Origin of the sequence: Flavobacterium adhaerens (genome assembly GCF_040045115.1) — a bacterium.
GTDB classification, from domain to species: domain Bacteria; phylum Bacteroidota; class Bacteroidia; order Flavobacteriales; family Flavobacteriaceae; genus Flavobacterium; species Flavobacterium adhaerens.
On record NZ_JBDLZX010000005.1, the window covers coordinates 230,686 to 288,356 of the forward strand.

The 57,671-nt window shown below is 32.8% G+C and carries 47 protein-coding genes (2 of these 47 only partly in view); 27 read left to right on the plus strand and 20 right to left on the minus strand.

The genetic code is table 11. The annotated features are described in order from the left end of the window. The 3 genes in view from ABEB18_RS09000 to ABEB18_RS09010 are tightly spaced (at most 18 nt apart) and all read left to right on the plus strand, a layout consistent with a single transcriptional unit that may run on beyond the window. Positions 1-557: the 3' portion of a DegT/DnrJ/EryC1/StrS family aminotransferase gene (locus ABEB18_RS09000; RefSeq protein ID WP_348798951.1), read on the plus strand. The gene continues 523 nt to the left of window position 1, outside the view; only the last 557 of its 1,080 coding nucleotides appear in the window; its start codon lies beyond the left edge, outside the window; the stop codon is at positions 555-557. Between the two features lie 2 nt (positions 558-559). Beyond that, positions 560-1,834 (plus strand): O-antigen translocase, encoded by a 1,275-nt coding sequence (locus ABEB18_RS09005; protein WP_348798952.1) that lies wholly within the window; start codon positions 560-562, stop codon positions 1,832-1,834. 18 nt (positions 1,835-1,852) lie between these two features. Next, positions 1,853-2,890 carry a glycosyltransferase family A protein gene (locus ABEB18_RS09010; protein WP_348798954.1) on the plus strand — a complete coding sequence of 346 codons (1,038 nt, stop codon included), beginning with the start codon at positions 1,853-1,855 and terminating at the stop codon, positions 2,888-2,890. On the opposite strand, the gene ABEB18_RS09015 is transcribed toward ABEB18_RS09010, so the two are convergent. Then, the gene (locus ABEB18_RS09015; RefSeq protein WP_348798955.1) at positions 2,887-3,801 is read right to left on the minus strand and encodes a glycosyltransferase family 2 protein; all 915 of its coding nucleotides are present in this window, start codon (positions 3,799-3,801) and stop codon (positions 2,887-2,889) included. The two genes, ABEB18_RS09010 and ABEB18_RS09015, sit on opposite strands and share 4 nt — an antisense overlap. A gap of 44 nt (positions 3,802-3,845) precedes the next feature. On the opposite strand from ABEB18_RS09015, the gene ABEB18_RS09020 reads away from it, so the two are divergent. Beyond that, positions 3,846-4,943, plus strand: coding sequence for a glycosyltransferase (locus tag ABEB18_RS09020; protein WP_348798956.1), 1,098 nt, complete (start codon positions 3,846-3,848; stop codon positions 4,941-4,943). Positions 4,944-5,007: 64 nt separating this feature from the next. Here ABEB18_RS09020 and ABEB18_RS09025 read toward each other — a convergent pair whose 3' ends face one another. The 4 genes from ABEB18_RS09025 to ABEB18_RS09040 form a co-directional block, all read right to left on the minus strand. Continuing rightward, complete coding sequence (locus tag ABEB18_RS09025) at positions 5,008-6,642, minus strand: ABC-F family ATP-binding cassette domain-containing protein (protein WP_348798957.1); 1,635 nt, start codon at positions 6,640-6,642, stop codon at positions 5,008-5,010. Between the two features lie 186 nt (positions 6,643-6,828). Then, on the minus strand, positions 6,829-8,295 hold the full coding sequence (locus ABEB18_RS09030) for an alanine/glycine:cation symporter family protein (protein WP_348798959.1): 1,467 nt from the start codon (positions 8,293-8,295) through the stop codon (positions 6,829-6,831). A 284-nt stretch (positions 8,296-8,579) separates the two neighbouring features. Then, positions 8,580-9,755, minus strand: a complete 1,176-nt coding sequence (locus tag ABEB18_RS09035; protein WP_348798960.1) for a GlmU family protein — start codon at positions 9,753-9,755, stop codon at positions 8,580-8,582. Between the two features lie 176 nt (positions 9,756-9,931). Then, positions 9,932-10,183: a type B 50S ribosomal protein L31 gene (locus ABEB18_RS09040; RefSeq protein ID WP_348798961.1), complete on the minus strand. Its 252-nt coding sequence runs from the start codon at positions 10,181-10,183 to the stop codon at positions 9,932-9,934. A 239-nt stretch (positions 10,184-10,422) separates the two neighbouring features. On the opposite strand from ABEB18_RS09040, the gene ABEB18_RS09045 reads away from it, so the two are divergent. The 5 genes from ABEB18_RS09045 to ABEB18_RS09065 all read left to right on the plus strand — a co-directional run bounded on the left by ABEB18_RS09045 (position 10,423) and on the right by ABEB18_RS09065 (position 16,607). Beyond that, on the plus strand, positions 10,423-10,962 hold the full coding sequence (locus ABEB18_RS09045; protein ID WP_348798962.1) for a DUF4199 domain-containing protein: 540 nt from the start codon (positions 10,423-10,425) through the stop codon (positions 10,960-10,962). Then, a complete protein-coding gene (locus tag ABEB18_RS09050; protein WP_348798963.1) occupies positions 10,962-11,918 on the plus strand; it encodes a glycosyltransferase family 2 protein in 957 nt (318 codons plus the stop codon). The genes ABEB18_RS09045 and ABEB18_RS09050 overlap by 1 nt, the downstream gene beginning before the upstream one ends. An 85-nt stretch (positions 11,919-12,003) precedes the next feature. Continuing rightward, a complete protein-coding gene (locus ABEB18_RS09055; RefSeq protein WP_348798965.1) occupies positions 12,004-13,731 on the plus strand; it encodes a phospho-sugar mutase in 1,728 nt (575 codons plus the stop codon). A 277-nt stretch (positions 13,732-14,008) separates the two neighbouring features. After that, a complete protein-coding gene (locus ABEB18_RS09060) occupies positions 14,009-15,841 on the plus strand; it encodes an ABC transporter ATP-binding protein (protein ID WP_348798966.1) in 1,833 nt (610 codons plus the stop codon). 64 nt (positions 15,842-15,905) lie between these two features. After that, positions 15,906-16,607, plus strand: a complete 702-nt coding sequence (locus ABEB18_RS09065; RefSeq protein ID WP_348798967.1) for a hypothetical protein — start codon at positions 15,906-15,908, stop codon at positions 16,605-16,607. 3 nt (positions 16,608-16,610) lie between these two features. Here ABEB18_RS09065 and ABEB18_RS09070 read toward each other — a convergent pair whose 3' ends face one another. The 3 genes from ABEB18_RS09070 to ABEB18_RS09080 all read right to left on the minus strand — a co-directional run bounded on the left by ABEB18_RS09070 (position 16,611) and on the right by ABEB18_RS09080 (position 21,622). Next, positions 16,611-17,336, minus strand: a complete 726-nt coding sequence (locus tag ABEB18_RS09070; RefSeq protein WP_348798968.1) for a hypothetical protein — start codon at positions 17,334-17,336, stop codon at positions 16,611-16,613. A 113-nt stretch (positions 17,337-17,449) separates the two neighbouring features. Continuing rightward, positions 17,450-19,873 (minus strand): TonB-dependent receptor, encoded by a 2,424-nt coding sequence (locus ABEB18_RS09075; RefSeq protein WP_348799060.1) that lies wholly within the window; start codon positions 19,871-19,873, stop codon positions 17,450-17,452. 54 nt (positions 19,874-19,927) lie between these two features. Further along, entirely contained in the window at positions 19,928-21,622 is a 1,695-nt protein-coding gene (locus ABEB18_RS09080) for a M23 family metallopeptidase (RefSeq protein WP_348798969.1), read from the minus strand. Between the two features lie 264 nt (positions 21,623-21,886). On the opposite strand from ABEB18_RS09080, the gene ABEB18_RS09085 reads away from it, so the two are divergent. The 3 genes from ABEB18_RS09085 (at position 21,887) to rny (ending at position 24,246) form a co-directional block, all read left to right on the plus strand. Continuing rightward, on the plus strand, positions 21,887-22,177 hold the full coding sequence (locus ABEB18_RS09085; RefSeq protein ID WP_348798970.1) for a coiled-coil domain-containing protein: 291 nt from the start codon (positions 21,887-21,889) through the stop codon (positions 22,175-22,177). A 5-nt stretch (positions 22,178-22,182) separates the two neighbouring features. Continuing rightward, complete coding sequence (locus ABEB18_RS09090; RefSeq protein ID WP_348798971.1) at positions 22,183-22,476, plus strand: cell division protein ZapA; 294 nt, start codon at positions 22,183-22,185, stop codon at positions 22,474-22,476. A 207-nt stretch (positions 22,477-22,683) separates the two neighbouring features. After that, positions 22,684-24,246 carry a ribonuclease Y gene (gene rny / locus ABEB18_RS09095; protein ID WP_348798972.1) on the plus strand — a complete coding sequence of 521 codons (1,563 nt, stop codon included), beginning with the start codon at positions 22,684-22,686 and terminating at the stop codon, positions 24,244-24,246. 87 nt (positions 24,247-24,333) lie between these two features. On the opposite strand, the gene ABEB18_RS09100 is transcribed toward rny, so the two are convergent. Beyond that, positions 24,334-25,836, minus strand: coding sequence for a PAS domain-containing sensor histidine kinase (locus ABEB18_RS09100; protein ID WP_348798973.1), 1,503 nt, complete (start codon positions 25,834-25,836; stop codon positions 24,334-24,336). Between the two features lie 83 nt (positions 25,837-25,919). Beyond that, positions 25,920-26,816, minus strand: a complete 897-nt coding sequence (xerD, locus tag ABEB18_RS09105) for a site-specific tyrosine recombinase XerD (RefSeq protein WP_348798975.1) — start codon at positions 26,814-26,816, stop codon at positions 25,920-25,922. A gap of 274 nt (positions 26,817-27,090) precedes the next feature. Between xerD and ABEB18_RS09110 the strand changes: the two genes are divergently transcribed. After that, positions 27,091-27,741 carry a BT1926 family outer membrane beta-barrel protein gene (locus ABEB18_RS09110; RefSeq protein ID WP_348798976.1) on the plus strand — a complete coding sequence of 217 codons (651 nt, stop codon included), beginning with the start codon at positions 27,091-27,093 and terminating at the stop codon, positions 27,739-27,741. A gap of 271 nt (positions 27,742-28,012) precedes the next feature. On the opposite strand, the gene ABEB18_RS09115 is transcribed toward ABEB18_RS09110, so the two are convergent. Continuing rightward, positions 28,013-28,615 carry an outer membrane beta-barrel protein gene (locus ABEB18_RS09115; protein WP_348798977.1) on the minus strand — a complete coding sequence of 201 codons (603 nt, stop codon included), beginning with the start codon at positions 28,613-28,615 and terminating at the stop codon, positions 28,013-28,015. 255 nt (positions 28,616-28,870) lie between these two features. Between ABEB18_RS09115 and aroQ the strand changes: the two genes are divergently transcribed. Beyond that, on the plus strand, positions 28,871-29,284 hold the full coding sequence (gene aroQ, locus ABEB18_RS09120) for a type II 3-dehydroquinate dehydratase (protein ID WP_348798979.1): 414 nt from the start codon (positions 28,871-28,873) through the stop codon (positions 29,282-29,284). A gap of 74 nt (positions 29,285-29,358) precedes the next feature. Further along, a complete protein-coding gene (locus tag ABEB18_RS09125) occupies positions 29,359-31,833 on the plus strand; it encodes a DUF5686 and carboxypeptidase regulatory-like domain-containing protein (RefSeq protein WP_348798980.1) in 2,475 nt (824 codons plus the stop codon). Here ABEB18_RS09125 and ABEB18_RS09130 read toward each other — a convergent pair. The 4 genes from ABEB18_RS09130 to ABEB18_RS09145 all read right to left on the minus strand — a co-directional run bounded on the left by ABEB18_RS09130 (position 31,826) and on the right by ABEB18_RS09145 (position 35,209). Beyond that, positions 31,826-32,692, minus strand: coding sequence for a cation diffusion facilitator family transporter (locus ABEB18_RS09130; RefSeq protein ID WP_348798981.1), 867 nt, complete (start codon positions 32,690-32,692; stop codon positions 31,826-31,828). The genes ABEB18_RS09125 and ABEB18_RS09130 overlap by 8 nt on opposite strands. Positions 32,693-32,787: 95 nt before the next feature. Next, positions 32,788-34,104 carry a UDP-N-acetylglucosamine 1-carboxyvinyltransferase gene (gene murA / locus ABEB18_RS09135; RefSeq protein ID WP_348798982.1) on the minus strand — a complete coding sequence of 439 codons (1,317 nt, stop codon included), beginning with the start codon at positions 34,102-34,104 and terminating at the stop codon, positions 32,788-32,790. Between the two features lie 95 nt (positions 34,105-34,199). Beyond that, positions 34,200-34,910, minus strand: a complete 711-nt coding sequence (locus ABEB18_RS09140) for a DUF4290 domain-containing protein (RefSeq protein ID WP_348798983.1) — start codon at positions 34,908-34,910, stop codon at positions 34,200-34,202. 2 nt (positions 34,911-34,912) lie between these two features. After that, positions 34,913-35,209 (minus strand): DUF493 family protein, encoded by a 297-nt coding sequence (locus ABEB18_RS09145; protein ID WP_348798984.1) that lies wholly within the window; start codon positions 35,207-35,209, stop codon positions 34,913-34,915. 296 nt (positions 35,210-35,505) lie between these two features. On the opposite strand from ABEB18_RS09145, the gene ABEB18_RS09150 reads away from it, so the two are divergent. Continuing rightward, a complete protein-coding gene (locus ABEB18_RS09150) occupies positions 35,506-35,898 on the plus strand; it encodes a sugar 3,4-ketoisomerase (protein ID WP_348798986.1) in 393 nt (130 codons plus the stop codon). Beyond that, on the plus strand, positions 35,895-36,986 hold the full coding sequence (locus tag ABEB18_RS09155) for a glycosyltransferase (protein WP_348798987.1): 1,092 nt from the start codon (positions 35,895-35,897) through the stop codon (positions 36,984-36,986). The genes ABEB18_RS09150 and ABEB18_RS09155 overlap by 4 nt, the downstream gene beginning before the upstream one ends. A 16-nt stretch (positions 36,987-37,002) precedes the next feature. On the opposite strand, the gene ABEB18_RS09160 is transcribed toward ABEB18_RS09155, so the two are convergent. Together ABEB18_RS09160 and ABEB18_RS09165 are read right to left on the minus strand one after the other, a co-directional pair. Continuing rightward, the gene (locus tag ABEB18_RS09160) at positions 37,003-37,881 is read right to left on the minus strand and encodes a glycosyltransferase family 2 protein (RefSeq protein WP_348798988.1); all 879 of its coding nucleotides are present in this window, start codon (positions 37,879-37,881) and stop codon (positions 37,003-37,005) included. Beyond that, the gene (locus tag ABEB18_RS09165) at positions 37,881-38,564 is read right to left on the minus strand and encodes a cell division ATP-binding protein FtsE (protein ID WP_348798989.1); all 684 of its coding nucleotides are present in this window, start codon (positions 38,562-38,564) and stop codon (positions 37,881-37,883) included. The genes ABEB18_RS09160 and ABEB18_RS09165 overlap by 1 nt, the downstream gene beginning before the upstream one ends. Positions 38,565-38,777: 213 nt before the next feature. Between ABEB18_RS09165 and ABEB18_RS09170 the strand changes: the two genes are divergently transcribed. The 3 genes from ABEB18_RS09170 to ABEB18_RS09180 all read left to right on the plus strand — a co-directional run bounded on the left by ABEB18_RS09170 (position 38,778) and on the right by ABEB18_RS09180 (position 44,535). Continuing rightward, positions 38,778-41,792, plus strand: coding sequence for a tetratricopeptide repeat protein (locus ABEB18_RS09170; protein WP_348798990.1), 3,015 nt, complete (start codon positions 38,778-38,780; stop codon positions 41,790-41,792). A gap of 21 nt (positions 41,793-41,813) precedes the next feature. Continuing rightward, positions 41,814-42,677 (plus strand): PhzF family phenazine biosynthesis protein, encoded by an 864-nt coding sequence (locus tag ABEB18_RS09175; RefSeq protein ID WP_348798991.1) that lies wholly within the window; start codon positions 41,814-41,816, stop codon positions 42,675-42,677. An 88-nt stretch (positions 42,678-42,765) separates the two neighbouring features. Further along, positions 42,766-44,535, plus strand: a complete 1,770-nt coding sequence (locus ABEB18_RS09180; protein WP_348798992.1) for a TonB-dependent receptor — start codon at positions 42,766-42,768, stop codon at positions 44,533-44,535. A 127-nt stretch (positions 44,536-44,662) separates the two neighbouring features. Here the strand turns inward: ABEB18_RS09180 and ABEB18_RS09185 are convergent, their stop codons facing one another. After that, complete coding sequence (locus ABEB18_RS09185) at positions 44,663-45,208, minus strand: DUF2911 domain-containing protein (RefSeq protein WP_348798993.1); 546 nt, start codon at positions 45,206-45,208, stop codon at positions 44,663-44,665. Positions 45,209-45,427: 219 nt separating this feature from the next. Here ABEB18_RS09185 and ABEB18_RS09190 point away from each other — a divergent pair, with 219 nt between their 5' ends. The 4 genes from ABEB18_RS09190 (at position 45,428) to gatB/aspS (ending at position 51,072) form a co-directional block, all read left to right on the plus strand. Next, on the plus strand, positions 45,428-45,877 hold the full coding sequence (locus tag ABEB18_RS09190; protein ID WP_348798994.1) for a hypothetical protein: 450 nt from the start codon (positions 45,428-45,430) through the stop codon (positions 45,875-45,877). Between the two features lie 203 nt (positions 45,878-46,080). After that, positions 46,081-46,338, plus strand: coding sequence for an Asp-tRNA(Asn)/Glu-tRNA(Gln) amidotransferase subunit GatC (locus tag ABEB18_RS09195; RefSeq protein ID WP_348798995.1), 258 nt, complete (start codon positions 46,081-46,083; stop codon positions 46,336-46,338). 1 nt (position 46,339) lies between these two features. After that, complete coding sequence (locus ABEB18_RS09200; RefSeq protein ID WP_348798996.1) at positions 46,340-47,737, plus strand: amidase family protein; 1,398 nt, start codon at positions 46,340-46,342, stop codon at positions 47,735-47,737. A 2-nt stretch (positions 47,738-47,739) separates the two neighbouring features. Beyond that, positions 47,740-51,072: a bifunctional amidotransferase subunit GatB/aspartate--tRNA ligase AspS gene (gatB/aspS, locus tag ABEB18_RS09205; RefSeq protein ID WP_348798997.1), complete on the plus strand. Its 3,333-nt coding sequence runs from the start codon at positions 47,740-47,742 to the stop codon at positions 51,070-51,072. Between the two features lie 106 nt (positions 51,073-51,178). Here the strand turns inward: gatB/aspS and ABEB18_RS09210 are convergent, their stop codons facing one another. Both ABEB18_RS09210 and ABEB18_RS09215 read right to left on the minus strand, forming a co-directional pair. Further along, positions 51,179-51,964: a WG repeat-containing protein gene (locus ABEB18_RS09210; protein WP_348798998.1), complete on the minus strand. Its 786-nt coding sequence runs from the start codon at positions 51,962-51,964 to the stop codon at positions 51,179-51,181. A 20-nt stretch (positions 51,965-51,984) separates the two neighbouring features. Continuing rightward, positions 51,985-52,443: an RNA methyltransferase gene (locus ABEB18_RS09215; RefSeq protein ID WP_348798999.1), complete on the minus strand. Its 459-nt coding sequence runs from the start codon at positions 52,441-52,443 to the stop codon at positions 51,985-51,987. A gap of 430 nt (positions 52,444-52,873) precedes the next feature. Here ABEB18_RS09215 and gyrB point away from each other — a divergent pair, with 430 nt between their 5' ends. The 3 genes from gyrB to secDF form a co-directional block, all read left to right on the plus strand. After that, positions 52,874-54,814, plus strand: a complete 1,941-nt coding sequence (gene gyrB / locus ABEB18_RS09220; RefSeq protein ID WP_348799000.1) for a DNA topoisomerase (ATP-hydrolyzing) subunit B — start codon at positions 52,874-52,876, stop codon at positions 54,812-54,814. 54 nt (positions 54,815-54,868) lie between these two features. After that, complete coding sequence (locus ABEB18_RS09225; protein WP_348799001.1) at positions 54,869-55,804, plus strand: malate dehydrogenase; 936 nt, start codon at positions 54,869-54,871, stop codon at positions 55,802-55,804. A 219-nt stretch (positions 55,805-56,023) separates the two neighbouring features. Further along, on the plus strand, positions 56,024-57,671 hold the 5' portion of the coding sequence (gene secDF, locus ABEB18_RS09230; RefSeq protein WP_348799002.1) for a protein translocase subunit SecDF. The gene runs 1,322 nt beyond the window's last position; the window shows 1,648 of its 2,970 coding nt (coding positions 1-1,648); it begins with the start codon at positions 56,024-56,026; its stop codon lies beyond the right edge, outside the window.

The following is a 57,671-nucleotide window of genomic DNA, read 5'->3' on the forward strand; positions in this document are numbered from 1 at the left end:
TAGCGTATAGTTTTTATCCCGCTAAAAATTTAGGAGCTTTAGGCGATGGAGGAGCGGTTATTACTAATGATGAGGATTTGGCAAGTACGATTCGGTTATTGCGTAATTATGGTTCTCAAACAAAATATTATAACGAACTTGTTGGACAAAATTCCAGATTGGACGAACTCCAAGCTGGTTTTCTCAATTTGAAATTGCCTCATTTGGATTTGAATAATGATAGAAGAAGAGCAATAGCAAAACGATATTTGACTGAAATTGATAACGCAAAACTAATTTTTCCTTTTTGGGATTTTTCAAACAATCATGTCTTTCATTTGTTTGTTGTTAGAACTCAAAACAGAGATCAATTACAGCAATTTTTAAGTGAAAAAAATATTCAAACGGTTATTCATTATCCTGTTCCGCCACATCAACAAAAGGCAATGACTGAATGGAATTCCTTCAATTTTCCGATTACCGAAAAAATTCATCAGGAAGTGTTGAGTTTACCAATTAGTCCTGTATTGACTGAGGATGAAGTAAGTTATATTATTGCGATTTTAAACCAATATTAAATTTGAGTTCTATAAAAAAAATAGTCCAAACCGATCTGTTTAAAATCTCGTATTTAAATGGTTTAAGTGTCTTATTAAAAATAGGAACAGGATTTATTGTGTCTAAGTTATTAGCTGTTTTTGTAGGTTCGAGTGGTATGGCTTTGGTTGGAAATTTCAGGAATTTTTTCTCTTCCTTGGAAGGAATTTCTTCTTTGGGATTTTCGTCTGGAATTGTTAAATATGTTGGCGAAAATGAGAACAATAAAAAGGAACTCGAAAAGACTATTTCGACTATTTTAATCACATTTTTAGTTGTGACATTTTTTTTTAGTGGATTGATTTTTGTCTTTTCAAATTATTTAGGAAATAAGATTTTTGGTAATTATGGTCAGTATACTATTGTTTTCAAAGCAGTTGCAATTGTTTTGCCTTGGAGTGTTGTTTCGGTATTGTTTACGTCTATCATAAATGGATTTGGGAAGTATAATAAAGTGATTTTTATCAACCTTATTACAAATTTAGTTTGCTTGATGCTTTCGGCTGTATTGATTTATTACTTTACAACTATAGGGGCATTTGTTTCAATCATCATCGTTCCAGTTGTTTTAGTCGTAGTTTCCTGTTTTTATTTGCCAATGGAAATTCAGATTTTGAAGCGATTAAACTTTCGGGAATTTGATTTTGAAATTTTAAAAAGAATAGGAGCATTTTCATTAATGATTATTCCACCTACAATAATAAGTCCGATTTTCAATTTGCAGATTAGAAATTTTTTGATTGCCAATGTAGGCTTAGAGAGTTCAGGATATTGGGAAGCTATTACTAGAGTTTCAAATCTATATTTGTTGTTTATTGGGACTTTGATGAGTGTATATTTTTATCCTAAAATTATCAGATCCAAAGGTGAAATTCAGGTCAAAGAAGTGATTTGGAGTTTTTATAAATACATTCTTCCAGTGTTTATTCTGGCAATGGGTATTATTTATATTTTAAAAAAAGTTATTGTTGAAACACTTTTTACAACCGATTTTTTGCCAGTTACAGATTTGTTTTTTTGGCAATTATTGGGTGATGTTTTTAAGGTAGCTGGAATGATTTTGGGAATTTTATTGATGGCCAGGAGGAATATCAATCATTATATTTTTATCGAAATTACAGCACTTATTTTTTTGTACTTTGTTAGTTTGTTTTGTATTCAAGAGTTTGGTCTGCAAGGTGTCGTGATAGCACAAGCAATCGAAAATTTGGTTTATCTATTGGTACTGTTGTTGTATTTTAGGAAAGTTTTATTTTAAAAGTAGAAACAATACGATATGATTCAGGATGTATTAGTAACGGTTTTTGTGCCTGTTTATAATGGTGAAAAATATCTCCGAGAAACGTTGTTGTCTATTCAAAATCAAAGCTATAAAAATATAGAGGTGTTATTGGTAGATGATGCTTCTACAGATAGTTGCAAAACTATTATTGATGATTTTGTAAATAGTGATGATAGGTTTTTATTTTTTCAGAAAAAAAATGGCGGAACGGTTGCTGCATCTTGGAATTTTATAAAACCTGAAATAAAAGGTGATTTTGTTTTTTATGCTTCTCAAGACGATCTTTTTTCTGTTGATCTTGTCGAAAAAATGATTGCAAAACAAAAAGAAACCAATGCCGATTGTGTGCTTCCAGATATGGAATTTTATTTTGAGAACATTCCTGATAACAAAAAAATCATTGGATTAAATGGTGATCGAAAATGTATTTTGAGCGGAAAACAAGCATGTGCAGCATCTTTGGATTGGACCATTCATGGTTTTGCATTGGTTAAGACAACTTTATTAAGTGATGTATTTTTTCCAAAAGACGCTTTTGATAGCGATGAATTTGTTACTCGAAAATTGTTTTTAGAAAGTAATAAAGTGGCTTTTAGCCAAGGTGTTTTCTATTATAGGCAGGATAATCCAAATGCGATAACCAAAACATTTTCGATCAAAAATTTTTATGGGCTCAACACTTTATTTAGGGTTTTTGTTTTGATCAAAGAACATAATTTTGATAAAAAGTATGTTATAAACAGTCAGTATTCAATACTTAGCAGATACTTGCAATTAGTGGTACAATTGCAACTTTATACTTTCGAATCTGATTCTGAAAGGAGAGAAGTTGAGTTGTTTTTATCTGATTTTAAACAAAAAAGGCTAGTCAATGCTTTTTATTTTTTGAATTTTGGATACGCTTTATTGTCATTCAAATTCAAATATATTTTATTGGTAATCATTTTTAAAATTCCCTTTTTATTCAATTTCGTAAAAGAGGTTTATGTAAAAAAGCATCAAAAGAACGATTCAAATTTGGTGAGGAATTAATTAGAACTGTAATTTTTAAACCATTTTCTCCAAGTCAAAAGCAATCTTAGCTCTAAATTTTTACAGAGTATCCAATAGTTTCTGTTCTTTAAACATTGTACAATGCCATTATGTACTCTCTTCTGAACGGATAAATCTTCTAACTTGCTTTTGTTTAATTGAATCGCTTTTTTTAAAATTAAATAAGTAGAATAATCAAGTTTTTTGGTTTGTGGATCTTTCTTTTTCTTAAAATTACTGGCCAAAGAATTGTATACAATCCTTTTTTGCATAATAATTTCATCTATAAAGTCAAACTCATATTTTCGAGATGCTCGTATCCAAAAATCCAAATCTTCATAAGCTAACTTTTCATCATAACCTTGTAAATCGGTTAGCACCGTTTTTTTTATCATTGCCGATACTGAACACATGCTATAAAAATCCGAAAGAACATTGCTGTAAATATCTCCTGTGATTCTCTTTTGTAATACTTTTTTTTGATCGTTTACAGGGAAATAATAGGAATCAAATGTGTCGTCTTCGAGTATTACTGCAGCATTCCCATAAACAACTCCCAGATTTTTATACGGACTCTTGGTAAAACGGTCAATTTGAGTCATTATACAATTTGGCAATAAAATATCATCAGCAGCCAAATCGATAATATATTCGCCTTTGGCAAATCGCAATGCTTTATTAAAGGCTTTGGTATTGCCTAAATTTGTATCATTGAAAATAATTTGGATGTCAGGATGTTTTTGTGACCAAGTTTTAATTACAGATTTTGAATTGTCTGTACTGCAATCGTCCATAACAATAAGCTGTACTGATGGATACAATTGATTGAGTACAGAATCCAGACTTTTTACAACAAACTCTTCTTGGTTATAGCATAAACAGATAACAGTTACTAATGGAGTCTGAAGCATTATTTTTAAATGTTTATATTTGAGGCTAAAATTATAAATTGGGAATGATATCTCCTAAAAAAACATGTAAGATCGCATTGATTGGCTTTCGGTTGAGTGGGGGCGGGGCTGAAAAAGTAATGGCTAATTTGTCTGTCTTTTTTCATTCCAAAAACATTGAAGTTCATACCATCACTGTTCTTGATGAAGTTTCTTATACTTATTCTGGTGAATTGCTTAATCTTGGACTTTTGAAAGATGAAAAGAATGGATTTCTCAATAAATTCAAAAGAATGTATGTTTTGAAGAAGTATTTGAATCAACATAATTTTGACTTCATCATAGATTTACGACCAAGAACAAAGACTCTACAGGAAATAATTATTGCCAGATTTATTTATAAGGCCAAAACCATCTTGACCATTCATAGTTTTTTGATAGACTATTATATGCCAAAAAGTGTTTGGCTCTCGAAATTAATTTATGACAAATGTTATGCAACAATCACCGTAGGTGATGAAATAAAAGAATTGGTCGAGAGTAAGTATGGTTTAAAAAACGTGACTACGATTCACAATCCAATTTATTTAGAAGAAGTTGAAGTTAAGTGTAAAGAATCGTTTTCTATTGATTATAAGTATATCATTGCAATTGGACAGTATGAAGATTCTATTAAACAGTTCGATAAATTAATCTGTAGTTATGCTAATTCTATTCTTTCGAAAAAGAAAATTCACCTTGTCATTTTAGGAAATGGAAATAAAGAGATATTGGAAACTGTTGCGAAAAACAATGATGTTTTTGAATTTGTTCATTTAATGGGATTTCAAGAAAACCCATATAAATACTTAAAAAAAGCTCTTTTTCTTGTTTTGAGTAGTGCCAATGAGGGATTTTCTAATGTAATTTTAGAATCGTTGGCTTGTCATACTCCTGTGATTGCTTTTGATTGTAAAGTAGGGCCCAGCGAAATGATTTTTCATAGGAATAACGGACTTTTAGTAGAAAATCAAAATACCGAAAAATTAACCGAAGCAATGAACTTGTTTGTAGAAGATGAGCTTTTGTATCTTTTTTGCAAAGAAAACGCATTCGAAAGCGTTAAGAGATTTTCACTAGAAAATATTGGAAACCTGTGGTTGTCTTTAATGAAGATTAGTTGAGGTTACAATACAAAAAAAGCTACCAAATTAATCGGTAGCCTTTGTTTATTCATTTTGAAATTGATTATTTTTCAATTTCTTTCATACTGTCCATTTTCTTATGAGCTAGGAATCCAGTGATGTCTTCAAAATGCTCGATAACTCGTTTGTTCCCAAATTCGAATACTTTTGTTGCTAATCCATCAAGGAAATCTCGGTCGTGAGAAACCAAAATCAAAGTTCCGTCAAAATCACGTAAAGCGTCTTTGATGATGTCTTTAGTTTTCATATCTAAGTGATTTGAAGGCTCATCTAGAATCAGTAAGTTTACGGGTTCTAAAAGCAATTTAATCATAGCCAAACGTGTTTTTTCACCACCAGAAAGGACTTTGACTTTTTTGGTAATATCATCACCTTGGAACATGAAAGCTCCAAGAATATTTTTTATTTGAGTTCTAATATCTCCAACTGCAATATTGTCTATTGTTTCAAAAATAGTAGCATTTTCATCTAATAAAGCGGCTTGGTTTTGTGCAAAATAACCGATTTGAGAGTTGTGACCAATTTCTACAGATCCACTATCAATACCGATTTCTTTCATAATCGCTTTAATCATAGTCGATTTACCTTCACCATTTTTTCCAACAAATGCTACTTTTTGACCTCTTTCAATAACAATATTAGCATCTTTAAAAACCACATGGTCTCCATAAGATTTAGACATTTCTTTTACAATTACAGGATATTGCCCTGAACGTGCTGCGGGAGGGAATTTCAATCGAAGAGCCGAAGTGTCAACTTCATCAACTTGAACAATTTCAAGCTTTTCTAACATTCTAACACGAGATTGAACAGCATCGGTTTTTGAGAATGTTCCTTTGAATCGCTCAATAAAAGCTCTGTTGTCGGCAATCATTTTTTGTTGTTCGTCATAGGCTTTTTGTTGATGAATACGTCTGTCTTTGCGTAACTCTAAATAATGAGTATATTTTGCTTTATAATCATAAATGCGTCCCATTGTAACTTCGATGGTACGGTTGGTAATATTATCAACAAAGGCTCTATCGTGCGAAATAACCACAACTGCTTTGGCCGAATTAATCAAGAAATCTTCTAGCCACTGGATACTCTCGATGTCCATGTGGTTGGTAGGCTCATCCAATAAAATTAAATCAGGTTTTTGCAAAAGGATTTTAGCCAACTCAATTCGCATTCTCCAACCTCCAGAGAACTCAGAAGTTTGACGTGTAAAATCTTCTCGAACAAAACCAAGTCCAATTAAGATTTTTTCTACTTCGGCTTCATAATTGATTTCTTCAATTGCGTAAAATTTTTCACTTAAATCCGAAACTCTTTCAATTAATTTCATGTACTCATCACTTTCATAATCAGTACGAACGGTCAATTGCTCATTGATTTCATCTATTTCGGCTTTCATTTTAAAAATGTCGCTAAATGCTTTAGAAGCTTCTTCCATTACAGTAGCACCATCTGTTGTCAATAAATGTTGAGGTAAATAAGCAACAACAGCTTCTTTGGGAACAGATACACTTCCGGTTGAAGGTTTTCCGTGTCCAGCAATTATTTTTAAAAGAGTAGATTTTCCTGCACCGTTTTTACCCATAAGGGCAATTTTATCATTTTCGTTTATGGCAAAAGAAACATCGCTAAATAAGGTTGTCCCTCCAAATTGAACCGAAATATCGTTAATTGTAATCATTTAGATTTTTTAGTTTTTAGGTTGCTTAAATTGTAAGCTAGTATTTTTTTGAAGGTGCAAAGATAGATTAATTAGATAATTAGAAAATGATTCAATTGGAAAATGATAAAAAAAAATACCACAAATTCGTTTTGGTTATAACGAATTTGTGATAAAGTATTTTCTAATTTCTAGATAAGTATATATCTAGTTTTTTTGGCTTTCTTCGAATTCTTTTTCCCAAATTGGAGCATTATGAACTCCAATGCTTTTAGGGTCAAATTGTGGTTCTTTGCCTTGTTTTTTCTGTCTTTCATAATCTTTCAAAGCAGCCAAAGCTGGTTTTTGTAAAATTAAAATAGCAATAATATTAAACCAAGCCATTAATCCTACACCCAGATCACCAATGTCCCAAGCAAGTTTTGCTGTATTTACACTTCCGTAAATGATAATGAAAATCATTGTAACTCTTAAAAGTTGGTTGGCTATAGATGATTTAAACTTTCTAGTGAGATAAGAAATATTTGTTTCCGCAATATAATAATAAGCTATAATGGTTGTGAATGCGAAGAAAAATAACGCAAAAGCAACAAAATAAGACCCAAATCCTGGAAAAATGCTATCCATTGCACTTTGGGTGTATCCTGCTCCAGGCGAAACTCCTGGAAGTCCAGTGTATAAAAACTCCGAAGCTCCTTGGGTACCAAAAGCAGGGTTTTGTACATTGTAAGTTCCAGTTATTAAAATCATAAAACCTGTTGCAGAACAAACTAAAAGAGTGTCGATATAGATAGAAAAAGCTTGTACCAATCCTTGTTTTGTTGGATGTGAAACATTTGCCGCAGCTGCAATATGTGGAGCTGAACCTTGTCCAGCTTCATTAGAATAAATTCCTCTTTTTACACCCCATTGTATCGCCAGACCAAAAACAGCTCCAAAGCCAGCTTCCTGATTGAAGGCACTTTTAAAAATAAGTGATACAATATGAGGTAAATGATCAATATGAATTGCTACGATAATAATTGAAGCGATAATATACCCAGCAGCCATAAAAGGAACAATTAGTTCAGCGAATTTTGCAATACGTTTTACGCCTCCAAAAACGATGGCGGCAAAAATCAATGCCAAAACACCACCTGTTATCCAAGTATTTAGTTGAAATGCATTTTGAAAACCTTCGGCTACCGAATTTGCCTGAACGCCTGGTAGTAGAATTCCCATTGCTACCACTGCTACAATTGCAAAAGCAGTTGCAAACCATTTAACGCCTAATCCTCTTTCTATGTAAAATGAAGGGCCTCCTCTAAGTAATCCTTTGTCTTCCTCTTTGTAAATTTGAGCCAATGTCGCTTCGATAAAAGCGGTGCTGGCTCCTAAAAACGCAACGGTCCACATCCAAAACATAGCCCCAGGACCTCCAAAGGCAATAGCAGTAGCAACTCCAGCAATATTTCCAGTTCCTACTCTTCCTGCTAACGTCATAGATAACGCTTGGAATGAAGAAACTCCTGATTCGGTACTTTCTCCATCGAATAATAAACGAAACATTTCTTTGAAATGGCGAACTTGTAAAAATCTAGTTCTGATTGAAAAATAGAGCCCAGCTCCTAAGCATAATAAAATCAAAGCGTTACTCCATACAATTTCATTTAAAGAGGATACAATTTCTCCCATAGCAGTTTATTCGTTTTTTTTAAATTATTAATAATGCAATAAAATCTTTCAAAAGTGAAAATACGGGGGTAAAACTATAACTTCTGGATAGAAAAAACTAATAGAATTTGATGTAAATTAGAAAAAAATGCATTTTATTTATTTTGACCCTTGTAGTAAATAGGGGGGGTGTGTGATATTGTTGTGTTGTTTTTTGTGGTTGACCATAGAAAAAAGAGGGTGTATGAAAAAAGCTCTCCGATTTTGTTTTGTATCGGAAAGCTTTTGTTTCGTTAGATTTGATTTTATTCTTTACGCCATTTTTTAGATTCTTCAAAAATGTGTTCTAATATGGCTTTTTCTTTTTCGTCAAATTCTACATTTCTTCTGCTCATAACTAATCTTGCTGTTTCAAAAGCTTTGTTGGTAGTGTAAGTGGTGAATCCTGTAGAACCTCCCCAAGAAAAACTTGGAACAAAATTACGAGGGAAACCGCTGCCAAAAATATTAACGCTGACACCAACTACAGTTCCCGTATTGAACATGGTATTGATTCCGCATTTACTGTGATCTCCCATCATTAATCCGCAAAATTGAAGTCCAGTTTTTGTAAAGCTTTCGGTTTCGTAGTTCCATAGTTTTACTTCTTCGTAATTGTTTTTCAAATTAGAGTTGTTGCTGTCAGCTCCAATGTTGCACCATTCTCCTAAAACAGAATCGCCAAGAAAGCCATCATGCCCTTTGTTTGAGTAAGCAAATAGTACAGCATTTTTTACTTCACCACCAATTCTAGAATGTGGTCCTACGGTAGTCGCTCCATATACTTTTGCTCCCATTTTTACTTGAGCATTTTCGCATAAAGCAAATGGTCCTCGTATAATGGAACCTTCCATGATTTCGGTGTTTTTGCCAATGTATATTGGTCCTGATGAAGCGTTTAATGTAACGAATTCTAATTTTGCTCCTTCTTCGATAAAAATATTTTCGGGAGCAATTACATTAACGCTTTTTGGGATGGGTTGTGATTTTCTGTCTTCGGTTATTAAGTTAAAATCTTCACGGATTGCGATGTCGTTTTTTGAAAAAATATCCCAAGTGTGTTCAATTGAGATTGTTTCATCGGTGTATTCTAGAATTTCATAATCTTCAAAATCGACTGACTCTTGCTGGTTATTGGTAAAAAAAGCTATTACGTCATCTCCTTTAAAAATAGCTTGATTGGGTTGTAGATTTTTAATCATTTCTACCAAAATAGAATTCGGTAAAAAAGAGGCATTAATCATAATATTTTCATCTAACTCAACCATTGGGAATTTTTCTGATAAATACTCTTCTGTAACAGTAGTGGTTGTAGAGCCTAAGTAAGTTTCCCATTTTTGACGAATGGTCATTATTCCAACTAGAATATCAGCAACGGGGCGAGTAAAAGTAAAAGGTAACAAAGCATTTCGAGCAGGACCGTCAAAAAGAATGTAATTCATAAATTAAATAAAAATAAATTATTAAAATGTGATTTTGGTTATCATCGCCAAAGTTACAATTATTTTTAGATGTTTATTGGTTTGTAGAATGCTGCTTTTGTAGCAATGGAAACAATTTTACAATAAAAAAGCCTCGCAATTTGCAAGGCTTTGATTGTATTTTGAAACACTTAAAATTATTTAATGTGTTTAGCGTATTTAGTTTTGAATTTATCAATACGTCCAGCAGTATCGATAAGTTTAGATTTACCTGTGTAAAAAGGGTGAGAAGTTCTAGAAATCTCCATTTTTACAACTGGATATTCAACACCTTCGTGAATAATTGTTTCTTTTGTCTCTGCTGTAGATTTAGTAATAAAAACATCGTCATTTGACATGTCTTTGAAAGCAACTAATCTGTAATTTTCTGGGTGTACACCTTTTTTCATCTTAAATCTTTTTTATTTGTTTGGTTATAATTTGTTTTGCAGCTTTTCTTTTTAGATAAGGTATAAACGCACTATAACTTTTTGTTTTACAATTTTTATTTTGAGTCTGCAAATTTACATTAAAATTTCAATATTCAAACCTTTATATTGTTTTTTTTATAATAGGCTTAAAAATTATTTTTTACTCGTCAGTAAATTGGGAATTGTTATATTTGTGGATTCATAAAAAACGGCTAAATATGATAAACGAAATTATAAAAAGAAACGGAGTTACATTTGGTGTTACAATTGGGATTATTTCTTCCTTAATAACCGCTACAATTTATGCTATAGATATTAATCTTTTCCTGTCGGGTTGGTTAGGAGCCGCAATAATAGGATTTTACCTTATTATTTGTATTGTTTTGCTTGTAAAGACAAAAAAGGATTTGAATGGAGTGATGCCTTTTAAAGATGCGTTTACAACTTATTTTATCGCAGTACTTATCGGAATAATTATTTCAACTCTTTTTAATATTGTCTTGTTCAATTTTATCGATCCAAGTGCGAAAGACACTTTGAAAGAGTTAACAGCAAAATATACTATAGAAATGATGCAGAAATTTGGAACCCCAGAATCTGCCATCAAAGAAGCGGTAGCTAAGTTAAAAGAGAGTAATCCTTATTCTATCATCGAATTAGCTAAAGGGGCTATTTATAGTATTGTTTTTAGTTCGATTTTAGGATTAATTTTGGCTGCTTTTTTTAAATCCAACGCTACATCACAAGAATACAAATAATGAATTTATCAATACTTATACCGCTTCTAAACGAAGAGGAATCTTTACAAGAATTGTACACTTGGATACTATCTGTAATGAAATCGAACAATTATAGTTACGAAATCATTTTTTTAGATGACGGAAGTACTGATGAATCTTGGAATATCATTTCGGGTTTTGCAACTGAAAATCCTAATGTAAAAGGGGTTCGTTTTATGAAAAATTTCGGGAAATCACAAGCCTTACATGCTGGTTTTGCCAAAGCTCAAGGCGATGTAATTATTACTATGGATGCTGACCTGCAGGATAGTCCAGACGAAATTCCAGGTTTATACCAGATGATTACCGAACAAAAATACGATTTGGTTTCGGGTTGGAAAAAGAAACGATACGACTCTGTTGTTGCTAAAAACATTCCCTCAAAATTATTCAATTGGGCAGCCCGAAAAACATCAGGCGTGCAACTAAATGATTTTAATTGCGGACTAAAAGCTTATAGAAATGTGGTTGTAAAAAATGTAGAAGTATCAGGCGAAATGCATCGATACATTCCTGTTTTGGCCAAAAATGCCGGTTTTGGAAAAATTGGCGAAAAAGTAGTGCAACACCAAGCTAGAAAATATGGGGAAACCAAGTTTGGAATGGAACGTTTCATAAATGGTTTTCTGGATTTAATCACAATTTGGTTCCTTTCTCGATTTGGTAAAAGACCAATGCATCTATTTGGAGCAATTGGATCTTTTATGTTTATCATCGGTTTTATTGCTGCTGGATATATCGGTGTTTCAAAATTATACCATATGTATAATGGTATGAAATATATTTTGGTAACCAATAATCCTTGGTTTTTTATTGCTTTGACCACAATGATTTTGGGAACTCAATTGTTTTTGGCAGGATTCCTTGGTGAAATAATTTTGAGAAGTAAAAATAATGAAGATCGGTACAAAGTTTCTACAGAATTGAATTTTTAACGACATTAAACTGATTCTATATAACATTTGAATTTTAAAATTTTCAAAACAATAACTGAACAAACAACTTAAAACTATAAAGATAATGCACATAGCTCAAAACATTCTAGACGCAATGAATGTATGGTTTACCCCTACGTTTGATAATGAAACTCAAGAAGCTGTTAAAGAATTAATGACAACATCGCCAAAAGATCTTGAGGAAAGTTTTTATAAAAATTTAGAGTTTGGTACAGGCGGAATGCGTGGTATCATGGGGGTAGGAGACAACCGTATCAATAAATATACGCTTGGAAAAAGTACTCAAGGACTGTCAAATTTTTTGCATAAAGTATTTCCAAATCAACCTTTGAAAACGGTTATAGCTTATGATTGTCGTCATAATAGTAAAACTTTAGCAAAAGTTGTTGCTGATGTTTTCTCTGCAAATGGGATTCAGGTGTATTTATTTTCGGATTTGAGACCTACACCAGAATTATCTTTCGCTCTAAAATATTTAGGTTGTCAGTGTGGTATTGTACTAACAGCATCACATAATCCCCCTGAATATAACGGATACAAAGTGTATTGGGAAGATGGTGGTCAGATTGTTCCCCCGCAAGATGGCGAAATCATCAACAGTATCGAAAAATTACAATATGATGAAATTAAATTTGATGCAAATGAAAGTTTGATTCAATATATTGATGCAGAAGTAGATCAGGCTTTTGTCAAATCTACTATAGAAAATGCAAGTTTTGGCACTTTGCAAGAGGCAAAAGATAATCTTAATATTGTATTTACTTCCTTACACGGGACTTCTATTACTGCTGTTCCAGATGTTTTGTCTCAAGCGGGTTACAAAAACGTAAATATTGTTGAAGAACAAAGAGTGCCTAACGGTGACTTTCCAACTGTAAAATCGCCTAATCCAGAAGAACCAGAAGCTTTAACATTGGCCTTGGCCTTGGCAGATAAAACCAATTCTGATATTGTGATTGGTACTGATCCAGATTGCGATAGATTGGGTATTGCTGTTCGAAACAACGAAGGTAAAATGACTTTGTTAAACGGTAACCAAACCATGATTTTAATGACTGCTTTTTTATTAGAAGAATGGAAAAAAGCTGGAAAAATTAACGGAAAACAATTTGTTGGTTCTACAATTGTTTCTACACCAATGATTATGGAACTAGCTTCAGCTTATGGAGTTGGTTTTAAAGTTGGTTTGACTGGTTTTAAATGGATTGCCAAAATGATCAAAGATTTCCCTGAACTAGAATTTATAGGTGGAGGAGAAGAGAGTTTTGGTTATATGGTTGGTGATGCTGTTCGTGATAAAGATGCTGTAGCCGCTACTTTGTTGATTTGTGAGGTGGCTGCTCAGGCCAAAGCTAAAGGAAGTTCAGTTTACAAAGAACTACAACAATTGTATGTTGAACATGGTTTTTATAAAGAATACTTGGTTTCTATTACCAAAAAAGGAATGGAAGGCTTAAGTGAAATTAATAAAATGATGGTTTCCTTACGCGAAAATCCTTTAAAAGAAATCAATGGACAAAGAGTTGTAATGGTTGAAGATTACAAATCTTCTATTGCTAAAAATTTATTTACAGGAGAAGAAGAAGCGATCGATATGCCTAAGGCTGATGTGTTGATTTATTATACCGAAGACGGGTCTAAAATATGCGCTAGACCTAGTGGTACCGAACCTAAAATTAAATTTTACATCAGTGTAAAAACTGATTTAGATGCTGTTGCTAATTTTGAAACAACAGAAAAATTCTTAGATGAAAAAATTCAAAAAATCATTGCTGAAATGAAATTGAATTAATTTATTTGAGAAAGGATTTAGCGAATAAAATTTAAAGCTTTATAGAATTTTTAATTGTGCAGATTGTTATAGTCTGCACAATTGCATTAATAGGGCTATAGAGATTTTAGTGAAAAAAATGATAAAATTATAGCAAAACTAACCAATTGGTTTAATTTTGTTTTTTAATTGTTTGATGTAATTCATTTATAAATCAATTTAATTTTGGATTGCAAAAAACACACCCGATAAAACTTAAAAACTTTAAGTTGCAGCAAAAAAAATAACATTCAAATAAATGATAGACTCCAATTTGCTTAAATTAATTCCGTATGCTAAAGTTTACAAGAGCCATATTGTTTGGAATATAATTTACAATATACTTTATGCTTTATTCAGTACTATTTCGATGTTATCGTTGCTACCAATGCTCGAGGTACTTTTTGGTCAAACCAAAGCGATACCTCAAGAACCAGTTTATACCGGAATAGGGGATATAATGGGCTACGGTAAAGATTTACTGTATTTTAAAATATCAGAATTAACAAAAACGACTGGACCTCAATTTGCCTTATTGTTAGTGGTATCATTAGTGATTACAACGTTTTTATTAAAAAACTTTTTCAATTATTTGGCTTCGTATCATATCATGCATCTCAAAAATGGTGTTTTGAAAGATTTAAGACAAACCATGTATGATAAAATAATAGAATTGCCAGTATCATATTATTCCGAGAAAAGAAAAGGTGATGTAATGTCACGTATGCTTGGAGATGTGGGAGAGGTTCAAAATTCCTTTTTTTCAATATTAGAACTTATCGTAAAGGAGCCTCTAACTATTTTGTTTGCACTAATTACCATGTTTGCTATCAGCGTAGAATTGACCATTTTTGTATTGATTTTTATTCCAATTTCGGGTATTATAATCTCTAAAATTGGAAAAAATTTGAAAGCAAAATCCTTACAAGCACAAAACGAGGGAGGGTATTTGATTTCTATAGTTGAGGAAAGTTTGACAGGTCTAAAAGTCGTAAAAAGTTATAATGCCGAGAACAGTTTCAAGAATAAATTTCACGCTTCTGTTTCTAGATTGTTAAAACTTTCAAACAGCATAGGAAATAAAAATAATTTGGCTTCGCCGTTGAGTGAATTTATGGGAATTACAACTATTGCTATATTGTTATGGTATGGAGGGAATTTGGTTTTGGTCGAAAAGACATTAGCGGGTTCTGCATTTATTGTTTACTTAACATTAGCTTATAATATTCTTACACCAGCAAAAGCGATATCTAAGGCTTCTTATGCTGTGAAAAATGGGTTGGCAGCAGCCGAACGTGTTTTTGAAGTTTTAGAGGTAAAAAATGAAATTACTAGCAAGGAAAATGCTATCGAGAAAAATACTTTTGAGAATTCGATAACTATCCAGAACATCAATTTTAGATATGAAAAAGAGAATGTTTTAAAAGATTTTTCGCTTACGGTAAATAAAGGACAAACGGTCGCTCTTGTAGGACAATCAGGAAGTGGTAAAAGTACAATTGCAAATTTACTGACACGCTTTTATGATGTGAATGAAGGTACTATTTTAATCGATGGAATAGCCATAAAAGATTTGAATCTACATTCGCTTCGCGGATTAATGGGGTTGGTTACACAAGACAGTATTTTGTTTAATGATACGATAAGATATAATATTGCCTTGGGCAAACAAGACGCAACGGATGAGGAAATTATCGAAGCGTTGAAAATTGCCAATGCTTATGAGTTTGTAAAAGATTTACCGGAAGGGATTTATACCAATATTGGTGATAGTGGAAATAAACTATCGGGTGGTCAAAAACAACGATTATCTATTGCACGTGCGGTTTTGAAAAATCCTCCAATTATGATTTTAGACGAAGCAACTTCGGCTTTGGATACCGAAAGCGAAAAATTTGTTCAGGTTGCTCTTGAAAATATGATGCAGAACAGAACTTCAATTGTGATTGCACACCGTCTTTCAACGATTCAAAAGGCCGATTTAATTGTTGTGATGCAAAAAGGGAAGATTGTAGAACAAGGTACTCATGCCGAGTTAATCGCTTTGAACGGAACATATAACAAATTGGTAACAATGCAATCTTTGGAATAACGATTTTAGATGGCGAACTTTAGATTTTCGATTCTCAGAATAAGATAATTTAAATTTAAACGGTGTGTATTTTAACAATTCAAATATAATACTTCCGCAAGATCCCAATACAATTGTATGGAAATATCTTGATTTGTCTAAGTTTTTGGATTTATTGCTTTCGAGAAAATTGTTCATGTCTCGTTCGGATAAATTTGAAGATCAATATGAAGGAACTTTTAGCGAACCTACTTACGAAGAGATCAAAAAACTTTCTATTGATAATCCTGATTTTTTAAATTTTTACAAAACGCATCGTGAAAAAGTAGCTATAAGTAGTTGGCATATCAATGAATATGAGTCTTTTGCCATGTGGCAAATTTTTACACAAAATAGTGAAGGTTTAGCAATACAATCTACAATCCAAAGACTTCAAAATGCTTTGACTCCCGAAAACAATTACAAACAATACATTGGTGAGGTAAATTATATCGATTATAAGAAAGAGTATATTCCTTTTGATGATATGTTTTTCCCTTTTTTGTTCAAAAGAAAAAGCTTTCAATACGAACGCGAAGTCCGAATTATTACAGATGTTTCGGATAATAATATGAAATTGAATGACGGTCTAAAAATAAGTGTTGATATCAATCAATTAATTGAGAAAATTTATATTCACCCTAAATCAGAGAATTGGTATAAAAATCTTGTGATTCAATTGGTAAAACAACTCGGTTTTAATTTCGAAATAGAAAAATCTGATTTGGAAAGTGATATTTTGATTTAAAAGTTAGATTGGGTTATAGGTTTCAGTTGTCCAGTCTTTTTTAGTCAAATCGATGTAGTTATAATGTACCACATCTTTGCTGTCAAATTCTCCGTTTTTATTGGTGTCTTCGACGGTTCTAAAATACAATCTGTTCTTGGCCTCAACCAGTGACCAATCGATTAATTCTTGAAAATCGGGAGAAACTTTGGTAAGCTTTTCACCACTAATTTTACTTAAATACAAAGCTTTGATGTCCGAAGTGTCTAATTTTCCATCTTTATTAGTATCGGAATCACACATGGTGTAAACCATGATTTGTTTGTTTATCTTGTCGGAAACTGCTTTTAAATAGGTGGCGGTTTGAATTAAAACAGGATCATTTGTCAATGCTTTTATAGAATCAGAATCTACTTTTTGAAATTTAAGATTCTGCAAATAACCGGTGATTTCATATTCGGCAGCATTAGAAATTGTAAAACTTACATCATTTACACTCGAAGAACCGTATCTGTTTTTTAATCCTTTGCCATAAACATTTAAGTCTCCAACAGGATGAATCAGGTAATTTGTTCCTTGCATTTGTATTGGCAAATCGGCTATTTTGATTTGGCTCGAATCTATTCTGGGGGTTTGTTTTACTGCTTTTGAGGCACCATAAATTACTTTAGGTTTTTCTATTTCTTCTTTTTTGCAACTTGCTAAAAACAAAAGCGATATTCCTATACAAACAAAATGTGATGTTCTCATACTAATTTTAAATATTAAAATATAAACTCAAATGTAATCATTTTTAAAAATGAAAAACGAAATATTAAGTAGTTTTATTCTTTTTACTCTATTCTAATTTACTCTAAAATGGTTCATAATCTGGCATTCAACTTCAAATTAAAAACTCTTTTTGTCATATAATTTGGAATTGCATATTCGGTTTTGGTGTAAACATCCCGAACCCATGTATTTGTGATTGCATTTTGATTATTAAAGAGATTAAAGATTTCAAAGCCTAATGATAATTCTTTGAAATTTTTGAAAAAACTTCTGGTTGACATGCCAACTTTTTGGTCGATAAAAACTTTAGAAAATCCAATATCCGCTCGACGATAATCATTTAAGCGATTTTGATATAAATACGGGTCTGCATAAGAAGGGGATCCGCCTGGTAGTCCAGTGTTGTAAACTAAGTTTAAGTATAATTTTAAGCTTGGAATTTTGGGCATATAATCCTGAAACAAAAGACCAAATTTTAAACGTTGATCTGTTGGCCGTGCAATGTATTCTTTGTGATCCCAATTCTCTTCGGTTTTTAAATATCCAAAACTAATCCAAGAATCTGTTCCTGGGACAAATTCTCCATTGAGCCTAACATCAAGTCCTTGTGCATAGGCAACAGCATTGTTTTGAGCCAAATATCGTATTCTTACATTGTCTATGGTGTAGGGATTTACGTCTGTCATTTTTTTATAATAGGCTTCGGTGGTGAGTTTAAAAGGACGTTTCCACATTTCAAAACTATAGTCACTTCCGAATACAATGTTTAACGATTTTTGAGCTTTAACATCTGGTTGAACGATGCCGTCATAATCTCTTAATTCTCTATAGAATGGTGGTTGTCCGTAGAGGCCAATTGTAAATCGGAATAAGATTTCTTTTTCCCAATCTGGTTTTAGGGCAAATTGTCCTCTTGGATTAAAAATAGTTTGAACTTTTCCGTTTAAATTAGTTCCCGAAACTTCCCAACTCTGCAATCGTACTCCAACATTATACCAGATTTCGTTACTACCTATGTTGCCTTTTCGACTCCATTGTGTGTAAGCCGAAATTCTATTAATGTCCGTGAAATTTGTTGCTCTAACAAATTGGTAGGGAATTAATAATCCAGAATAAGGTTGGTAAGGTTGGTCATTTTTAGGAAGTATTACTGGTGGACGTATCGAAAAACCAGCTGAATCTATCATTTCCCATTCTGATATTCGATCATGAATAGATTCTTTGGTGTATTTTATGCCCCATTCAATTTGATTTTGTTTCCAATTTTTTAATCCTTTTAATTCTAAATTGCCAATTAGTGCGTCAAGATCGTTTCGAGCATGATTGAGTTGTGAGCCAATTCCTCTTGTGTATTGAATATCGTCATAGGAATCAGAGCCAATATTAGTGTCAACTTCGCCTAATCGATATTGCGCATAGATATCAAAATACTCTTGTTCAATGGTGTGAAACAGAGAACCAATGAGTTTTAATGATGTACTCTCGTTTAGTTGATAAGTGGTTTTTATAGCTCCAAAATAGGTTTTGTAAATGTCTTTTTCTTTTCCTTGATAATATACAGCAAGTGCCATAGGTTCATTTATTGTACCAAAATTGGTTTGACGAGTAAGTGGCTCGTATAAGTAGTGATTTTGAGAAATATTTCCCAAGAAGCTCCATTGCCATTTGGCAGATGCTTGATAGGTGATATTGGTTTGAATATCTGCAAAAGTAGGAGTGTAGTTGGTTTGTGTATCTTGGCTGTTTACTAAAAGGCTATTGTTTCGGTACCGAATTCCTGTAATTGCTGACCATTTTTTATCTTTAGAAATGACATCAAAGGCAAAACTTCCGCCAAGAAAACTCAATTCGAGTGAGGCTCCAAATTGAGACGGGTTGCGATAGGTGATGTCTAAGACCGATGACATTTTGTCTCCATATTTGGCTTGAAAACCTCCTGCGGAAAAATCGATATTTTGAACCAAATCAGTATTTATAAAGCTTAATCCTTCTTGCTGACCTGAGCGTATCAAAAAAGGGCGATACACTTCGATTTCATTTACATAAACTAAATTTTCATCATAATTTCCGCCTCTCACACTGTATTGTGTGCTTAATTCATTGTTAGAATTTACACCGGGTAATGTTTTTAACACGTTTTCAATTCCAGCATTGGCACCAGGAATAAAACGAATGTCTTTGGCTTCAAAAGTTTGTATTCCTTGAACCGTTTTTTTATTATTCGCATTAACAATTACTTCGCCCATTTGTTCTTCTTGATTATCCATGAATATATTTAGAACATATACTTCATTGGGTTTCAGGAGTATTTTTATGCTGGCTTTTTTTAAGGAAATATGCGTAAATTCGATTGTTGTTTTTTCATTTGCAGGAATGTCAATTTTGTATTGCCCATTTGAATTTGTTTGGGTCAAATTGTTACTGCAAATGATATTTACCCCTTCTATTGGATTGTTTTTTTTATCTAAAACAACTCCTCTTACCAAAGCCGTTTGAGCATGTGAATTTATTCCCATCCATAAAAAAACAATACAAAATAAGGCTTTTAGAATGTTCAAATCGTTTTAGTTTTATTGTTTTTGATTTCTTTGAAAATGTGTTTCAAAGGTAGAAGAATTCCCTACATTATCAACTACAACCACTTTTAAAAGATTTTTACCATTTGTAACAATTCCGTCGCTAAAATAATGCGTCAGGGTACGGGTTTTGCTTTCGTACTCCATCAATATCCATTTGCCGTTAAGGTAGCCGTTGTATGATTGAATTCCGGATTGACTATCAGAAATTTTTACTTGAATGGTTTTTTGATTGTCTAGAACTTTTCCTTCGATAGGTTTTGGAATGGTAATTACTGGAGGAACAGTATCGATAGCTAATTTGTATTTGCCAAGTGTTTTGGTTCGGATTTCATAAACATTATTTTTTTCACGAGTGGTATTGTAGCTAAGACTGTTTCCGTTTACACGAGCTATGTAAACCTTATCTTTTTTGTCACTGTAACGATCGTTTTCGATGGTAATGGTGAAATTGCTATGAGCAGGAACTGTATCGTCATGTACAGTTAGAACCCCACTATTTACATCAAAATTCAAATCAAAATCATTGTAAAATGTTCCAGCAGGAAAGAAAACAGAGCATTTGTCTTTTTCGAAAAAACAATCCTTTGATGCTTTCACGGTATAATTGGCTACAATAGGTTCTTTGTCAACAATTGTAGTAAGAGAATCAAATTCGACAGGAATTGTGATTGATGTTTTGTTTCCGTAATAGTCAGAAACATCTAAATGGCAAATATTAGTTAGGTTAGGGGTTGCTGTTATAATACCATTAGAATTGTCTGTTTGAATAATACTCAAATTATAGGGCGGATTCATAAAAAGTTTTTGAATTCGTTGTCCTGTTTTTTTGTAAAAAGAATAATCGATTAATGCATTTATATACCGCATTTCATCAAAAGCATAAGTCGTAAATTTATAATTGAAAATAGAATTTCCATTACTAAGTAAATTCACATTATAGACACCATTTTTATTAAAGGAAAGATCATCGGTGTCTGTAGTAGTTACCCCAAAACCTATTTTGCCATTTGCAACAACTTTGTTTGCGAGATAAGTTCCGTCTTTTTGCAGTGATAAATTTACAGGAATTCGTCGTTTAGAGTTGTTTACAATTGTTTTAGAATCTAAAGGATAAACATATAAATTCGAAACTATCGGTTTTTTGGTATCTTTTAATAAACTGTCAAAGCCAAAAAATAAAGGATTGATTATTTTCTCGGTTTTCGTATCTCTAAATTCAAAATGCAAATGAGGCCCTTCAGAAGAGCCCGTATTTCCAGATAGAGCTATAAGTTGTCCTTTGGTAACAGGCATTTGATTGGGTTTGAAAAACATTTCGATTTCATATGCTTGTTCTCTGTAATGTGTTTTTTTTATGTAACTCTCAATAGAATCTGTTGCTCTTTGCAAATGACCATAAACCGAAGTAAATCCATTTGGGTGATCGATATAGATAGTTTTCCCGTTTCCAAAAGTGGATATTTTTATTCTCGACACATAACCATCGGCAACAGCATATACATTTAATCCTTCTTTTTGAAGAGTTTTCATGTCAAAACCAGCATGAAAATGATTGGGTCTTAATTCTCCAAAATTTCCAGATAATCGTAGCGGGATATCCAGCGGGGAACGAAAGTAATCTTTTGGATATTCAACTTGCGCAAATAAAGTTGTTGTAAATAATAGTAAAAAAAACGGGAGTCTCATAATGCAATTGTAATTTTATGGAGATAGGGAATTGATGTATCTCCATTTTGTGTTTTTTGTTAATTTGTATTCGTTTTTGTTTTTCGGAATACATTTTTGCTAAGTTAAAAAAAGGAAGTTAGACCTACAAGATAAAATTAATTCAAAATGTAACTAATTGATTTTTAATATATTGGTTATTTTAATGTAAAAAAATCAATAAAATATTGTAATAATAAAAAGGAATACTAACTTTGTAAGATTAAGTAATGAATTGGAATTATAATGAGTGTGATTGCAGAAATAATTGATACTCTTGAAAATAAGATTGGAAAACTTTTTCTAAAAATTCAAGTTTTAGAAAAAAATAATCAAGATTTAAGGATAGAGTTACAAAACGCTGCAGTGTTAATACAAAATCAATCTAACGAGATTGAGGCGTTGAAAACACAAGTAGAAACACTCAAAATAGCTAATACATTGCTTGGCAGTGACGACAATAAAAGAGATACAAAGCTTAAGATAAATTCAATGATTCGTGAAATTGATTACTGCATAGCCCAGCTATCAGATTAAAAAAGATGGACGAAAAGCTAAAAATTAAAATATCAATTGCCGACAGAGTTTACCCGTTAACGGTAGATTTCTCTCAAGAGGAAGGGCTTAGGAGTGCTTCTAAGAAAATTGATGCTATGATCAAGCAATTTGAAGAAAATTATGCTGTAAGAGATAAACAAGATGTTTTAGCTATGTGTGCTTTACAATTTGCTTCTCAAGTAGAACAAAGGCAAATTGATAATGCTATAAATGGCACCGAAACCATCGATAGATTAAATAAACTCAATTCGCTTTTAGACGAATATCTCGAAAGTTAAACGTTCTTGCATAAAGACTAAGATACTGCCTACATTAGTTCATATTGGTAAACTCAACACTAACAATTTAGAATGAGCGAATCATCACTACTATAGTATGCCATGCTTCGGCAAGGAAACTTGAACAGTGAGTTAGCTCAAAACTTGTCTTTTCGAGTTTATACAACCTCTAATGTAGGCTTTTTTATATATAAATTTTTTACAAACATGGACATCATAACAATAATTATTTCAGGAATTGTAGGTATTGCACTAGGATTTGGAATCGCCAAAATTATAGAGAAAAGTAATATTTCTAATTTAATTAAAAACGCAAAGAAAGAAGCTAGTTCAATTCTAAAAGACGCTAATCTTGAAGCTGAAAATATTAAAAAGGACAAAATTCTTCAAGCTAAAGAGAAGTTTATTGAATTGAAGGCAGAGCACGAACAAGTAATTTTGGCAAGAGATAAAAAAGTTGCCGAAGTAGAGAAAAGAGTTCGTGACAAAGAATCTCAAGTTTCAAATGAATTGTCAAAATCTAAAAAATTGAATGATGATTTTGAAGCAAAAACGGCCGAATATAATTCTAAAATTGAAACTTTAGAAAAGAAACAACAAGAAGTTGATAGGCTTCATAAAAGTCAATTACAGCAATTAGAGGTAATTTCTGGATTGTCTGCAGAAGAAGCTAAAGAGCAATTGGTTGAAGGCCTGAAGGCTGAAGCCAAAACCAAAGCAATGTCTCATATTCAAGATACTATCGAAGAGGCTAAATTGACAGCACAACAAGAAGCTAAAAAAATTATTATCAATACTATTCAGCGAGTAGGTACCGAAGAAGCTGTAGAAAACTGCGTTTCTGTATTTAATATCGAATCGGATGATGTAAAAGGTAGAATCATTGGTCGTGAAGGTAGAAATATTAGAGCTTTAGAAGCAGCAACAGGTGTTGAAATTATCGTTGATGATACTCCAGAAGCTATTATTTTATCTTGTTTTGATCCAGTTCGTAGAGAAATTGCTCGTTTAGCATTACACAAGTTGGTTACTGATGGGCGTATTCACCCAGCTCGTATCGAAGAAGTAGTTGCAAAAACGACAAAACAAATCGATGATGAAATTATCGAAGTAGGAAAACGTACTGTAATCGATTTAGGAATTCACGGATTACATCCTGAATTGATAAAAGTTGTAGGTAGGATGAAATATCGTTCGTCTTACGGGCAAAACTTATTGCAACACTCAAGAGAGGTGTCTAAGTTGTGTGGTATCATGGCTGCCGAACTAGGTTTGAACGTAAAACTAGCTAAAAGAGCTGGTTTGTTACACGATATTGGTAAAGTTCCAGATACCGAAAGTGATTTGCCACACGCTTTATTAGGGATGCAATGGGCTGAAAAATATGGAGAAAAAGATGAGGTTTGTAATGCAATTGGAGCGCATCATGATGAGATTGAAATGAAATCATTGTTGTCTCCAATTATTCAAGTTTGTGATGCTATTTCAGGAGCTAGACCAGGAGCGAGAAGACAAGTGTTGGATTCGTACATTCAGCGTTTGAAAGATCTTGAAGATGTAGCTTATGGATTTAATGGTGTAAAAAATGCCTATGCTATCCAAGCGGGTAGAGAGCTTCGTGTAATTGTAGAAAGCGAAAAGGTTTCAGATGATAATGCGGCAAATTTATCTTTTGAAATTTCTCAAAAAATACAAACTGAGATGACTTATCCAGGACAAGTAAAAGTAACAGTAATTAGAGAGACAAGAGCGGTGAATATTGCTAAATAATAGCAGTAATGACTTATACAAAAATCCAAATTTCAACTTGTAAAGATTGAAATTTGGATTTTTTGTTTTTGTAATAAATAGGTTTTCTTACCCTTTTTTGAAATAGACTTTAAAAGTGGTTCCAAAATTAAGTGTGCTTTCTACTTCAATTTTACCGCCCATATTTTCTACCTGATTTTTGGTTAAATATAAACCGACTCCTCTGGCGTCATTATTGGAGTGAAACGTTTTGTATAGTCCAAAAATAGAATCTTTGTGTTTTTCTAAATCAATTCCTAATCCGTTGTCTTTTACATTTAGTACTACGAAATTATCTTTTATTTCGGTCGTAAAAATAATTTTAGGCTCTTTGTTAGGATCCGAATATTTAATAGCATTGGTTACTAAATTCAGCATGATACTTTCTAAATAAGCTGGTAAACAATGTATTTTGATAGAATTAGGAACGTAGTTTAAGACTTGTATTCTTTTTTCTTTTAGAGATTCGTATAAAACATCTAAAACTTTGTCTATAAAACTATTAATTTTTAGGAGTTGCATGTTGTTCTCTTTTTCGGTATAAATGCTTACCAAATCGTTTAGGTTTTCGATTGTAGAGAACAACTCGTCTGATACGATTTGTATATTGTGTAAGGTGTCTTTTTCGGATAATAAATTTTCGGCATGTAAATCTAACAAGGATTTTATATTTCCGCTATGTGTCCTTAAATTATGAGATACTATGTGAGCAAAATTGAGAAGTTTATTGTTTTGTGTATTTACAATTTCGAGCATTTGAGACAGGTCTAGCTCTTTCTTTTTTTGTTCGGAAATATCAGTATGTGTTCCTACTATACGCAAAGGTTTTCCGGTATCATCTCTTTCGATTACTTTTCCTCTATCGAGAATCCATTTGTATCTGCCTGAACACAAAACACGGTGACAGGTTTCGTAAAATGGAATTTTGTTCTCAAAATGCAAATTGATATTTCCGTAATATTCTTCTCGATCATCAGGATGAACTCTTTCGTCCCATTCTTCAGGTGCAGCTACTAAATCAGATTCGGTTAATTCCAGAATTTTCATAGATTCGGAAGAATAATATACCTTGTTAGTGATTAAATCCCAGTCCCACACACCTCTGTCTGATGCTTGTACGGCAAAATGATACCTTTCATCGGCTACTTTCAATCTAATTTCTTGTTCCTTGATATCGGTTATATCCGAAATAAGTCCGTAAAAAAGGATGTCGTTGTTTTTCTTTTTCTTGGGTGTTGCGTCAATTCTAATCCATTTGTAACCACTTTCAGGTAGTAGTAATCTAAAATCAATTTCCCATTTTTCGTTGGTTGATATGGCTTTTTCGTATGATTCTAAAAAGCATTTTAAATCTGGCTCGTAAATCTTGTAGTTGGATAATTTATAGGTGTCTTCTAAAAAATCATTTATCGAGAATTCGTTTAGAAACTCAATGGGTTTGCTCAAAAAATCGATTGTGATTTGTTTGAGGCTGTTCACTCTTATTTGAAAGATAATATTAGGAAGTTGTTTGATTAAACTTTCGTATAATTTATTTAAATCTTCGGGTGTTTTATTTGTAGTAAAGATCATATTTTAATTTTTACTTGATGTTTTGCAAAAATATTGAATATTAGATAGATATTGTTATAAAAAGAAGGATATTATTTTAAGGATCATTTTCTAGGATGATAATTATTCAGTACTTCGGTTAAATATTTTCGGTCTAAATGAACATATATTTCCGTAGTAGTTATAGATTCATGTCCCAACATTAATTGAATCGAACGCAAATCGGCTCCGTTTTCTAATAAATGTGTTGCAAATGAATGTCTGAAAGTATGAGGACTAATTTTTTTATTTAAATTGATTTTTACTGCTAAATCTTTTATGATGGTAAAGATCATTGCTCTTGTCAACTGTTTTCCTCTTCGATTTAAAAAGAGGATGTCTTCGAATTCTTTATGAATATTTAAATGGGTTCTAATAGTATTTTGATAAATGTTAATATATTTTTGAGTCAATTCGCCTACTGGAACAAAACGCTGTTTGTTGCCTTTACCAGTAATTTTGATAAAACCTTCTTCAAAAAATAAATCTGATAATTTTAAAGCAACAAGCTCAGATACCCTTAGACCACAACCGTAAAGAGTCTCTAATAATGCTCGATTTCGTTCTCCCTCATTTGAACTTAAATCTATAGCAGAAATTAACGAGTCTATTTCCTCTACTGCAAGTGTATCGGGTAATTTTCGTCCTGTTTTTGGTGATTCTATTAATTCTAAAGGATTGTCATTTCGATAATCTTCAAAAATCAAATACGAGAAAAAACTTTTTAATCCAGAGAGGATTCTTGCTTGAGATCTAGGGTTGACCTCTTTAGAAATGTTATAAATGAATTGTTGTAAAACTTCTTCTTTTATAACTATTGGAGAAATGTTTATTCTATTTTGTTCTAAGAATAAGCATAATCGTTCTATGTCAAAAGTATAGTTTTCTATTGTGTTTTTAGACAAACCTCTTTCGATTTTTAGATACGATTGATAGTTTTTGATGTAAGTATTCCAATCCATTTTACAAAGAAAACTTATTTATTAGAAATAAAAAAAGCTATTTGGAGCTGATTTAAATATAAACAATTCTCGCAACATGCAATCAGGGTTATCATTTAAGGAATAAAATGGTTGTCTATGATTTTGGAGTTCAATGGTTTATGTGAGATGTATTTTTGTGTCCAAAAAATAATTAAAAAAACTTACAAAATTATTTTTCAAACTAATTGTTTTGTTTATTTTTGCACGGATTTTTTTACAAATCAAAACTAATTTAAAAATTTAATTATTTACAATGAAAAAAGTATTTTTATTGACATTAGGATTTTTTGCATTCCAAGCAGTAAATGCACAAGAGTCCATTTCTTACAAACCAACAAAAGGAACAGTTACAACAGAAGTAGGTTTAAACGGTGGTTTAAACAATGCTGAAATTGATTTGAATGACGGAATTGTGAAATTTAGATATTTCCTAGAAGACGATATTGCTTTAAGAGCAGGTTTGGGAATAAGCAGTTATAAAGATGTAGATTATTTTAATAATGGTTCTGAAACTGAAAAAAATTCAGATAACAATATAAAATTAGGAGTTGAGAAACATTTTGCTGGAACTAATAGGCTTTCAACATATGCTGGGGCAGAAGTAATTTTTGGTTTTGGTAAAGAATTTTCAGAAACATCTTTCGATAATGGAGATTATGAAGATTTTGAGCAAAAAAACTCAGGTTTTGGTTTTGGTTTATTTACAGGAGCAGATTATTATGTAGCTAAAAAATTATATTTTGGTGTTGAGGCAGGAATAAGCTTTATGTCAGAGAAATTTAAAGATGCTGAATATTCAAGCTATTTTGGAGGTGTTTCTGATAGTTCAAAAACTCCTGGTTCTAAAGAATCATCTTTCGTAACGGCTGCTTTTGGAGGAATCCGAGTGGGTTATCAGTTTTAAAAAGGATATAAGATTAGAACTCTCATATTTTGAATATGCCCTAGATAGTTACAAACTATTTGGGGCTTTTTTTATTATAAATACGTATTGCAGTATTGGTAAAAATTGTTCAAAAAAAGAGGCTGTCCTAAAAGTCTTGTTTTGTCATTCCGAATTTATTTCGGAATCTAAAAAACAAATGATAATCTAGCGTCTAAAGAAGCTGAAACAAGTTCAGCTTGACAAGATTATATCTTTTTGGACAGCCTCTATTTTTTATAAAATCAAGAAATTACCATTTGTATAAAAGTCCGAATTTTGGTTGTGCAAATATATTGTTGAATAAATTTACATTGATAACCAAATCGCTTGTACTTTCTCCATTTTCTGGACTTGCGTTGTTGTAGCTTAAAATTTCAGCTAATGTAAATGTTGCTGCCCATCTTGGAGTGAAAAAGTAATTCAGTCCCAAATCAATATTAGCCTTGATCCCATTACTTGTATCGGAACTTCCATCAAGATAATCTAGTTTTGTGTTATTGTAACCTAATCCAGCTTCACCATATGCTTTTAAATTTCCTAAACTTAAGAAATAATATCTAGCAAATACTCCTATTCCAAATGAATTTGATTTGTCAAGACCACCATTATTTGGTAAATAAGATACAGATGAATAATTAAGATCACCTCCTACAGCCCATTTATTGTCTAAAAAATATCCAAATTTTGGGTTAATTGCAAAATAGTCGTTATCACTATCACCAGTTGTTAAACTAATACCTCCTTCAAGCCACATATCTCCAGCAGAAAAAGTTGCTTTCGGCATTCCTGATTCTTGTGCAGTTGCAAAATTCATTGCAAATACAGTTACTAATGCTACAATAATTTTTTTCATTTTTTTTTATTTGTTTGTTAATACGGAATCAAATGTACGAAAAAACCATCACTATTATGTTAATTGGGTATAATTTAATAGTAAAATGAAGCAATTCTGTTTTAAAACTTTCAATAACAAAGGGTTTAAATTAAAGTTTTTCTTATATAAGTTTTGGATTTTGATTTGATAAATTAAAATGATTGATTTTAATATAAAAATGAATTGAGTTTAAATGGTATTATTTATTTTTACAAAAACAATAAATAACGATATATGAAAATTGCCATCATTAATGGTCCAAATTTAAATTTACTTGGAAAAAGGGAGCCTGAAATTTACGGTTCACAAACATTTGAAGATTATCTTGAAATTTTAAAAAACAAATTTCCTCAAATAGAATTGACTTATTATCAAAGTAATATTGAAGGGGAATTAATTGGGAAAATTCAAGATTTTGGTTTTACTTATGATGGAATTATTTTGAATGCGGGTGCTTATACACATACTTCGGTTGGTATTGGTGATGCTATAAAAGCAGTGACAACTCCAGTTATCGAAGTACATATATCCAATACTTATGCTCGTGAAAGTTTTAGGCACCAATCGTATATTTCAGGAAATGCAAAAGGGGTAGTTTTGGGTTTTGGAATGAAAAGTTATGATTTGGCTATCCAATCTTTTTTGTAAAATAATACTAAAATCAAGATGTTGTGTATGTAACATCGCCTGCTAAAAAGCGTCTTACATAAAAAAAAATATTTATGCGAAACGCTTTTTTGCTCTTCTTTTTACTTTCGTCATTAATTCATTTTGGTCAAATTAAAGGTAGGATAACAGACGAAAAAGGGAATCCTCTTCCATCCGTAAGTATATACGAAGAAAATACTTATAACGGGACAACTTCTAACGAACAAGGTTTCTATGAATTGAATATAAAACAGCAAGGTAAATGCACTATTGTTTTTCAATATCTAGGTTTTAAAACTCAAAAGCAAACACTCGATATTATTTCTTTTCCATTTACATTTGATTTACAATTATCTGAAGAAAGTTTTAAACTTAATGAAGTAGTTATAAATACCAAAGGTAATCCTGCAGATCTAATCATAAAAAAAGCGATTGCCCATAAAAAAGCAAATACAGCTAAAACAACCAAATTTAAAGCAGATTTCTATTCGCGTGGTATTTTTAAATTGAAAAATGCTCCCAAAAAAATATTAGGTCAAGAAATTGGGGATATGGATGGAGCATTAGATTCAACAGGAACAGGGATTATTTCATTGTCCGAGACATTCTCTAAAATTATTTTTGAAAAGCCAAATAATTTGAAAGAAGTGGTGACCGCCTCAAAGATAAGCGGTGATAATAAAGGATATGCTTACAATACAGCGAGGTCATCTTTCTATGATTTTTATGATAACACTTTAAATTTTAGTGTTAATATGATTTCGCCTATTGCAGATAATGCTTTCAATTATTATAAATATAAACTCGAAAGCACTTTTGAAGACGATAACAAGCAAACTATCAATAAAATAAGAGTTATAGCCAAGCGGGATAAAGAACCTGTTTTTGAAGGTTATATTTATATTGTTGAGGATTCTTGGGCAATTTATGCGATTGATTTAGATATTAAAGGATATCGCATGAAAAATGAATTCATTGAGGTAATGACTTTGAAGCAGAATTTCAGTTACAATAAGTCTAGCAAAATTTGGTCTAAAAACACTCAGAGTTTAGATTTTAACGCAGGAATTTTTGGGATTGGCTTCAATGGTAAGTTCACATATGTTTATACTAATTATGAATTTGTTGATTCTTTTGATAAAAATACATTTACAAACGAAATAACACGTGTTGAGATAGATTCTAATAAAAAAGATTCTGTATTCTGGAAAATTAATAGACCTGTGCCACTAACTACAGAAGAAAGCACAGATTATATTAGAAAAGACAGTATTTATAGCGTACGCAATTCTAAAAGGTATTTGGATTCTATTGATCGTAAAAACAATAAATTTCATTTTTTTGATCCTATAACTGGTTATACTTATAAGAATAGTGAGAAAAAATATTCTTTACGATATGATGGTTTATTAGATTTTAGCAGCTTGAATTTTAATACTGTTCAGGGGTGGAATTTTGGTACTGCTTTTTCTTTTTCAAATTGGAGAAATGATGATAAGGGAAGAAGAACGGATATCGATTTGAAATTGAATTATGGTTTTTCGGGGGATCGTTTACGAGTTAAAGGCAAATATTGGCATCAATTTAATAACCAAAATTATGCTAATCTAACAATATCAGGAGGAAGTACTGTAATGCAATTTAATAGAGAGGAACCTATTTGGGGATTAATCAACTCTATCAGTACATTGTTTTTTAGAGATAATTATATGAAACTGTATAATTTAGAATTTGCCGAAATTGAATTTGCTCAAGATATTGCAAATGGGGTGCATTTTAACGGAAAAATCAATTTTGAAGAACGAAAGCCTTTATTCAATACTTCTGATTTTTCTTTTTTTAAAAGGGATGATGTGTTTTCATCAAATAATCCATTGGATCCAAATGATTATATAAACCCAGGTTTTGAAAAGCATCACTTGGCTAAACTTGATTTGAATGCGAAAATCAATTTTGGAAATAAATATTCCTCAAGACCGGATGGAAAGCTTAATATTAAAAGTGAAAAATACCCAACTTTCTATGTTGGTTTTACAAAAGGTTTTGCTGGTAGCGAAAAAAAATATGAATATGAAGAAATTAGTGCTCAACTCAAATACAATCACACATTTGGTAATAAAGGCAGTTTTGGGTTAAACATAAAAACAGGCAAATTCTTTAATGCCGAAAATATTGCTTTTGTAGATTACAAACATTTCAACGGAAATCAAACACATGTTGATTTGTCAGATAAGTATTTAAACTCTTTTGGGTTGTTACCGTATTATAGTAATAGTACTAATGATAGTTTTTTTGAATTACACATGGAGCATAATGATCGTGGGTATATTATGAATAAAATTCCGTTGCTAAATTTATTAAAATCAAATTTAGTTTTAGGATATCATTTGTTGGCTATACCAAATACAAAACCATATTCAGAATATAGTGTAGGTTTGGATAATCTTGGCTTTGGAAAACTTAAGGTGTTTAAATTGAATTACGTACGTTCTTATCAAAATGGATTTCAGAAAGACGGTGTTGTTTTTGGTATAAAATTTACTAATTAGGCTCAATATGAATTAAAATATTGCCCAATTCTGGAATTTCTTTGTGTAATGTATCTTTGAGTTTATGGGATAAGTCATGGCCTTCTTTGACAGTAATAGTTCCATTTACTCTAGCATGAAGATCAACATGATATTTCATTCCAGCTTTGCGAATTAAGCATTTTTCGGTATCAACAATTCCCTCTACATTATTGGCAACTTTCCTGATTTCTACAACCAAATCATCGTACAAATGTTCGTCCATAATTTCTCCCAATGCAGGTCTGAAAATCAAATAACTATTGTAGAGGATGAAACCAGATGCAAATAAGGCTGCCCAATCATCTGCCGATTCATATCCTTTTCCTAAAAGCAATGCTATCGAAATACCTAGAAAGGCAGCAATAGAAGTCAATGCATCACTACGGTGATGCCAAGCATCTGCTTTGAGTGAAGAGCTGTTGGTTTCTTTACTTCTTTTTATAACCAGTCGAAACGAATATTCTTTCCATAAAATGATAGCTCCAAGTATGAAAAGTGTCCAAGGTTTGGGTAATTCATGAGGTTTTTGAATATTCATAATGCTGTCGTAACCGATGATTGTTGCCGAGGTAATCAAGAATCCGACTACCAAAAAAGTAATCAAAGGTTCGGCTCTTCCGTGTCCGTAAGGATGATTTTCATCTGCGGGGCGGCTAGAATATTTGATGCCAAATAAAACCAGTAACGAAGCAAAAATGTCTGTCGTAGATTCTATAGCATCTGCTATTAAGGCATAAGAGTTTCCAAAAAAACCTGCAAGCCCTTTTATTAAAGCCAAAATAGTGTTTCCTATTATACTAAAATAAGTTGCTCTGATGGCTTTTTGTTCATTAGACATACTAATTCCTCATTAAATGCAAAACCGCTTAAAAAAAATTTTTTCAAATGAAAGTTAAATTTAGTTAAGCGGTTTAAAATTGATTTTTTTTATTGTTATAGATCCTCTCTAACTATTTTGGCTCCAAGTTTTCGTAAACGTTCGTCGATAAGTTCGTAGCCACGATCAATTTGATCTATGTTGTGAATGGTACTGGTTCCTTTTGCAGAAAGTGCTGCGATTAATAATGAGATTCCCGCACGAATATCTGGTGATGACATTGTTGTAGCTTTAAGAACTGATTCGAAATTATGTCCCATTACTACAGCTCGGTGAGGATCACACAACATGATTTTTGCCCCCATATCAATCAGTTTATCCACAAAGAATAATCGGCTTTCGAACATTTTTTGGTGAATCAAAACATCTCCTTTGGCTTGAGTAGCAACTACCAAAACGATACTTAATAAATCTGGAGTAAATCCAGGCCAAGGTGCATCGGCAATCGTTAAAATAGAACCATCAATATCGGTTTTTACTTCATATCCATTTACATGCTCTGGAATATAAATATCGTCTCCTTGTTTTTCAAGAGTAATACCTAGTTTTCTAAAAACATTTGGAATAATTCCTAGATTTTCCCAGCTAACATTTTTAATTGTGATTTCGCTTTTTGTCATGGCTGCAAGTCCAATCCAAGAACCAATTTCAATCATATCTGGTAAAATTCTATGTTCGCAACCTCCTAATTTTTCAACTCCTTCAATAGTTAATAAATTAGAACCAACACCAGTAATTTTGGCTCCCATAGAGTTCAACATTTTACAAAGTTGTTGCAAGTAAGGTTCGCAAGCAGCGTTGTAAATAGTTGTAGTTCCTTTGGCTAAAACTGCTGCCATTACAACATTGGCAGTACCAGTAACTGAGGCTTCGTCTAGTAACATATTGGTTCCAGTAAGTCCTTCTGGGGCTTCAACTCCATAGAAGTGGTCTTCTCTGTTGTATCTAAATTTTGCACCAAGATTGATAAATCCTTCAAAATGAGTATCCAATCTTCTACGTCCAATTTTGTCTCCTCCTGGTTTTGGGATATATCCTTTTCCAAAGCGAGCCAAAAGTGGGCCAACAATCATGATAGAACCACGAAGTGAACCTCCTTCTTTCTTGAAGGCTTCTGTTTCTAGATAACCAACATTAACTTCGTCACATTGAAAAGTATAAGAACCTTTTCCTAATTTTTCTATTTTAACTCCCAAATTGCCTAAAAGTTTTATCAACTTATTGACATCAATAATGTCTGGGATGTTATTAATTGTAATTTTTTCTGGAGTTAAAAGTACAGCACATAAAATTTGCAATGCTTCATTTTTTGCGCCCTGTGGTATTACTTCTCCTTTTAAACGTGTTCCTCCTTCAATTTTGAAAACTTCCATGGTTATTTTTTAAGGTTCTGGGTTTTGAGTTCTAAGTTTTTAATTCTACACAAATGTATTCAAATGTAAGGAACTTAGTGTTTTAGTAATTTTAATTATTTATTTTTTTGAAACGGTTTTTGTTTTCCGTTTTTATTGTTTTTGTTGTTTTGATTTTTGTTTTGATTGGTTGTACCAGTCTTATTTGAGGTTCTCTTATTGGTTCTCAGTAAATCAGTAGTATTTAATAATTCTTCAGAACTTTGTAATAAATTTAATTTACCGTTGGACAACTCATACAAATGTTCAAAGATTACTTCGTCTTTTACAGTGTCTTTGTTCCAGCTCAAATACGATTTCTTCATGTGATTGGCAATTACTTTTACCAATGCATTTTTTAGTTCTCCTTCTTCCCATTTATTGGCAACATCAATCATGTATTTGATATTGTTACCATAATATCTGTATTTAGGATAATTTTGTGGGTATTTTAAAGCATCTGGTTTTAGTTGTAATACTTCTTTTGAAGGAATTGGATAAGGAGAATCAGCAACTAATTTAAAATCAGACATAATGAAAAGTTGATCCCAAAGTTTGTGCTGAAAATCAGGGACATCTCTCAAGTGCGGGTTTAGGCTTCCCATTACTTGAATGATGTATTTGGCTGTTTTATTTCTCTTTTCATCATCTTCAATAAGAGTAGCTTGCTCGATCAATTTTTGCAAATGACGGCCATACTCAGGAATGATTAAATGTTTTCTTTCAGAATTGTATTCTAAATTAAAAACAACATCATTAGCGTTTTCTTTTTTGTATTTTTCGATCATAACTATAAGGAAACTATACCTTCTATTGTGGATAATTCTTGGTACTTATCTATAACTTCTTGCGAATCTTTGGCTGTTATATCTACTGATATACTTGTAAATTTTCCTGTTTTGGATTTTGTTGTTTTGATAATTGCTCCCATACAATTAAAGGCGTTTTCTACCTTAAGAATGTTTTCGTCAGTTGTGGGAACTATAAATTTAAACAAATAGGGTGCAGGCCATGAATTACTTTTGTCTAATTCAGCTTTCAGTCTTTCATAAAACTCTATCGTTTTTTTTTCTTGCTCGTTGTTCATTCCTTAATAAAAATAAAGGCAAATATACGTTATAGATTTTAGATTTTATAATAAAAGGATATAGAACTATAACAACATTTTGCTAAATAAAATACAATATAGAAATTCTTTCCATTTTTAGAATTAGGAAACTTTATTTCAAATTTAGTTTTTAAAGGAGCCGAATCTTTTTTGGGTGTCAATTTCAAATTATTTTAAAAAACAGAGGTATATTTGTTTGCAAAGATGTTTTTTTGAGGCTAATTGTCGTTTTTTAGCTTACAATAAAAATTTGATTAATTTCGTCCAAAATACAAATGAATATAAGAATTCTTGATATTCCAAAAATCGAAAACACTTTAGGGAACATTGCTGTAATCGAAAATGATGTTGTGTCTTTTCCCATAAAAAGAGTCTATTATCTATATGATATCCCGCGTAATTCGGTTAGAGGAGGCCATTCTCATAAAAATTTAGAGCAAGTTTTGATTGCCATATCCGGAAGTTTTGATGTTGTTTTAAAAGACGGGATAACTGAAAAAGTTGTCAATTTGAATAAACCGAATAAAGGATTGTATATCGGAAAAAATATTTGGAGAGAAATTGAAAATTTTTCGTCAGGTGCTGTTTGTTTGGTTTTAGCGTCTGAAGTTTTTGATGAAGATGACTATATTCGTGATTTTGATGTTTTTTTGAAATCTAAACAATGAAAATTTTATACATCACACCTGATTTGTCTGATTCTGGAGGGATTTCGCGTGTGGTTTCCTCTAAGGTAAATTATTTTGTATCTGTTTTAGATTATAAAGTTGATATAATTGCTCCAACTCCTTATAATTCAAGTTTTTTTTATGATTTTGATTCAAAAATAAACTGGCATCCCTGTATTGATTTGCAAAAAAATGTGTTTTTTTTATCCAAAAGTCTAACTTTCATCAAAAAAATACTGGCAGAACAAAAACCGGATATCCTCATTATTTGTGATGCACCTAACTGGGTTGCACTTCCTTGGTTTTTGAGGGTTAATATTCCAATTGTGTTAGAAACTCATTTTTCTACATCTTTAAAAAGAGTTGTAAATAAAGGTCTTTGGAATGATTTTCGGTATAATTTGGTGTATTTTCTAAAGAAAAAAACGTTAAAAAGATTTGATAAAGTTGTTTATGTAACCAATGCTGGTCTTAGCGAATGGAATCCTCAAAATGGTTTGGTTATTCCAAATCCTATTTCCTTTGTAACTTCAACAATAAATGTGTTGCAAAATAAGAAGGCTATCGCAGTATGCAAACATACTTATGAAAAAGGTTTGGATCGTTTATTGCTGATTTGGCAAACAGTTTCGAAAAAACATTCAGATTGGGAGTTAAATGTTTATGGGGATTGGGATAATTCTATGCAATATCATCGGATGGCAAGCGATTTGAAAGTTTTGACTAATGTAAATTTTTTAGCTGCAACACGAGATGTTCAAACTGGTTTTGAAGACTCTTCTGTTTTTTTAATGACTTCTCGATCGGAAGCTTTTGGAATGGCGCTTCTTGAAGCAATGTCTTGTGGTTTGCCATCTGTAGTTTTTGATTGTCCGTGTGGACCAAGTCAAATTATTACTAATGGTCAAGAAGGTTTTCTAATTGAAGAAGGTAATATAGATTTGTTTGTAGAGAAAGCATTATCGCTTATAGAAGATCAAAATCTGAGACGGCAAATGGGTACAACAGCTCGTGAGAGTTCACAAAAATACGATTTAGCAGTTGTGATGAATGAATGGAATGATTTATTGTTGAGTTTACTTAAATAAGCCATTTTATTCTGAATTATAAAGAGCAAAAGTAACCTAATTTGTAAAAGTCTAACAAGTATAGATTTGGTTTTTCAGAAGTTAAATTATCTAAAATCTTTTGTTTGTTCTTGCTGAAGATAACCTTCACAATGTCAACTAAATGTAATTTTTGAAGAAGAGAATAAACTGAGGTCAATCTAACATCTTTACTGTCTATTTTTTTAGAATATAGTAATTGATAAAGAGTACGAACGGCTTTTTCTGATTTTTGAATAAATACGATGCTGTCATCATTGTTTTGATGTATCAACGGATTTTCGATATGTGTAACCGCAACGGAATTGCTTCTTAGTTTTTTTAGAAAAATGGTATCTTCATAGCCGTATTCTGTAATGAATTCTGGAAAAGGAAATGCTAAAAGAATTTGCTTTTGGATGAGTAAATTCCATGTAAAAACAAAGTCGTATTGGTTATTTACCCTGTGATTTAAAGATTTTGTTTCCCTAATTTTCCCATATTTCCAACGGAGTATTTTTTCTTTAGGCGGAATATTTTCAGGATAGTTAACTCCTCCAAAAACAATTGAAGGAGTTTGAGACAATAATAAAATGTAGTTTTTTAGATAAAAATTATTTTCAGGAAAAGCGTCAGATTCCATAATCAAAACGTAGTCGTATTTTGATTTTTGTCCTAATAAATTGATTGTTCTGCCTCGTCCTAAATTTTGTGTATTTGAGAAGAAACTGCAATTTTCTAAAGAATTTATTTTTGAATTTTCGCTAATAAATTGACTGCTATTGTCGTCCTGAACGATAATCTCGTATGTGATTTCTAATTCGTCTGCTTGTTGCTTTAATGCTACAACAAGTGTATAAACATTATAGTTGTAAACAGGAATAAGGATAGAAAGCATTACACTGTTTTTTGAACTACTTCAAAAATTGTGGCATCCTCACATTTTAGGGTTTTGTATGGGTACTTCATTAATAATGCATAATCATGAGTAGCCATTATGACAGTTTTACCGTTAGCATTAATTTGTCTTAAAACTTCAAGGACTTCAACGCTGGTTTGTGGGTCAAGGTTTCCAGTAGGTTCGTCGGCAAGAATAAATTCTGGGTCGTTTAGTAAAGCTCTTGCAATAGCAATTCGTTGTTGCTCTCCTCCAGATAATTGATGAGGCATTTTGTTAGCAAAATCTTTCATGTTTACTTTGCTTAACACTTCTTCAATTTTAGCATCCATTTCTGTTTGGTTTACCCATCCAGTTGCTTTCAAAACAAAAAGCATGTTGTTCTTAACTGTACGATCAGGCAATAATTTGAAATCCTGAAAGACAATCCCGAATTTTCTTCTCAAAAACGGAATGTCATCTTCTTTCAAAGTGGCTAGGTCAAATTCTACAATTTTCCCTTCGCCTTCTAGTAATGGTAAATCGGCATATAATGTTTTTAATAAACTACTTTTTCCAGAACCAGTTTTACCAATGATATAAATGAATTCCCCGTGAGTAACTTCTAAATTTACATCAGATAAAATGGTTTTCCCTTCTTGATATATGTTTACGTTTTTTAAAGACAGTACTGATTGTGCCATGATAGAATTTGTTTATTGGGTAAAAGTAAAAAGATAAAATCCAAATTACAAATTAGAAAAGATAATTTCAAATACTAATTTTAGTAATTTGTTTTCCTAGTTTTAGATAGTCTTGATTTGACTTTACAGACCAAAAAAAACATAATAAATTCAAAGAGCACTTCGTTATAGATATAGAATTAAATATCTTTGGAATATTAAATAATAACAAAAATGCGTAAACTTCCTGGACTTTTTTTATCCTTTTTTCTTGTTCAAATTACTTCCCTTTACTCTCAGCAATCGGTAATCAAAACATATCCTTTAAAGGATTTTGATAAGGCAATTTCATTGTATGAAGATAAACAATATAAATCGGCTCAAGTTATCTTCGAACAGATAAAGGAAAAAGCTACTACCGAAGGTTTAGAATCAGATTGTGCGTACTACATTGCTAATTGCGCCATTCGTACCGATCAGGATAATGCTGAGGAATTGATCAATAAATTCGTAGAGAATTATCCTGCAAGTCGTAAACAAAATCAAGCTTTTATAGATGTGGCTTATTATTATTTCGATCACAAAGAGTACAAGGAATCTTTGTATTGGTTCGAGCGAGTAGATGAAAGTGTTTTGAAAGACTCAGGACGTGACAAATACAATTTCCAAAAAGGATATGCTTATTTTGATGCCAAAAAAACAAAACAAGCAAAAAACTATTTTGGTAAAGTTTCCAATTCTGAAGAATATGGAGCTCAAAGCAAATATTATATGGGTTTTTTGGCGTATGAATCTAATGATTATGCCGAAGCCAACAAGCAATTTGACCAAGTTTCTGGTAACGAAAAATATGCCGAAAAGTTATCCTACTACAAATCGGATATGAGTTTCAAAGCTGGTGAATTTCAAAAAGCAATTGATCTTGGGAATAAAGCTATGGCAAAATCTACTCCCGAAGAAAAATCGGAACTGAATAAAATTATCGGAGAGAGTTATTTTAACCTAAAACAATATGATAAAGCAATTCCGTATTTGGTTGCTTATAAAGGCAAAGATGGGAAATGGAATAATACTGATTTTTACCAATTAGGTTATGCGTATTATATGCAAAAACAATATGATGATGCCATTTCGCAATTCAATAAAATTATTGATGGAAATGACTTTGTTGCTCAAAATGCTTATTATCATTTAGCCGAAAGTTATCTGGAATCGGATAAAAAACAACAAGCTCTGAACGCTTTTAAGAATGCTTCGGAAATGAATTTTAATTTGCAATTACAGGAAGATGCAAGTTTAAATTATGCCAAATTGAGTTATGAAATTGGAAATTCCTACCAGACAGTTCCCGAAGTTTTATTGGGTTTTATGAATAAATACCCAACCAATCCTAATTACAAAGAGATAGAAAAATTATTGATAGATTCTTATATCTCTTCCAAGAATTATAAAGAAGCTCTGACGCTCTTAGAAAAAAACAAAACAGCCGAAAACAGAATCGTTTATCAAAAAGTAGCTTTTTATAGAGGTGTAGAATTATATACCGCTAGCGATTATTTTGGATCAATAGCGATGTTCGAAAAGGCATTGAAAGAGCAAAAAGATCCACTGATAACGGCTCGCTCTACCTTTTGGAAAGCCGAATCGGAGTACAATTTGGATAATTTCAAAGAGGCACTTGTAAACTATCAGCAGTTTGTTGATTTGGATAAAGCCAAAGAAACGGTTGAGTTTAAAAATAGCAATTATAATATGGCTTATGCCAATTTTAAATTGAAAGAATACGATACGGCTGGAAACTTTTTTCAAAAACAAATTGATAATAATAAGACAGATAAATTCCGTTTGAATGATTCTTATTTGCGTTTGGCCGATTGTCGCTTTGTAACGACCAAATATCAGCCAGCTTTAGAAGCTTACAATAAAGTAATTGAATCCAAAGGTGTAGATGTCGATTATGCTTATTTTCAAAAAGCACTTTGCTATGGTTTTCTTTCCCAAAACAGCAAAAAAATTGATGAACTCAATTCATTCTTATCATTGTATCCAAAATCTGATTATCAAGATGATGCTTTGTTTGAATTAGCGAATACTTATGTAGCTGAAAACAAAAACGATTCAGCGATCAAAACGTATGACAAGCTGATTGCGAATTATAAAAGCAGTTCTTATACTTCAAGAGCTATTTTGCGTCAAGGATTGATTTATTATAATTCGGATAAAGGAGAATTGGCTATTGCAAAATTCAAAAAAGTAGCTTCCGAATTTCCTAAGACTCCCGAGGCTTACGAAGCTGTTGCCACAGCACGATTAATTTATGTTGACAATGGAAAAGTAGATGAGTATGCATCTTGGGTTCGTACTTTAGATTTTGTTGCGGTTACTGATTTGGAGTTGGATAATGATACTTTTGAAGCGGCACAAAAACAACTAGAACAAGGCAACAAAAAACAAGCGATTTCGGGTTATGCAAATTATGTGTCGAAATTTCCGAAAGGGAATCATACCTTAAAAGCTAATTTTGAGTTGGCACAATTGTATTTTGAAGAAGGTTCCGAAAGCAAATCGGTTCCTCACTATCAATACGTAATCAATCAGCCGCGTTGCGAATACACCGAACAATCATTGGTGCGTTTGGCTCAAATATTTTTGAAAGAGAAAAAAACAGACAAATCCATTCCTGTTTTGGTTCGAATAGAAAATGAGGCCGATTTTGCTCAAAACAAGACTTTTTCTCAAGCCAATTTGATGAAATGTTACTATGAAACCAAAGAATATTCAAAAGCTGTGGTCTATGCTGATAAAGTTTTGAATAATCCGAAAGCAGAGGAAAATGTAAAAAGTGATGCTCAAATTATAATAGCACGCTCTGCAATGCAAACGGGTGATGAGGCCAAAGCTAAAACAGCTTACGCTAAATTACTAACTGTAAGTAAAGGAGAATTAGCGGCCGAAGCCTTATATTATGATGCTTATTTTAAAAACAAAGAAGGAAAATTTGAAACATCAAATGTAGCCGTTCAAAAATTGGCCAAAAATTATTCAAGTTACCGTTATTTTGGAGCCAAAGGATTGGTTTTGATGGCAAAGAATTTTTATGGTTTGAAAGATAGTTACCAAGCGACTTATATTTTGGAAAGTGTAATCGAGAATTTTACCGATTATTCAGATGTAGTTGCTGAAGCCAAAACAGAGTTAGGTAAAATTAAAGCTGAGGAATCCAAAACAAATTCATCTATTTCCAAATAGGATTATTAAAAACAGATCAAAATGAAATTACCTTTTTATATAGTTGATGTTTTTGCCGAAAAAAAGTATGCAGGAAACCAGTTGGCTGTTTTTTTGGAAGCGACTAAATTAAGTTCAGAGCAAATGCAACAGATTGCTTGCGAAATGAATTTTGCCGAAAGTACATTTGTGACCAGCATTCAGCCCAAAAGCAATAGTGCCTCAATTCGAATTTTTACTGTCGAAAAGGAAATGCAGTTTGCAGGTCATCCTGTACTTGGAACTTCATGGGTTTTGATGAATAAAATAATAGAGAGTCGTCCTCATGATTTTAAATTGATGGTTCCAGTTGGTCCAATTCCAATCAAACAATCGGGAGATGTGGTTTGGTTACAAGCAGCTCAACCTCAGTTTTGGGATGTTTTTTCTAAGGATGATTTTAGCACATTTTCTAATTTAATAAGCAATGATATTGATAGTCAGTTACCAATTCAAGAAGTAACCACAGGAAGTGCTTTTGTGATTGTGCCACTTCAAAACATACAAGCCTTAGAGCGTTTACAGTTAGATTTAAATGCTACCGATAAATGGTTAAAGGACAATTGCAAAACGAAGCATAGAGCATTGTATTTTTATTGTTATGAAAATGGAGAGTTGCATAGCAGAATGTTTTGTGTTGAGAAAAATCAATTATTCGAAGATGCCGCAACTGGAAGCGCAAGCACTTGTTTGCAAGCCTTTCTTTTAAAATATCATTCTCCAAATATAAAAACCGTAAATCATCAAGGTGATTTTATAAATAGACCTTCAAGAATCTATTTTGATGGAGAATTATCTGGAGATAATTTTGATATAAAAATAGGAGGTAAGGTACAGTTCGTTGCAAAAGGAGAATGGGAAGTGTAAAAGGAGAAGGAGGAAATAAGAAGTTAGAAATCAGAAAAAACAAAAGATGACAATTAAAAACAGATATACATTCATAAATAAAGAATCAATGTTTCTTAATTACAATAGGTGTGGCAGAATAATTTCAGGAATTTGCGTGTTGTTAATTTCTCAGTTTTCATTGGCTCAGGAAAAAAGCGATAATATTGGTACCGAAGTGGTAAATGTGGTGAAACCGTATTCGCCAACCATATCAGATGCTTTCAAAGAAAAAGAAGTTCCTGTAATTACTACTGAGGAAAATACCAAAAAAGAGAATGTAAAATATACCGTTCTTCCTTTTCCTGTAGCCTCTACATTTGCTCCAGCAAAAGGCACTGCTCAAGGAGTTGAAAATGCCAAACAAGAACGTTTATTCGATAATTATGCAACACTAGGTATTGGGAATTACGGTAGTTTGAATGCTGAGTTGTATGTAACCGAAAATTTGAGTAATACTGAATTTGTAAGCGGAATGTTTCGCCATAATTCGGCTCAAGGAGATATAAAAGAAGTACTACTCGATAATTACTATTATGATACCAAAATCGATTTACTGTATGGTAGCAATAAAGAGGAATTGTCATGGAACATTCATGCGGGTTATCAAAATCAAATTTACAATTGGTACGGATTGCCTACAGATTTAGGAAGTACTTTGGCACAGCCAGATTATATGGCGTTGGTAAATAACATCAGGCCACAACAGTCTTATAATACATTTACGGCTGGTGGAGATTTGATGTTTGAAGAAGGAATATTCAATGGTGTAAAATTAGATTTTACTCGTTTTACAGATGCGTTTAGTTCTGGTGAAAATAGATTTTTTTTGGCGCCTACTTTTAAATTTGATATAATGGATGAAGCCATTAAGACCAAAATATTTGTCGATTATGTGGATGGTAGTTTCAAAGAGAATTATTCAGGTATCAACACATCGCCTATCGAATATGGATTTACAAACATCGGGATAGAGCCAAGTTTTGTTATAAATAGAGAAGATTGGACTATTAATGTTGGAGCAGGATTGGTTTATAGTATGGGAAAATTGAATAATACTAATAAGTTTTATGTTTATCCATCGGTTACGGCTTCGTATAAAATTGTTGGGGATTTGATGATTTTTTATGCAGGAGCTCTTGGTGGAGTACAACAGAATACCTATAAGAATTTCGTTGATAAAAATCCATTTGTTTCACCAACACTTGATATCAAACCAACGAGTGAAGTGTATGATATTCATGCGGGACTTAAAGGTAAATTAGCCAGCACCGTTAGTTATGATGTAGCCGCTTCATATATTTATGATGATAACAAAGCTTTGTTTAGAGCTAATGATTATACTGCAAATAACACCAATGAAAATTATGCTTTTGGAAATTCGTTTCAGGTGATTTATGATAATATTTCGACTATGCGATTGTATGGTGAAATCAAAGCAGATTTGGCAAAAGGTGTGACTTTAGAAGCAGATGCTACTTTAAACAGTTATACTACAAAGAGAGAGTTGGAAGCTTGGAATTTGCCAGAACTGCTATTCAATGCAAAGGCTGATTTTGCTATTACCGAGAAGTGGTTTGCTGGGCTAAATTTATTTTATGTAGGTGAACGTAAAGATTATCAACTCAATTCGGATATTGTCTATGTGACAATGCCTGACCCAATTACGCTAGATAGTTTTTTTGATCTGAATGCTAATGTGAGATTCAAATACAGCGAAAGATTTACTACTTTCTTAAAAGCCAATAATATTTTGAATAAAGGATATGAAAAATGGTTAAATTATCCTGTTCAAGGTTTCCAGATAATGGTGGGAGCCAATTATAAATTCGATTTTTAATAAAAAAATAACCGCAAAGTTCGCAAGGAATTACGATAAGAATTTCATTTTCTTATCTGGATTGATTTACAAATTTACGTTGCAAACCTTGAATAATTCTTTGCGAATTGCGGTTTATTAAAATGTGTTATTCTATAATTGGAATAGCTAAACGTACTTTATCCCAACCTAAGTTCAAAATAATGCCTCCACCTCCTTTGGTGAAAACCATTGAGAAAGCTTCTAGAGATTCTTCTCCCTCGGTTACAGGTACTTTAAAACGCAAAACTTCGTTTTTTTCATTATAAGGTGCACTTCCAGAAACATTCAAATCTTTGTTGATAATTATGGTGTATGAATCCTTATCTGGAATTGTCAAGAAAGAATAAGAACCAGCTTTAATTGTGGTACCTGCTAATTTTACATCTTTATAAAAAGTAATTTCTGGAACTTCATTAGCGCCAGTTCTCCAAATTTTACCAGCAGGAGTTAATTCGGCTAGAGAACGCCCCTTAAGTTGAGGTCTTCCATAAATGATTCTCACAGTTTTATTAGCGTCTTTGTAATCATTAGGATAAGAAGCCATATCCATTGGGCTTTTGTCTAATCCAGGGAATTTCTGAGCATTTGCATTTGAGGTAAAAACCATCATCATTCCAAATGCCATTGTTGCAATTAAGGTTCCTTTTTTCATAATTATTTATTAGATTAATTGAATCGCTAAAAGTATTGATTGGATTGCTAAAATCCCTTAATTACTTGTTAAATTTTGAATTGTACTAAGGATGTTGTATTTGATAGCATATGATTAAACTTGATATTATTTTGTTATTAAGGTTATAAAGAAGAAGCGAAACGAAGAGTTTTAAATCTTAGAGGATTTGTATCTTTGTAGTTTTCTATTTTATTAAAAATGACTTTCAAACAAAAAATACACCACTATTATCTGCAATTAGTTCAGGACCGAATTGACGCTTTCCGAGATATGATTTCGGCTTTGACCGAAGATTCTAAGAACGATGCCAAAGGTTCGGCAGGCGATAAACACGAAACCGCCCTGTCTATGATGCATATTGAGCAGGAAAAACTCAGTGCCAAACTCAAAGAAGTGTTGGATCAAAAAGCGGTTCTGGAAAAAATTGATGCCACAACAAAAACCGATACTATAGTTTTAGGGAGTTTGGTCAAAGCCAACGGGATTTATTTGTATCTGTCATTGGCTTTGCCTAAAATAACCATAGACGGAATCAATGTTATTGCGCTTTCTCCACAATCTCCACTTGGTAATAAATTGATGGGGAATAAAGTTGGATTCACTTTTGAAATTCACGGAACAAAATATTTGGTGGAGGAAATTAATTGATTTTCTCTTTTGTAGTTTTTATTGTCATATTTTCAAAACGGTTTCTGATATTATAACAAAATTAAACATAATGTTAAATTGCTGTTTTCCTTTGTTCGAACTGCCTAAATCATTAAAAAAATAGGAATCCCTAACAAAACTTTTTGTATTTTCGCCAGCTTAAAAGTTTGACTTTAAAACGAATTAAAATTATGAGTAAAATAATGACAGTCGACATCTTGTCGAGTATTAAAGGAGCACAGCCCTCAGAAAGCGTGAACAAATTATTTGATGTAATCAAAAATGCAAATTCATCTAATGAGAATTCTTTTAATAATGTCAATCGTAATTGTGTTTCGTTAAATGATTTGAGAGAAGATGTAGTAGTAGAGAGTTCGGCTATAGAAAGAGAAATTATTTTAGAAAATTTCCCGAACAAAAAGAATGGATTTTTAGTGGTTGCAAAAGTTATTGAAGGTTAAAATGGATTCGCAGATAAAAAAAATACACCAACAATTGGTGTCTAAACAAATCACTTGTACGGCTTTGGTACAAGAAAAATTAGACTTACTTAAGCAAAATAAATACAATTCTGTAAATTCTTTGTTGGATACTTTAGCTTTAGAATTGGCTGCCAAGGTCGATACCAAAATTGCTAACGGAGAAACTATTGGTTTACTAGAGGGAATTCCGTTTGGAATTAAAGATGTGTATATGGTTCAAGGAACGTACACGACAGCAAGTTCCGAATTGCTTAAAAATTACAAATCACCTTATACAGCAACTGCTATTCAGAAATTATTGAATGTGGGTGCAATTCCGTTGGTAAAAGAAAATTGCGACAGTTTTGGTCATGGTTCATCGAGCGAAAATACCATTTTCGGCGCAGTAAAAAATGCCGTAAATCCAGAGTTAGTTGGCGGTGGTTCTAGCGGTGGTTCTGCTGTGAATGTCGCTTTAGATTATACAGTTTTTTCTATCGGAGGTGATACAGGAGGATCTATTCGTCAGCCTGCAGGATACAATCATATTTATGGTTTGAAACCAACTTACGGAAGAGTTTCCCGTTACGGATTGATGGCGTATGCGTCTTCTACAGATTGCGTTGGACCCTTAGCAAAATCAATTGAAGATATTCGTATTGTGTTGAATGTGATGAGTGGTAAAGATCCAAAAGATCAAACGACTATTGCTTCGACTCCAATTGCTGAAGAATCGGTAACAACTTCAACTATAAAAACGGTTGGTTATTTCAAAAATTTCATCGAAAGCGAAGCTATTGATGCGCAAATAAAAGCTGACTTTTTAGCATCTATCGAAAAAGTAAAAGCCAAAGGAATTGAGGTAAAAGAGTTAGATTTCTTTCAATCTGATATTTTGGTTTCGACTTATTATACTTTGGCAATGGCCGAAACCGCTTCGAATTTATCTCGTTTGGACGGAACCAATTACGGAAACCGCATCGAAGGAGAAAATTTGATTGATAGTTATGCGGTAACGCGTTCTGAAAATTTTTCGGAAGAGACAAAACGTAGAATCGTTGGAGGAAACCAAGTGTTGTCACAAGGTTTCTCAGATGAAATTTATTTGAAAGGATTGGCTGTAAGAGATCAGATTTCTGAAAATTTCAGTCATGATTTTGAAGAAGTGGATGTGATTTTATCTCCAGTTACTCCAAGTACACCTCCAAGAATTGGAGATAGTTTAAAAGATCCGTTGGCGATGTATTTATCCGATGCTTATACCGTAGGTTTCAGTTTGGGACAATTACCAACTTTAACCGTGCCTCAAGGAACTTCTACAGGATTGCAGATTACTGCAGCAAAAAATAATGATGAATTAGTATTGCAATTTGCAAACTCTTTAAAAGATATAATTTAAGAATGGAATTAGAGCAATTAACAGCGGCGATAAAAGCCCACGATTTAGAATTGGTAATCGGATTGGAAACACACGTTCGATTAAATACCAAAACCAAGTTGTTTTGTTCTTGTCCAAATCAAGAAATTGAAACACCAAACGTAAATATATGTTCTGTTTGTACAGGACAAATGGGGGTTCTGCCTGCCGTAAATAAAGAAGCGGTTACCAAAGCGATTTATTTTGGAAAAGCGGTTGATTCGTCTTTTAGTAATGAAGTGATTTCTTGGGATAGAAAGCATTATGAATATCCAGATAACCCGAAAAACATACAGATAACACAATTTCATAATCCGATCATTCCTGACGGGCACGTATCTTGTTACCGAAATGACGGTACACAATTTACTGTGAATTTGACTCAAGTTCATATTGAGGAAGATGCGGCCAAATTGATGCACGAAAAGAAAATTTCGTTAGTTGATTTTAACAAAGCTGGAGTACCGTTGATTGAAATTGTAACAGAACCTTGCATTAGAAATATTGAAGATGCTTCGACTTATGCGCAATACATTCAACGTATTGTTCAGAATTTAGGAATCTCTGAAGCTAATCTTGAAAAAGGGGAATTTAAATCGGATGTTTCGGTGTCTTTGCGCAAAAAGCATTCTTACGATTTGAACCCAAGAACCGAAATCAAAAACTTGAACTCGTTTAAGTTTATGGTCGAGGCTTTGAAGGAAGAAGTAGAGAAGCAATTCAATTATTTCATCGAAAACAAAGCATTCAGACCTGATCAAACCACTGTGTTGTGGGATGCCGATTTGAAGCAAACCAAAACCATGCGTAAAAAGGAATTCGAAGCCGATTACCGTTTTATTTCGGAACCAGATTTGCCTTTTGTTTCCATCAAAAGTGAAGTTGAAGCGATTAAAGTGGATACAAGCGCATTGCCTTTTGCAGTAGAATCGATTTTGATTGGTGGTGGAGTTTTACCACAAGATGCGAAGTTTTTTACGGCAGATGCGTTGCGTTCGAGTACGTTTGTAAACATCAATAATGAGATTAAAGATCCTTCGTTTGTTGCCAAAACTTTATCGAATAATATCAAAGCGGAGGATTATGATAAAATCAAAAATGTTGTTGATATAATCGCAATTTTCAAATTATTTAAAGAAGAGAAAATTACAGCGGTTTTGGTTCAAAATGCATTGGCTAGTTACTTGAAAGACGCTTCTTTTGACTACACTAAATATTTTGCAGAAAACACGGTTTCAGAAGATAAAATTCAGGAAGTTATTGCTAAAGTAATTGCAGAAAATGAAGCTGTTGCTAATGATATTAAAGCTGGTGACCAAGGGAAAGCCGGTATTTTGGTTGGTAAAATTCTAGGTATTATCGGAAAAGGAGCTAACGGAAAAGTAATTCGTCAGATTATTTTAGATACTTTGGGTTCTGCAACCGCAGCTGGAAAAACTGAAACTCAGGATAAAGTAACTAAGGAAGGAATAACTGAACAAAAAGAAGTTCAAGAAGAAGCATTACCTGAAATCCCGATTGTTGTAAAGGAAACCTACAGAACGCATAAAATTTCTCAATTATCCGAAGAAAATATCAGTGAAGAAGTGACTTTGTCGGGTTGGGTTGCGAGTGTTCGTGACCACGGAGAATTGATGTTTATTGATTTGCGTGATTCGAGTTATGAGGTTTTCCAAGTTCGTATCAGTAGAGAATCGTTTCCGAATATTGATGAATTGGTGAAATTGAAACCGGAATCAGTTATTTCAGTAAAAGGGATTGTTGTAGGAAGACATGAAGATGACTACAATGCGGGATTACGTACGGGTAAAATAGAGTTGGAAACTTCGGTTTTAGAAATTCTGAATTTGTCTAAAACGTTGCCTTTTGAAATTAAAAGAGCAGCAAAATCAAATGAAACGGTTCGTTTTCAATACAAATTCTTAGACCATAGAAATGATGAGGTAAGAAGAGCAATTGTAAATCGTCATAAAGTCATCAAACTAATTCGTGATATTTTAGACGAAGAAGAATTCTTAGAAATTGAAACGCCAATTTTAAGTGCGGGTACCGATGAAGGAGCACGTGAATTTATTGTGCCTTCACGTAAACAAGCAGGGGCTTTTTATACTTTGCCACAAGCTCCACAACAGTTCAAACAGATGTTGATGGTGAGTGGTTATGAGAAATATTTCCAAGTGGCGCGTTGTTTTAGAGATGAGGATTCTCGTGGAGATCGTCAGCCAGAGTTTACGCAGTTGGATATGGAGTTGGCGTATGCAAGCATGCAGCAAATTATCGATTTGAATACGAAGTTGTTCAATGAAGTAGTGAAGAAAGTGTACGGCAACAAATGGATTTTGCGTCCGTTTGAAGTGCTGACCTACAAAGAAGCGATGGATTTCTACGGTTGTGATCGTCCTGATTTGCGTTATGGTTTGAAAATGCAAGACATTACCGAAATTGTAAAAGATACAACTTTCCAAGTTTTCTCTAAACCAATTGAAGAGGGTGGAATTGTAAAATGTATTAAAGTTTCGGCTCAGGAGCAAGGGAATAAACGTATGTCTAAAGGACAAATCGAAGCTCTAACGGCAATTGCGCAACAGCATGGTTTGGGGGGTTTGGCTTATATTATTGTGAATGAAGACGAATTGCAATCGCCAATTATTAAATTTTTGGGTGAAGAAATCGCAGCAGGAATCATAAAAGCAACCAATGCACAAGTAGGGGATATTGTATTCTTTTCGGCAGCGGATTATGCTACAGCTAATAAAGCTTTGGATGCGGTGCGTCAGGAAATGGGTAGAATGTTACATTTGATTAATCCGAAGGAATTACGTCCAGCTTGGGTAGTTGATTTCCCGATGTTCGAAAAAACTGATGAAGGAAGATGGACATTTACACACAATCCGTTCTCGATGCCGGCCGTTTATGATTTGGAAAAACATTTGAACGGAAAAGAAGAAGAAATCGGAACTATTATTGCACAGCAGTACGATATTATCTTAAATGGTTATGAGATTGGTGGAGGTTCTGTTCGTGCGCATAAATCGGAAATTTTGGAAGCAACTTATAGAAATATGGGTTACAATAAAGAAGAGATGATTAAGAGTGTAGGGACGATGTATAAAGCTTTCCAGTACGGAGCGCCGCCACACGGAGGTATTGCTTGGGGAATTGACCGTTTGATGATGATTTTGGAGAAAAAAGCCTCTATTCGTGAAGTGATGGCTTTCCCAAAAACAGGAACCAGTGATGACTTATTGTTTGGAGCTCCAACACTTTTATCAGATAAAAAAGTTGAAGAAATGAATGTTCGCATTATCAATAAATAGATTCTAAAATCTAAATATATTTAAAAAGCGGATTTGTATCAAAAGATATAAATCCGCTTTTTGATGTTAAAATAATATGATTTGCAGCTAACGAAGTTGCAACGTTTTATTCATAATATTCATTTCCATTTTCATCAATATAAAAATCATAAGAACTCTCGTTTACCGTTTTAGTTACAAACAATAAATGTAATTGCTTATAGTATTTCATGATTTTGGTATATTTTGAATCATATAGTTTAACGTCGTTTTCTGTAAAAATCCCATATTGTTTATCTCCGTTTTTAGTTGTGCTAACAATAAAAAAGTCATTGCCTTCATATTTAGTAAGAGTGTAATCCTTGTAATATTTTGGTTGGTCAACTCTTATTAAATATGATTCTTTGTCTGATTCAACACTGGCATAAGTAGGCTTGTAGTATTTGTGATTTCCATTGTCATAGTGTCGTGAAAAGCTAAATAGATATAAATTGTCATAAGTAGCTTTAAGTATGATATTTCCATTTTCGTCCTTCACGCCTCTTTTGTCATTTTCAGCATATTTTTCAAAACCAATAGTTTTTAGTTCTTCAACTGTTGGAGGTGCTTCGCTGTTTTTATATTCTTCTTCTGCTTTTTTGTTGAAATCTTTCCTAGTGTCAATGATTTCTCCTTTTTTATTGATAATAAACCAACCTTTTTCATTTTCAACAGAAGCGTAATCTTCATAGAGCCCATTGATAGTTTGGTATCCAAACGGATAAGCATTTGTGTATTGAATTGGAATTATAATCTTTTTGCTTTTGTTACAATAGCCGTATTGGTCTCCTTTTTTAAATGGAATTAGATCAATTGTTTGAGCATTGGAATAGCATGCAAATAATAATAAAATGTAATAGTAATTTTTTTTCATGTTGATGGATGGTATTGTTGCTATGACCTCGGTTTGTTAAGTCCTCTATCATAAAGGACAATGCTTCCTGCCACAGAAACATTCAAACTTTTTTTGGATTTGAATTTTACTAAAGAATGACATTTTGCAATAGCTTGTTTAGAAAGTCCATTGTCTTCAGCACCTAGTAAGTAAACACAACGGCGAGGATGTTTAAAAGTTTCTAGATCTTCTGCTCTGTCATCCAATTCAACTCCAACTAGGCGAGCACCTTTTGGTAAATTTTTATAAAATTCATCAAAATTTTCATAATGAAAATAAGGCATCGATTTTACAGCGTTTTCGGTGTCGCAAGCTTGTTTAGCATATCGGTTCCCAATAGTAAAAATATAACTAGCTCCCAAGTTTTGAGCTGTTCTCCATAAAACACCTAAGTTTTCAGGAGTCTTTCCGTTTTGTATTCCTATGCCGAAAAATTCGGTTATAAAATTGTCGTTCATGCTGCAAAAATACAAACTGTTGTTCGATATCGCTAAGTTTTTAATGAACGAAAAATTTGTTTTGAAACTCTGGATTTGCGTGAAGGATAGGAAGAAGCTACCGAAGTAGCCTGGATAGCCTGACAGCATCAAGTAAAGGGGCTGAATAAGCGCATGTAAAAGTAAGCCCCTTTGCTTGGTGGTGGCACGCCCTAATTATCTTTTTTTTAGTAGATTGTGATAATGTGTGTTTAATGCGTAATCTGGGTTTAAGGTAATTGATATTGTTATTGAAATTGACTTTTGAGATTGCCATTTAAATTGATTTTTGTAATCGAAATTGACACTTTTTGTTAATAACTTAAGATACTAATAGGCTATTTTTAACGGTATATAGTTTGCGTTTTTATATATTTGCTTGTTAGACAAAATTACATTTAGAATAAATTATATGAGCGAAGAAGTTAAGAAGGGCAATTATTCAGCAGACAGTATTCAGGCATTAGAAGGAATGGAGCATGTAAGAATGCGTCCTTCGATGTATATTGGAGATGTAGGGGTTAGAGGGCTACATCATTTAGTTTATGAAGTTGTAGATAACTCTATTGATGAGGCAATGGGGGGTCATTGTGATACCATTAATGTCTCAATAAATGAAGATGGCTCTATTACGGTTGAGGATAATGGTCGTGGAATTCCAGTAGATTTGCATAAAAAAGAAGGCGTTTCTGCGCTTGAGGTAGTAATGACCAAAATTGGTGCTGGAGGTAAGTTTGATAAAGATTCTTATAAAGTTTCGGGAGGTCTTCATGGTGTTGGGGTTTCTTGTGTGAATGCGCTTTCGGTTCATATGAAATCGACTGTTTTTAGAGAAGGAAAAATCTATGAGCAGGAATATGAAAGAGGAAAGGCCATGTATCCAGTAAAACAAATCGGAGAAACAGATAAAAGAGGTACGCGCCAAACTTTTTATCCAGATCCAACTATTTTTACGCAAACAACGGAGTATTCATATGATACTTTATCAGCTCGTATGCGTGAATTGGCTTTCTTGAATAAAGGAATTACAATTTCGTTTACAGATAAAAGAGAAAAAGACAAAGACGGAAATTTTATCGGTGAAGTATTTCATTCAACCGAAGGGTTAAAAGAATACATCCGTTACCTAGACGGGAATCGTGAGCCAATTATTGCGCATGTAATTTCGATGGATCACGAAAAAGGAGAAATTCCAGTTGAGGTAGCATTGATTTACAATACCAGTTATGGCGAAAATATTTTCTCATATGTAAATAATATCAACACACACGAAGGAGGTACACATTTGCAAGGTTTTAGAACGGGTCTTACTAGATCTTTGAAAAAATATGCAGATGCTTCTGGGATGTTAGATAAATTGAAGTTTGATATTTCTGGAGACGATTTTCGTGAAGGTCTTACCGCAATTATTTCGGTAAAAGTGTCAGAACCTCAATTTGAAGGGCAGACTAAAACAAAATTAGGGAATAGAGAGGTTGTTTCGCCAGTAAGTCAAGCGGTTAGTGAAATGATCGAGAATTATTTGGAAGAAAATCCAAATGATGCACGGACTATTGTTCAGAAAGTAATTTTAGCGGCTCAAGCTCGTCACGCTGCCAAAAAAGCACGTGAAATGGTACAGCGCAAAACCGTAATGGGTGGCGGTGGATTGCCAGGAAAATTGTCGGATTGTTCGGAACAAGATCCAGCTAAATGTGAAGTGTATCTTGTCGAGGGAGATTCGGCGGGTGGAACTGCAAAACAAGGTCGTGATCGTAATTTTCAAGCTATTTTGCCTTTGCGTGGTAAGATTCTGAATGTTGAGAAAGCCATGCATCATAAAGTTTTCGAAAACGAAGAAATTAGAAATATCTTTACTGCTCTTGGGGTAACAGTTGGAACTGAAGAGGATAGTAAAGCATTGAATATCTCTAAATTACGTTACCATAAAGTGATCATCATGTGTGACGCCGATGTCGATGGTAGCCACATTTCTACACTAATATTGACATTCTTTTTCCGTTTTATGAAAGAACTGATAGAAGAAGGACATGTGTATATAGCAGCTCCTCCTTTATATATGGTAAAAAAAGGAAACAAAAAAGAGTATGCTTGGAATGATGATCAACGTGATGCTGCAAACGAAAGAATGGGAGGAAGTGCTTCTATCCAACGATATAAAGGTCTTGGAGAGATGAATGCAGAACAGCTTTGGGAAACGACAATGGATCCAGAGTTTAGAACGTTACGTCAGGTGAATATTGATAGTCTTGTTGAAGCAGATAGAGTTTTTTCTATGTTGATGGGTGATGAAGTACCACCAAGACGTGAATTTATTGAGAAGAATGCTGTTTACGCCAATATAGATGCGTAATTTTTAGGGTAAATGTTTTTTTGATTTTTGATATTAATTTAAAACAAATAAAGAATGAAAGTTACCATTGTAGGAGCAGGGAACGTTGGAGCAACCTGTGCAGATTCAATTTCGTATAGAGGAATAGCTAGTGAAGTAGTATTGTTAGATATCAAAGAAGGTTTTGCCGAAGGGAAAGCCATGGATATTATGCAATGTGCTACCAATACTGGTTTTAATACCAATGTTTCTGGTGTTACGAATGATTATTCTAAAACATCAAATAGTGATGTTGTTGTGATTACTTCGGGTATCCCTAGAAAACCAGGAATGACACGAGAGGAATTAATAGGAATCAATGCAGGAATTGTAAAAACGGTAGCTGAAAATGTTTTGACTCATTCTCCAAATGCAATTATTATTGTGGTGTCTAATCCAATGGATACAATGACTTATTTGACATTAAAAGCTACAGGTTTGCCAAAAAATAGAGTTATTGGTATGGGAGGAGCTTTAGATAGTTCGCGTTTTAGATATTATTTGTCTAAAGCCTTAGATAAGCCATCAAATGATATCTCTGGAATGGTAATTGGAGGACACGGTGATACGACCATGATTCCGTTAACGAGATTAGCTTCATATAACGGTATTCCTGTTTCTCAATTTTTATCTCAAGAAGAATTAGATAAAGTAGCTGCTGCAACTATGGTCGGAGGAGCAACACTTACAGGTTTGTTGGGAACGTCTGCTTGGTATGCGCCAGGGGCTTCTGTAGCATATTTAGTAGATAGTATATTGAATGATCAAAAGAAAATGATTGCATGTTCTGTTTTTGTTGAAGGTGAATATGGTCAAAATGATATCTGTATCGGTGTACCTTGTATAATTGGTAAAAACGGTGTCGAACAAATCGTTGATATTGCTTTAAATGATTCTGAAAAAGTGGCATTTGCAAAGAGTGCAGATGCAGTTCGAAATATGAATTCAGACCTAAAATCGGTCTTAGTATAATAATTTAGGAGTTTTTAAAAAAGAAGACTGCATTTTTGCAGTCTTTTTTTTGATTTTAATTAATAAATAAATTGGTAAATGTTTCCGTTAATTATATATTTGCTCGGTTTAAAAAAAATAAAGTAAATAGTGTATGTCTTTTTTTGTTTTCAGAATAGATGTAAAGGGTTATTTTATAGGGTTTAAAACAAAAAATAAATTAATTAATTTTTAGTAATAATGCAGAATAAAGGACTTATTAAATTTTTCGCAATTCTATTTGCATTGGTAAGTATTTACCAACTTTCTTTCACTTTTGTCTCTAATAAAGTCAAAAGCGATGCAAAATCTTTTGCTGGGGGTAATCCAGAAAAAGAAGTAAAATATTTAGATTCTATTGGAAAAGAAAAAGTTTTCAATTTAGGGTTTACTGATTTTACATTTAATGAAGTAAAAGATAAGCAAATCAACAAAGGACTTGACTTAGAAGGAGGGATCAACGTAACTCTTCAAATCTCTGTTAAAGACATTTTGAAAGGATTATCAAATAATTCGAAAAATCCAGTTTTTAATAAATCTTTGGCTGACGCCACTGCAAATCAAAAAGGTAATCAAACATATCTTGATGCTTTCTTCGAAGCTTTTGAAGCAAACTCTAAAGGGTCAGTAAAATTAGCTTCTCCTGAAATTTTCGCAAACAGAAGTTTGCAAGGTGAAGGTGGTGTAACTTTTCAAATGACCGATGCTCAAGTTCAAAAAGTAATCAAAAGAAAAGTTGACGAATCTGTAGAAAGTGCTTTTGGAGTATTGAGAAAACGTATCGATAAATTCGGAGTTACGCAACCTAATATTCAAAAATTAGGAGAATCTGGAAGAATTTTAGTCGAACTTCCTGGTGCTAAAGATGTTGATAGAATTAAAAAACTATTGCAAAGTACAGCTCAATTAGAGTTTTGGGAAACTTATAAAATTGAAGAGATTGGTAATTTTATCATGGCTGCTAATGAAGCTTTGAAAAAAACAGAAGTTGCTAAAGTTGAGACTAAAGAAGTAACTAAGGATTCGTTAAGTGCTTTATTAACAGATGCTAAAGATTCTGCCTCGACTAAAAAAGGAAACAATCCTATTTTAGATAAAATTATTGCTCAAGGAGGAGGACCAGTTTTGGCTATGTTCTCTCCAAAAGATACTGCTGTAATTAACTCTTACTTTAAAAGAGCTGATATCAGAGTTTTATTGGCTGGTGACCAACGTTATGCAAAATTTGTTTGGGGAAAACCTACAACAATAAAAGGTGAAAAAGATAAAGAAATTGAAGCTGTAGAATTATACGCTTTAAAAGGGAATAGAGACAATGTAGCTTCAATGGGAGGTGGTGTTGTAACTGATGCAAGTGATACATTTGATCAAATGGGTAAACCTGCGGTATCAATGCAAATGAACAATACTGGAGCTAAAGAATGGGAAGAATTAACAGGAAGAGCTTATACTCAAAAAAGCAATATCGCTATTGTTCTTGATGATGTTGTTTACTCGGCCCCAGGAGTTTCTAGCGGACCAATCGCAGGAGGTAGATCTGAAATTTCAGGTAATTTTGATGTTACAGAAACTAAAGACTTAGCGAACGTTTTAAGAGCTGGTAAATTACCTGCAGCAGCCGAAATTATTCAGTCTGAAGTTGTAGGACCATCTTTGGGACAAGAAGCTATTGATAATGGTACTAATTCTGCAGTTATTGGATTACTTTTGGTGTCACTTTGGATGATGATTTATTATGGTAAAGCAGGTTGGTATGCTAATATTGCTTTGGCAGTGAATTTATTATTCATGTTTGGTATCTTGGCTAGTTTAGGTGCTGTACTTACTCTGCCTGGTATTGCGGGTATCG

Coding starts and splice junctions, on each gene's coding strand:
- ABEB18_RS09130 (WP_348798981.1), bottom strand. CDS start 32,692: ATGTCTAATGAACAAAAAGCCATCAGAGCAACTTATTTTAGTATAATA.
- ABEB18_RS09085 (WP_348798970.1), top strand. CDS start 21,887: ATGAGTGTGATTGCAGAAATAATTGATACTCTTGAAAATAAGATTGGA.
- ABEB18_RS09045 (WP_348798962.1), top strand. CDS start 10,423: ATGATAAACGAAATTATAAAAAGAAACGGAGTTACATTTGGTGTTACA.
- ABEB18_RS09175 (WP_348798991.1), top strand. CDS start 41,814: ATGAAATTACCTTTTTATATAGTTGATGTTTTTGCCGAAAAAAAGTAT.
- ABEB18_RS09090 (WP_348798971.1), top strand. CDS start 22,183: ATGGACGAAAAGCTAAAAATTAAAATATCAATTGCCGACAGAGTTTAC.
- gatB/aspS (WP_348798997.1), top strand. CDS start 47,740: ATGGAATTAGAGCAATTAACAGCGGCGATAAAAGCCCACGATTTAGAA.
- xerD (WP_348798975.1), bottom strand. CDS start 26,816: ATGGATTGGAATACTTACATCAAAAACTATCAATCGTATCTAAAAATC.
- ABEB18_RS09160 (WP_348798988.1), bottom strand. CDS start 37,881: ATGCTTTCTATCCTTATTCCTGTTTACAACTATAATGTTTATACACTT.
- ABEB18_RS09180 (WP_348798992.1), top strand. CDS start 42,766: ATGTTTCTTAATTACAATAGGTGTGGCAGAATAATTTCAGGAATTTGC.
- ABEB18_RS09150 (WP_348798986.1), top strand. CDS start 35,506: ATGAATATAAGAATTCTTGATATTCCAAAAATCGAAAACACTTTAGGG.
- ABEB18_RS09060 (WP_348798966.1), top strand. CDS start 14,009: ATGATAGACTCCAATTTGCTTAAATTAATTCCGTATGCTAAAGTTTAC.
- ABEB18_RS09035 (WP_348798960.1), bottom strand. CDS start 9,755: ATGAATTACATTCTTTTTGACGGTCCTGCTCGAAATGCTTTGTTACCT.
- ABEB18_RS09170 (WP_348798990.1), top strand. CDS start 38,778: ATGCGTAAACTTCCTGGACTTTTTTTATCCTTTTTTCTTGTTCAAATT.
- ABEB18_RS09015 (WP_348798955.1), bottom strand. CDS start 3,801: ATGCTTCAGACTCCATTAGTAACTGTTATCTGTTTATGCTATAACCAA.
- gyrB (WP_348799000.1), top strand. CDS start 52,874: ATGAGCGAAGAAGTTAAGAAGGGCAATTATTCAGCAGACAGTATTCAG.
- ABEB18_RS09020 (WP_348798956.1), top strand. CDS start 3,846: ATGATATCTCCTAAAAAAACATGTAAGATCGCATTGATTGGCTTTCGG.
- ABEB18_RS09190 (WP_348798994.1), top strand. CDS start 45,428: ATGACTTTCAAACAAAAAATACACCACTATTATCTGCAATTAGTTCAG.
- rny (WP_348798972.1), top strand. CDS start 22,684: ATGGACATCATAACAATAATTATTTCAGGAATTGTAGGTATTGCACTA.
- ABEB18_RS09185 (WP_348798993.1), bottom strand. CDS start 45,208: ATGAAAAAAGGAACCTTAATTGCAACAATGGCATTTGGAATGATGATG.
- ABEB18_RS09165 (WP_348798989.1), bottom strand. CDS start 38,564: ATGGCACAATCAGTACTGTCTTTAAAAAACGTAAACATATATCAAGAA.
- ABEB18_RS09155 (WP_348798987.1), top strand. CDS start 35,895: ATGAAAATTTTATACATCACACCTGATTTGTCTGATTCTGGAGGGATT.
- ABEB18_RS09050 (WP_348798963.1), top strand. CDS start 10,962: ATGAATTTATCAATACTTATACCGCTTCTAAACGAAGAGGAATCTTTA.
- ABEB18_RS09215 (WP_348798999.1), bottom strand. CDS start 52,443: ATGAACGACAATTTTATAACCGAATTTTTCGGCATAGGAATACAAAAC.
- ABEB18_RS09025 (WP_348798957.1), bottom strand. CDS start 6,642: ATGATTACAATTAACGATATTTCGGTTCAATTTGGAGGGACAACCTTA.
- ABEB18_RS09075 (WP_348799060.1), bottom strand. CDS start 19,873: ATGGGAATAAATTCACATGCTCAAACGGCTTTGGTAAGAGGAGTTGTT.
- ABEB18_RS09055 (WP_348798965.1), top strand. CDS start 12,004: ATGCACATAGCTCAAAACATTCTAGACGCAATGAATGTATGGTTTACC.
- ABEB18_RS09210 (WP_348798998.1), bottom strand. CDS start 51,964: ATGAAAAAAAATTACTATTACATTTTATTATTATTTGCATGCTATTCC.
- ABEB18_RS09125 (WP_348798980.1), top strand. CDS start 29,359: ATGCGAAACGCTTTTTTGCTCTTCTTTTTACTTTCGTCATTAATTCAT.
- ABEB18_RS09040 (WP_348798961.1), bottom strand. CDS start 10,183: ATGAAAAAAGGTGTACACCCAGAAAATTACAGATTAGTTGCTTTCAAA.
- ABEB18_RS09145 (WP_348798984.1), bottom strand. CDS start 35,209: ATGAACAACGAGCAAGAAAAAAAAACGATAGAGTTTTATGAAAGACTG.
- ABEB18_RS09080 (WP_348798969.1), bottom strand. CDS start 21,622: ATGAGACTCCCGTTTTTTTTACTATTATTTACAACAACTTTATTTGCG.
- ABEB18_RS09010 (WP_348798954.1), top strand. CDS start 1,853: ATGATTCAGGATGTATTAGTAACGGTTTTTGTGCCTGTTTATAATGGT.
- ABEB18_RS09030 (WP_348798959.1), bottom strand. CDS start 8,295: ATGGGAGAAATTGTATCCTCTTTAAATGAAATTGTATGGAGTAACGCT.
- ABEB18_RS09070 (WP_348798968.1), bottom strand. CDS start 17,336: ATGAGAACATCACATTTTGTTTGTATAGGAATATCGCTTTTGTTTTTA.
- ABEB18_RS09195 (WP_348798995.1), top strand. CDS start 46,081: ATGACAGTCGACATCTTGTCGAGTATTAAAGGAGCACAGCCCTCAGAA.
- ABEB18_RS09100 (WP_348798973.1), bottom strand. CDS start 25,836: ATGATCTTTACTACAAATAAAACACCCGAAGATTTAAATAAATTATAC.
- murA (WP_348798982.1), bottom strand. CDS start 34,104: ATGGAAGTTTTCAAAATTGAAGGAGGAACACGTTTAAAAGGAGAAGTA.
- ABEB18_RS09110 (WP_348798976.1), top strand. CDS start 27,091: ATGAAAAAAGTATTTTTATTGACATTAGGATTTTTTGCATTCCAAGCA.
- ABEB18_RS09200 (WP_348798996.1), top strand. CDS start 46,340: ATGGATTCGCAGATAAAAAAAATACACCAACAATTGGTGTCTAAACAA.
- ABEB18_RS09140 (WP_348798983.1), bottom strand. CDS start 34,910: ATGATCGAAAAATACAAAAAAGAAAACGCTAATGATGTTGTTTTTAAT.
- ABEB18_RS09115 (WP_348798977.1), bottom strand. CDS start 28,615: ATGAAAAAAATTATTGTAGCATTAGTAACTGTATTTGCAATGAATTTT.
- aroQ (WP_348798979.1), top strand. CDS start 28,871: ATGAAAATTGCCATCATTAATGGTCCAAATTTAAATTTACTTGGAAAA.
- ABEB18_RS09225 (WP_348799001.1), top strand. CDS start 54,869: ATGAAAGTTACCATTGTAGGAGCAGGGAACGTTGGAGCAACCTGTGCA.